Source organism: Mucilaginibacter sp. dw_454 (assembly GCF_018449775.1).
Classification (GTDB): Bacteria; Bacteroidota; Bacteroidia; order Sphingobacteriales; family Sphingobacteriaceae; genus Mucilaginibacter.
In genome coordinates this window covers 288,052-345,139 of record NZ_JAAVVB010000001.1, presented here as the reverse complement: position 1 = coordinate 345,139, position 57,088 = coordinate 288,052, and the positions used below count along the sequence as shown (strand labels likewise).

Annotated in this window: 62 protein-coding genes (1 of these 62 cut by a window edge); 30 read left to right on the top strand and 32 right to left on the bottom strand. The window is 44.2% G+C overall.

Features of this window, described 5'->3' with window-relative positions; translation table 11 throughout:
• The first annotated feature begins 102 nt into the window (after positions 1-102).
• From tgt to HB679_RS01660, 4 genes are all read left to right on the top strand, one after another.
• Positions 103-1,233: a tRNA guanosine(34) transglycosylase Tgt gene (gene tgt / locus HB679_RS01675; protein WP_214070200.1), complete on the top strand. Its 1,131-nt coding sequence runs from the start codon at positions 103-105 to the stop codon at positions 1,231-1,233.
• Positions 1,234-2,334, top strand: a complete 1,101-nt coding sequence (locus tag HB679_RS01670; protein WP_214070199.1) for an LptF/LptG family permease — start codon at positions 1,234-1,236, stop codon at positions 2,332-2,334.
• A complete protein-coding gene (locus tag HB679_RS01665) occupies positions 2,334-3,242 on the top strand; it encodes an EamA family transporter (protein WP_214070198.1) in 909 nt (302 codons plus the stop codon). The genes HB679_RS01670 and HB679_RS01665 overlap by 1 nt, the downstream gene beginning before the upstream one ends.
• A gap of 852 nt (positions 3,243-4,094) precedes the next feature.
• On the top strand, positions 4,095-4,379 hold the full coding sequence (locus tag HB679_RS01660) for a hypothetical protein (protein WP_214070197.1): 285 nt from the start codon (positions 4,095-4,097) through the stop codon (positions 4,377-4,379).
• A gap of 14 nt (positions 4,380-4,393) precedes the next feature.
• Here the strand turns inward: HB679_RS01660 and ispE are convergent, their stop codons facing one another.
• Positions 4,394-5,197 carry a 4-(cytidine 5'-diphospho)-2-C-methyl-D-erythritol kinase gene (gene ispE / locus HB679_RS01655; RefSeq protein ID WP_214070196.1) on the bottom strand — a complete coding sequence of 268 codons (804 nt, stop codon included), beginning with the start codon at positions 5,195-5,197 and terminating at the stop codon, positions 4,394-4,396.
• A gap of 124 nt (positions 5,198-5,321) precedes the next feature.
• Here ispE and HB679_RS01650 point away from each other — a divergent pair, with 124 nt between their 5' ends.
• From HB679_RS01650 to HB679_RS01630, 5 genes are all read left to right on the top strand, one after another.
• Positions 5,322-6,116, top strand: a complete 795-nt coding sequence (locus tag HB679_RS01650; RefSeq protein ID WP_214070195.1) for a thymidylate synthase — start codon at positions 5,322-5,324, stop codon at positions 6,114-6,116.
• 118 nt (positions 6,117-6,234) lie between these two features.
• Positions 6,235-6,717, top strand: coding sequence for a dihydrofolate reductase (locus HB679_RS01645; RefSeq protein ID WP_214070194.1), 483 nt, complete (start codon positions 6,235-6,237; stop codon positions 6,715-6,717).
• A 115-nt stretch (positions 6,718-6,832) separates the two neighbouring features.
• Complete coding sequence (gene secDF, locus HB679_RS01640) at positions 6,833-9,811, top strand: protein translocase subunit SecDF (protein WP_214070193.1); 2,979 nt, start codon at positions 6,833-6,835, stop codon at positions 9,809-9,811.
• Positions 9,812-9,897: 86 nt separating this feature from the next.
• Complete coding sequence (locus HB679_RS01635) at positions 9,898-11,211, top strand: NAD(P)/FAD-dependent oxidoreductase (RefSeq protein ID WP_214070192.1); 1,314 nt, start codon at positions 9,898-9,900, stop codon at positions 11,209-11,211.
• 12 nt (positions 11,212-11,223) lie between these two features.
• Entirely contained in the window at positions 11,224-12,087 is an 864-nt protein-coding gene (locus HB679_RS01630) for a hydroxymethylglutaryl-CoA lyase (protein WP_214070191.1), read from the top strand.
• A gap of 20 nt (positions 12,088-12,107) precedes the next feature.
• On the opposite strand, the gene HB679_RS01625 is transcribed toward HB679_RS01630, so the two are convergent.
• From HB679_RS01625 to HB679_RS01595, 7 genes are all read right to left on the bottom strand, one after another.
• On the bottom strand, positions 12,108-13,904 hold the full coding sequence (locus tag HB679_RS01625) for a cytochrome c peroxidase (protein WP_214070190.1): 1,797 nt from the start codon (positions 13,902-13,904) through the stop codon (positions 12,108-12,110).
• 96 nt (positions 13,905-14,000) lie between these two features.
• On the bottom strand, positions 14,001-15,368 hold the full coding sequence (gene acpA, locus HB679_RS01620) for an acid phosphatase (protein WP_255547518.1): 1,368 nt from the start codon (positions 15,366-15,368) through the stop codon (positions 14,001-14,003).
• A gap of 175 nt (positions 15,369-15,543) precedes the next feature.
• Positions 15,544-15,975, bottom strand: a complete 432-nt coding sequence (locus HB679_RS01615; RefSeq protein WP_214070189.1) for a GNAT family N-acetyltransferase — start codon at positions 15,973-15,975, stop codon at positions 15,544-15,546.
• Positions 15,920-16,441 (bottom strand): low affinity iron permease family protein, encoded by a 522-nt coding sequence (locus HB679_RS01610; RefSeq protein WP_214070188.1) that lies wholly within the window; start codon positions 16,439-16,441, stop codon positions 15,920-15,922. Before HB679_RS01610 ends, HB679_RS01615 begins: the two co-directional genes overlap by 56 nt.
• Positions 16,442-16,574: 133 nt before the next feature.
• Entirely contained in the window at positions 16,575-17,654 is a 1,080-nt protein-coding gene (gene fbaA, locus HB679_RS01605) for a class II fructose-bisphosphate aldolase (protein WP_214070187.1), read from the bottom strand.
• A 534-nt stretch (positions 17,655-18,188) separates the two neighbouring features.
• On the bottom strand, positions 18,189-18,617 hold the full coding sequence (locus HB679_RS01600) for a hypothetical protein (RefSeq protein ID WP_214070186.1): 429 nt from the start codon (positions 18,615-18,617) through the stop codon (positions 18,189-18,191).
• Positions 18,610-18,996, bottom strand: a complete 387-nt coding sequence (locus HB679_RS01595) for a DUF6864 domain-containing function (RefSeq protein WP_214070185.1) — start codon at positions 18,994-18,996, stop codon at positions 18,610-18,612. Before HB679_RS01595 ends, HB679_RS01600 begins: the two co-directional genes overlap by 8 nt.
• Before the next feature lie 602 nt (positions 18,997-19,598).
• Between HB679_RS01595 and accD the strand changes: the two genes are divergently transcribed.
• A complete protein-coding gene (gene accD / locus HB679_RS01590) occupies positions 19,599-20,444 on the top strand; it encodes an acetyl-CoA carboxylase, carboxyltransferase subunit beta (RefSeq protein WP_214070184.1) in 846 nt (281 codons plus the stop codon).
• A 149-nt stretch (positions 20,445-20,593) separates the two neighbouring features.
• Here the strand turns inward: accD and HB679_RS01585 are convergent, their stop codons facing one another.
• The 4 genes from HB679_RS01585 to glmM form a co-directional block, all read right to left on the bottom strand.
• Complete coding sequence (locus tag HB679_RS01585; RefSeq protein ID WP_214070183.1) at positions 20,594-20,761, bottom strand: hypothetical protein; 168 nt, start codon at positions 20,759-20,761, stop codon at positions 20,594-20,596.
• 76 nt (positions 20,762-20,837) lie between these two features.
• Complete coding sequence (locus tag HB679_RS01580) at positions 20,838-21,110, bottom strand: hypothetical protein (protein WP_214070182.1); 273 nt, start codon at positions 21,108-21,110, stop codon at positions 20,838-20,840.
• A gap of 92 nt (positions 21,111-21,202) precedes the next feature.
• Positions 21,203-22,348: a cysteine desulfurase family protein gene (locus tag HB679_RS01575; RefSeq protein WP_214070181.1), complete on the bottom strand. Its 1,146-nt coding sequence runs from the start codon at positions 22,346-22,348 to the stop codon at positions 21,203-21,205.
• A gap of 90 nt (positions 22,349-22,438) precedes the next feature.
• Complete coding sequence (gene glmM / locus HB679_RS01570) at positions 22,439-23,830, bottom strand: phosphoglucosamine mutase (RefSeq protein WP_214070180.1); 1,392 nt, start codon at positions 23,828-23,830, stop codon at positions 22,439-22,441.
• 765 nt (positions 23,831-24,595) lie between these two features.
• On the opposite strand from glmM, the gene HB679_RS01565 reads away from it, so the two are divergent.
• From HB679_RS01565 to HB679_RS01545, 5 genes are all read left to right on the top strand, one after another.
• The gene (locus HB679_RS01565) at positions 24,596-25,171 is read left to right on the top strand and encodes a phosphatase PAP2 family protein (protein WP_214070179.1); all 576 of its coding nucleotides are present in this window, start codon (positions 24,596-24,598) and stop codon (positions 25,169-25,171) included.
• Positions 25,161-25,970, top strand: a complete 810-nt coding sequence (locus HB679_RS01560) for an alpha/beta hydrolase-fold protein (RefSeq protein WP_214070178.1) — start codon at positions 25,161-25,163, stop codon at positions 25,968-25,970. The genes HB679_RS01565 and HB679_RS01560 overlap by 11 nt, the downstream gene beginning before the upstream one ends.
• 89 nt (positions 25,971-26,059) lie before the next feature.
• The gene (locus HB679_RS01555) at positions 26,060-26,467 is read left to right on the top strand and encodes a transcriptional regulator (protein WP_214070177.1); all 408 of its coding nucleotides are present in this window, start codon (positions 26,060-26,062) and stop codon (positions 26,465-26,467) included.
• Positions 26,468-26,471: 4 nt separating this feature from the next.
• Positions 26,472-26,861 (top strand): VOC family protein, encoded by a 390-nt coding sequence (locus HB679_RS01550; protein ID WP_214070176.1) that lies wholly within the window; start codon positions 26,472-26,474, stop codon positions 26,859-26,861.
• A 50-nt stretch (positions 26,862-26,911) separates the two neighbouring features.
• On the top strand, positions 26,912-27,253 hold the full coding sequence (locus HB679_RS01545; protein ID WP_214070175.1) for a YciI family protein: 342 nt from the start codon (positions 26,912-26,914) through the stop codon (positions 27,251-27,253).
• A gap of 3 nt (positions 27,254-27,256) precedes the next feature.
• On the opposite strand, the gene HB679_RS01540 is transcribed toward HB679_RS01545, so the two are convergent.
• From HB679_RS01540 to HB679_RS01500, 9 genes are all read right to left on the bottom strand, one after another.
• Positions 27,257-27,703 carry a MarR family transcriptional regulator gene (locus HB679_RS01540; RefSeq protein ID WP_214070174.1) on the bottom strand — a complete coding sequence of 149 codons (447 nt, stop codon included), beginning with the start codon at positions 27,701-27,703 and terminating at the stop codon, positions 27,257-27,259.
• A 29-nt stretch (positions 27,704-27,732) separates the two neighbouring features.
• Positions 27,733-27,891: a DUF5522 domain-containing protein gene (locus tag HB679_RS01535; RefSeq protein ID WP_214070173.1), complete on the bottom strand. Its 159-nt coding sequence runs from the start codon at positions 27,889-27,891 to the stop codon at positions 27,733-27,735.
• A gap of 7 nt (positions 27,892-27,898) precedes the next feature.
• Positions 27,899-28,840 (bottom strand): exonuclease, encoded by a 942-nt coding sequence (locus tag HB679_RS01530; protein WP_214070172.1) that lies wholly within the window; start codon positions 28,838-28,840, stop codon positions 27,899-27,901.
• Positions 28,841-29,005: 165 nt separating this feature from the next.
• Positions 29,006-29,602 carry a dephospho-CoA kinase gene (coaE, locus tag HB679_RS01525; RefSeq protein ID WP_214070171.1) on the bottom strand — a complete coding sequence of 199 codons (597 nt, stop codon included), beginning with the start codon at positions 29,600-29,602 and terminating at the stop codon, positions 29,006-29,008.
• The gene (locus tag HB679_RS01520; RefSeq protein ID WP_214070170.1) at positions 29,602-30,549 is read right to left on the bottom strand and encodes a YbbR-like domain-containing protein; all 948 of its coding nucleotides are present in this window, start codon (positions 30,547-30,549) and stop codon (positions 29,602-29,604) included. Before HB679_RS01520 ends, coaE begins: the two co-directional genes overlap by 1 nt.
• A gap of 101 nt (positions 30,550-30,650) precedes the next feature.
• Positions 30,651-30,974, bottom strand: coding sequence for a preprotein translocase subunit YajC (gene yajC / locus HB679_RS01515; protein ID WP_214070169.1), 324 nt, complete (start codon positions 30,972-30,974; stop codon positions 30,651-30,653).
• Positions 30,975-30,977: 3 nt separating this feature from the next.
• Entirely contained in the window at positions 30,978-31,400 is a 423-nt protein-coding gene (locus HB679_RS01510) for a DUF1573 domain-containing protein (protein ID WP_214070168.1), read from the bottom strand.
• 11 nt (positions 31,401-31,411) lie between these two features.
• The gene (gene nusB, locus HB679_RS01505) at positions 31,412-32,359 is read right to left on the bottom strand and encodes a transcription antitermination factor NusB (protein WP_214070167.1); all 948 of its coding nucleotides are present in this window, start codon (positions 32,357-32,359) and stop codon (positions 31,412-31,414) included.
• A 60-nt stretch (positions 32,360-32,419) separates the two neighbouring features.
• On the bottom strand, positions 32,420-33,505 hold the full coding sequence (locus HB679_RS01500; protein WP_214070166.1) for a Glu/Leu/Phe/Val dehydrogenase: 1,086 nt from the start codon (positions 33,503-33,505) through the stop codon (positions 32,420-32,422).
• 407 nt (positions 33,506-33,912) lie between these two features.
• On the opposite strand from HB679_RS01500, the gene HB679_RS01495 reads away from it, so the two are divergent.
• From HB679_RS01495 to HB679_RS01485, 3 genes are all read left to right on the top strand, one after another.
• Complete coding sequence (locus HB679_RS01495) at positions 33,913-34,413, top strand: GNAT family N-acetyltransferase (protein WP_214070165.1); 501 nt, start codon at positions 33,913-33,915, stop codon at positions 34,411-34,413.
• Positions 34,414-34,483: 70 nt separating this feature from the next.
• The gene (locus HB679_RS01490; RefSeq protein ID WP_214070164.1) at positions 34,484-36,268 is read left to right on the top strand and encodes an ABC transporter ATP-binding protein; all 1,785 of its coding nucleotides are present in this window, start codon (positions 34,484-34,486) and stop codon (positions 36,266-36,268) included.
• Between the two features lie 131 nt (positions 36,269-36,399).
• Entirely contained in the window at positions 36,400-36,735 is a 336-nt protein-coding gene (locus HB679_RS01485; RefSeq protein WP_214070163.1) for a DUF3276 family protein, read from the top strand.
• A gap of 86 nt (positions 36,736-36,821) precedes the next feature.
• On the opposite strand, the gene HB679_RS01480 is transcribed toward HB679_RS01485, so the two are convergent.
• Positions 36,822-37,328: a DUF5362 family protein gene (locus HB679_RS01480; RefSeq protein ID WP_214070162.1), complete on the bottom strand. Its 507-nt coding sequence runs from the start codon at positions 37,326-37,328 to the stop codon at positions 36,822-36,824.
• Positions 37,329-37,456: 128 nt separating this feature from the next.
• The gene (mgtE, locus tag HB679_RS01475) at positions 37,457-38,845 is read right to left on the bottom strand and encodes a magnesium transporter (RefSeq protein WP_214070161.1); all 1,389 of its coding nucleotides are present in this window, start codon (positions 38,843-38,845) and stop codon (positions 37,457-37,459) included.
• 218 nt (positions 38,846-39,063) lie between these two features.
• Here mgtE and ychF point away from each other — a divergent pair, with 218 nt between their 5' ends.
• Complete coding sequence (ychF, locus tag HB679_RS01470; protein WP_214070160.1) at positions 39,064-40,167, top strand: redox-regulated ATPase YchF; 1,104 nt, start codon at positions 39,064-39,066, stop codon at positions 40,165-40,167.
• 259 nt (positions 40,168-40,426) lie between these two features.
• Here the strand turns inward: ychF and HB679_RS01465 are convergent, their stop codons facing one another.
• Positions 40,427-41,602 carry a metallophosphoesterase gene (locus tag HB679_RS01465; RefSeq protein WP_214070159.1) on the bottom strand — a complete coding sequence of 392 codons (1,176 nt, stop codon included), beginning with the start codon at positions 41,600-41,602 and terminating at the stop codon, positions 40,427-40,429.
• A gap of 478 nt (positions 41,603-42,080) precedes the next feature.
• On the opposite strand from HB679_RS01465, the gene HB679_RS01460 reads away from it, so the two are divergent.
• Positions 42,081-42,335 (top strand): hypothetical protein, encoded by a 255-nt coding sequence (locus tag HB679_RS01460; protein ID WP_214070158.1) that lies wholly within the window; start codon positions 42,081-42,083, stop codon positions 42,333-42,335.
• Between the two features lie 11 nt (positions 42,336-42,346).
• Entirely contained in the window at positions 42,347-42,625 is a 279-nt protein-coding gene (locus HB679_RS01455; protein WP_214070157.1) for a hypothetical protein, read from the top strand.
• A gap of 13 nt (positions 42,626-42,638) precedes the next feature.
• On the opposite strand, the gene HB679_RS01450 is transcribed toward HB679_RS01455, so the two are convergent.
• The 8 genes from HB679_RS01450 to HB679_RS01415 form a co-directional block, all read right to left on the bottom strand.
• Complete coding sequence (locus HB679_RS01450) at positions 42,639-43,652, bottom strand: LLM class flavin-dependent oxidoreductase (protein ID WP_214070156.1); 1,014 nt, start codon at positions 43,650-43,652, stop codon at positions 42,639-42,641.
• Between the two features lie 6 nt (positions 43,653-43,658).
• Positions 43,659-44,765, bottom strand: a complete 1,107-nt coding sequence (locus tag HB679_RS01445) for an NADH:flavin oxidoreductase (RefSeq protein ID WP_214070155.1) — start codon at positions 44,763-44,765, stop codon at positions 43,659-43,661.
• Positions 44,766-44,786: 21 nt separating this feature from the next.
• Entirely contained in the window at positions 44,787-45,089 is a 303-nt protein-coding gene (locus HB679_RS01440) for a metalloregulator ArsR/SmtB family transcription factor (RefSeq protein ID WP_214070154.1), read from the bottom strand.
• A 125-nt stretch (positions 45,090-45,214) separates the two neighbouring features.
• Positions 45,215-46,069, bottom strand: a complete 855-nt coding sequence (locus HB679_RS01435; protein WP_214070153.1) for a CHAD domain-containing protein — start codon at positions 46,067-46,069, stop codon at positions 45,215-45,217.
• A gap of 29 nt (positions 46,070-46,098) precedes the next feature.
• The gene (locus HB679_RS01430) at positions 46,099-46,629 is read right to left on the bottom strand and encodes a DsbA family protein (RefSeq protein ID WP_214070152.1); all 531 of its coding nucleotides are present in this window, start codon (positions 46,627-46,629) and stop codon (positions 46,099-46,101) included.
• A gap of 10 nt (positions 46,630-46,639) precedes the next feature.
• A complete protein-coding gene (locus HB679_RS01425) occupies positions 46,640-47,092 on the bottom strand; it encodes a pyridoxamine 5'-phosphate oxidase family protein (RefSeq protein WP_214070151.1) in 453 nt (150 codons plus the stop codon).
• A gap of 103 nt (positions 47,093-47,195) precedes the next feature.
• A complete protein-coding gene (locus HB679_RS01420) occupies positions 47,196-47,534 on the bottom strand; it encodes a hypothetical protein (protein ID WP_214070150.1) in 339 nt (112 codons plus the stop codon).
• Between the two features lie 109 nt (positions 47,535-47,643).
• Positions 47,644-48,018, bottom strand: coding sequence for a response regulator (locus HB679_RS01415; protein WP_091157891.1), 375 nt, complete (start codon positions 48,016-48,018; stop codon positions 47,644-47,646).
• A 181-nt stretch (positions 48,019-48,199) separates the two neighbouring features.
• Between HB679_RS01415 and HB679_RS01410 the strand changes: the two genes are divergently transcribed.
• From HB679_RS01410 to HB679_RS01370, 9 genes are all read left to right on the top strand, one after another.
• Positions 48,200-49,069: a universal stress protein gene (locus HB679_RS01410; protein WP_214070149.1), complete on the top strand. Its 870-nt coding sequence runs from the start codon at positions 48,200-48,202 to the stop codon at positions 49,067-49,069.
• A gap of 85 nt (positions 49,070-49,154) precedes the next feature.
• Positions 49,155-50,678: a L,D-transpeptidase family protein gene (locus HB679_RS01405; protein ID WP_346345126.1), complete on the top strand. Its 1,524-nt coding sequence runs from the start codon at positions 49,155-49,157 to the stop codon at positions 50,676-50,678.
• An 11-nt stretch (positions 50,679-50,689) separates the two neighbouring features.
• On the top strand, positions 50,690-51,085 hold the full coding sequence (locus HB679_RS01400; RefSeq protein ID WP_214070147.1) for a hypothetical protein: 396 nt from the start codon (positions 50,690-50,692) through the stop codon (positions 51,083-51,085).
• Positions 51,086-51,098: 13 nt separating this feature from the next.
• The gene (locus HB679_RS01395) at positions 51,099-51,758 is read left to right on the top strand and encodes a BON domain-containing protein (RefSeq protein ID WP_214070146.1); all 660 of its coding nucleotides are present in this window, start codon (positions 51,099-51,101) and stop codon (positions 51,756-51,758) included.
• A gap of 3 nt (positions 51,759-51,761) precedes the next feature.
• The gene (locus HB679_RS01390; protein WP_255547517.1) at positions 51,762-52,148 is read left to right on the top strand and encodes a hypothetical protein; all 387 of its coding nucleotides are present in this window, start codon (positions 51,762-51,764) and stop codon (positions 52,146-52,148) included.
• A 48-nt stretch (positions 52,149-52,196) separates the two neighbouring features.
• Positions 52,197-53,216 (top strand): zinc-dependent alcohol dehydrogenase family protein, encoded by a 1,020-nt coding sequence (locus HB679_RS01385; protein ID WP_214070145.1) that lies wholly within the window; start codon positions 52,197-52,199, stop codon positions 53,214-53,216.
• Positions 53,217-53,226: 10 nt separating this feature from the next.
• On the top strand, positions 53,227-54,954 hold the full coding sequence (locus tag HB679_RS01380; protein ID WP_214070144.1) for an ABC transporter ATP-binding protein: 1,728 nt from the start codon (positions 53,227-53,229) through the stop codon (positions 54,952-54,954).
• Positions 54,951-56,744: an ABC transporter ATP-binding protein gene (locus HB679_RS01375; RefSeq protein ID WP_214070143.1), complete on the top strand. Its 1,794-nt coding sequence runs from the start codon at positions 54,951-54,953 to the stop codon at positions 56,742-56,744. Before HB679_RS01380 ends, HB679_RS01375 begins: the two co-directional genes overlap by 4 nt.
• A 141-nt stretch (positions 56,745-56,885) precedes the next feature.
• Positions 56,886-57,088, top strand: partial view of an SHOCT domain-containing protein gene (locus HB679_RS01370; RefSeq protein WP_214070142.1) — the 5' portion only. The gene runs 25 nt beyond the window's last position; the window shows 203 of its 228 coding nt (coding positions 1-203); it begins with the start codon at positions 56,886-56,888; the stop codon falls past the right edge of the window.

Here is a 57,088-nt window from a genome sequence, read left to right as displayed (position 1 = left end):
TAACAAAGCATACCTTATACAACTCGCTAATCTCTAACCCTCCAGATAGCTATCGGGACACTAATCTCTAATCTCCAAAAATCATTACCTTTGCCGCCACGAATGAAATTTAAGTTACACTCACAAGATCCGTTATCGAAGGCCCGCGCGGGCGAGATCACTACCGATCACGGCACTATACAGACCCCTATTTTTATGCCTGTGGGCACGGCTGGTACCGTAAAGGCGGTTCATCAGCACGAATTAAAGAATGATATCCAGGCGCAAATTATCCTGGGTAATACCTACCATTTATACTTACGCCCGGGCCTGGATGTGATAGAAGGCGCCGGCGGACTGCATAAATTTAACGGCTGGGATGGCCCTATTTTAACCGACAGCGGCGGCTACCAGGTATATAGTTTAAGCGAAGTACGTAAGATCAAAGAGGAAGGCGTAACCTTTCGCTCGCATATTGACGGTTCAAAACATTTGTTTACGCCCGAGAATGTGATGGATATTCAGCGTACTATTGGTGCCGATATTATTATGGCTTTCGATGAATGCACTCCCTATCCCTGTGATTATATCTACGCCAAAAAGTCGATAGAAATGACGCACCGCTGGTTGAAGCGCTGCTGCGATCGCTTCGATAGCACCGAGCCAAAATACGGCTATAGCCAAACGCTTTTCCCTATTGTACAAGGTTCTGTTTATAAAGACCTGCGCGTAAGATCGGCAGAAGTTATCGCGTCTTTCGAGCGCGAAGGCAACGCCATAGGCGGACTTTCTGTAGGCGAACCTGCCGAAGAAATGTACGCCATGACAGAAATTGTGTGCGATATATTACCGGAGCAAAAACCGCGTTATTTAATGGGCGTGGGTACGCCAATAAATCTGTTAGAAAATATAGCTTTGGGTATAGATATGTTTGATTGCGTAATGCCAACCCGCAATGCCCGTAATGGTATGCTTTTTACAAAAAATGGCGTTATCAATATCAAAAACGAGAAGTGGAAGAGCGATTATTCGGCCATTGAGGCAGATAGCGATTTAGGTGCGGATACGTTTTATACTAAAGCCTATTTAAGGCATTTAATACATAGCGGCGAGATGCTGGGCGCGCAAATTGCAACCCTGCATAACCTGCATTTTTACCTGTGGCTGGTTAAAGAAGCGCGTAAAAAAATTATCAGCGGCGAGTTTTACAGCTGGAAAAAAACTATGGTTGACCGTTTGGGACAAAGACTATAAATGAAAAAATTTTTAGACCGATATATAACTATAATCGACTGGTATATTATCAATAAATTCCTGGGCACTTTTGTGTTTACTATGGGGATAGTGATAGGCATATCGGTGGTTTTTGACGTGTCAGAACACCTGGATAACTTCCTGACGCATCATGACACATTCTATGATATCGCGTTTAAATATTATGCCGGTTTTATTCCCTATTATACCAGTCTGCTGGCGCCTTTGATCACGTTTTTGGCTGTTATTTTCTTTACTGCCAAGATGGCTAATCAAACCGAGATCATCCCCATTTTAAGCGGAAAGGCCAGCTTTACGCGTTTTTTGCGCCCTTATATTATAGGGTCTACCCTGATATTTGTGGTATGGTTCTTTAGTTCATTATACTTGATACCGTACACCAATCACCTTAAGGTAGAGTTCGAAAATGCTAACGAATTTAATGGCCGCGAACAGAAGAGTCAGGTACATTTAAAGCTGGATAATCACACTTATGTGTATGTAGATTCATATGAGAACGGCTCGCACATAGGCTACCAATTTGTATTGGAGAAGTTTGATGGCGACCAACTGCGACAGCGTATCACAGCCAACACTATTATGTATGATTCATTAAAAAAGAAATGGACTTTACATGATTATTCAGTGCGATATATAAATGGTTTACGCGAAAGACTGGTACTAAACCAAGCCCAGAAAGACACTACGCTCGAGCTTTATCCGGCAGATTTTGAGGCACACGACAACATATATTCTGCCATGTCATTGCATGAATTAAACATTGATATTGTCAAAGAAAAAATTCGCGGAGCGGGCAATTTAAGAGATATGCAGTATGAAAAATGGCGACGTTTTCTGTACCCTTTTGCGGCCTTTGTGCTCACTCTAATCGGGGTTTCCATATCGTCAAGAAAGGTACGCGGGGGCATTGGTTTACCCCTGGGGATTGGCCTTTTTCTGTGTTTTGCCTACATTGTGGTCGACAAATTTGCGCTGGTATTTGCTATAAAAAGTGGGTTGCCGCCTATGCTGGCAGCGGCCTTACCTAACATTTTATTTGGTATATTAGGTACTTACTTACTGTATAAAGCGCCCAAATAATGGCCGATAATAACGCCACGAGATTTGCACAGATCAACAAAAACTTATTAATACTCCATTTTACGGTATTTATATGGGGTTTTACCAGCATTTTAGGCGCTTTAATTAGCATTTCTGCTGTACAATTAGTGTGGTATAGGGTTTTAATAGCGCTTTTATCGCTGTTTTTGTACTTCAAATTCAACAAAACCGGGCTCAAAATCAGCCGCGAAACCTTCTTGAAATTGTTCTTTACCGGGGCATTAGTAGGCGGCCACTGGATACTTTTCTTCGCCTCTATCAAGCTTTCTACCGTACCGGTGACCTTGGTTTGCCTATCATCAATGACGCTTTTTACGGCCATTCTGGAACCAATTTTTAATAAAACGCGCATATCAAAACTTGAAATCATTGCCGGATTATTGATTATTACCGGCATATATTTAATCTTCAAATTCGAAACTCAATACACTAAGGGTATCATTACCGGCTTACTTAGCGCCTTGTTTGCTTCTACTTTTTCTATCATCAACTCTAAACAAGTAAAGAAAATAGAGCCGGCAATCATCTCATTTTTCGAACTTTTGGGTGCCCTATTCTGGGCCAGTTTGTACCTTATTTTTACAGGGGGATTCAATGAGAAGATGTTATTAAAGCCATCAGATATTTGCTGTTTATTACTACTAGGAACCGTCTGTACCTCCCTGGCCTACGTCGCCGGAGTATCTGTAATGCGCGAACTTTCGGCCTTCCGGGTAGCGCTTATTACCAACCTGGAACCGGTATATGGCATCCTCATGTCGTTTGTTTTCTTTGGCGATATGAACAAAATGACAGGCGGATTCTGGGTAGGCGCGGCGATAATATTGTCTACTATCTTCCTGTTTCCCGTTGCCCGTACACGTCTGCAAAGACGTAAAAATGGATAAGATTTCCCGTTTCCAGCTACTTCATTTCTCTTAGTTTTTTATTTGTCCGTGAGCTACCACTAAGAGTAGGGGACAATTCAACATCGCCCTTAACGCATTTTAAGCCCTTCTGAGACACCTGGTGTTTTGACCATGTCTGTATACATTTCAAAAATTATCGTTGTTTTTAGCGCAAATTAGAGCAGATGATTTGTGTATTGAAACCATCGGTTCATCAAAGCTCAACAATCGTTGTTTTTACAGGTAAATTTCAGCCAAATTTAAAGAATTAAAAGTAAAATACAGATTTATATAATTAAATTATATTATTTAAAATCAGATATTTATATAAATTATATAAACTTTAAATTTATTAAAAATGACTTTTAAAACAAGTGTAAATACTAAATAAATTAGCATATATCAAAATATAGGCTTAAAGCTTACATTAATAGTCTATTATTCAGTATATCTATATAGATTATTTAAACAATAAAATTAGTTTTTGATTTTGACGGGAAAATCAGCATACTTAGTGTACTGAAATGCCATTTTTTGAAAATTGACAAAAATCAGTGGATGTTGACCGAAATAAAAAATTCAGGGAAAAAGAGGATTAAAACAAGAAATCAGAACAAATAATTTTTGCGGGTGGATCAATGTCGGTATGTTTCAAAATCGGGCAGACCAAAACCAAAAAAGCCGGCGATTTCCTGATCTTTCAAAACCAGCTCAACCCTCCATGTTTTGACTTTTCAATTTTGACTTTCTAATTCGCGGCGAAGCCGCAAGCCCTTCCCTATTTTTGAAATGGATTTTAATTAGCGACAGAAAAATCTGATATTGGTAAAAAGTCTCATCAACCAAAAAGCTATGCGCATATCAACCATACTAATTATCATCGTCACCATTTTGCTGACGATAGTGCTGATGCAAAATACAGAGCCGGTGCGGTTCACTATTTTGTTCGGCTCGTTCTATGTTTCAAAACTGGCAGCCCTGCTAACCTTTGGCGTGGTGGCTTTTATTTTAGGCATCATGGTTGGCCGCCCCAAAAAGGCGCGCAGCATTGGGGGAGGTCGCCCTTATGAGGGCGACGACGATGACGACACCGATACACTAAGCGATGAAGATCGCGAGTATATCAGCCATCCATAAAAACAGTAACTAAGCTAAATGTTGTAGAAAACCTGGTTGTCGTGCTCAAGCGCGCCCAGGTCGGGTGTTTCGCGGAAGATGCCAAACACCGATGCGCCGCTGCCGCTCATGCTGGCATAGACAGCGCCGGCTTCGTAAAGAGCGGCCTTCACTCCTCTTATCTCGACATGGTTGCGAAAGATGTTCTCCTCAAAATCATTTTTGATCAATTTCCGCCACTCCTCAATCGGCTCGTATATCAAGTCGAACAACGACTGCTTTACAGGGGCCGGTTTAACGCCGCCGTAGGCTTCCGATGTAGAGACATGAATGTCCGGCATCACCAAAACAATAACGTAGCCTGAGAGGTCTAATTTTACCGTTTCGAACTCGTCCCCCAGTTCAAAAGCAAACACCGGCTTGTTCTCGATAAAAAACGCGCAGTCGGCACCCAGCTTGCGGGCGTAGTTTTGTTGTTGAGCAACGGCAAGACCCAGCCTAAATTTATCATTCATCAGCCTGATAAAAAAAGCAGCGTCAGCCGAGCCTCCGCCCAGCCCTGCACCTATCGGAATGTTTTTATGCAGGTGGATCTTCACCGGCGGCAAATCAAAATCTTTTTTGAGCAGATGATAGCCCTTAACGCAAAGGTTGTCTTCGGTCCTTCCCGGGATATCCAGGCCCGACGATTCGAAGCTCAGTTCGCCCGCCTCAATCACCTCTAGTGCGTCCTTAATTTTGATAGGATAAAAAATGGTTTCCAGATTATGGTAGCCGTCGGTGCGGCGCTCAATAATGTTCAGGCCAATGTTTATCTTTGCGTTTGGAAAAGTGATCATATAAAATCATTAACAACGGCTGTTTTTATAAACATCCGTAGGAAGCCAAAAATAGATTTTTTTTATTTGTACCCGCGAACCAACATTCGCTTATTCCATCATTCACTCAATCACTCATTGAAACATGAAGCAGTATCTTGACCTAATGCGCCACGTAATGGACACCGGCACCCAAAAGCATGACCGTACCGGCACCGGCACTGTCAGTGTATTTGGTTACCAGATGCGTTTTAACCTGCAGGAAGGTTTCCCGCTGGTGACAACGAAGAAGCTGCACCTTAAATCTATCATTCATGAGTTGATCTGGTTTTTGCAGGGTGATACCAATATCAGCTACCTGAAAGAAAATGGTGTGCGGATCTGGGATGAGTGGGCCGATGCCGATGGAAACCTTGGCCCGGTGTACGGTTACCAATGGAGATCATGGCCAACACCTGATGGCAACCACATTGACCAGATCTCACAGATCATTAATCAAATTAAAACTAATCCCGACTCGCGCCGCATCATTGTATCGGCCTGGAACGTGGCCGATGTTAACCAGATGGCATTACCGCCTTGCCATATGCTATTTCAGTTTTATGTGGCCGATGGTAAACTGTCTTGCCAATTGTATCAGCGCAGCGCCGATATATTTTTAGGGGTGCCTTTCAACATTGCATCGTATGCTTTGTTGACCATGATGGTAGCCCAGGTGTGTGACCTTGAGCTTGGCGATTTTGTGCACACTTTCGGCGATGCGCACATTTACAACAACCACTTCGACCAGGTAAAACTTCAACTGACCCGCGAGCCACGCCCGCTGCCAACCATGAAGCTAAATCCGGAAGTGAAAGATATCTTCGATTTTAAATTTGAAGATTTTACTTTAGAAAATTATGATCCCTGGCCTCATATTAAGGGGGCGGTAGCGGTTTAATCTCAAATTGTCATTGCGAGGAGGAACAACGAAGCAATCGCACGCGTTTAAACTTTTCTCCTTGCGATTGCCACGCTACGCTCGCAATGACATCCTAAAAAACTAAATGACCCACCAGATGACCGTATCCATCGTAGTAGCTATTTCAGAAAACCACGCCATTGGCAAAGACAACCAGTTGCTTTGGCATTTGCCTAAAGATTTAAAACATTTTAAGGAGATCACATCAGGCGGTACCGTGATCATGGGCCGCAAAACCTATGATTCTGTGGGCAGGCCTTTGCCAAACAGGCGCAATATTATTGTAACACGTCAGCAAATTGAAATTGAGGGCTGCGAGGTGGTCAATTCGCTGCAAGCCGCGTTGGATTTATGCCAGGGCACCGAAGAAGTGTTTATTGTTGGCGGTGCCGAGATTTATAAACAGGCTATGCTGCTTACTGATAGGATTTATTTAACCATAGTTCACGCAAACATTGAGGGCGACACCTATTTTCCTGAAATCAACGCAGATATCTGGAAAGAAACCGAACGGGCCGATCATGAAGCGGACGAAAAAAACGCGCTTCCCTTCTCATTCATCACGCTTGAGCGGGCATAACAACAAGTGCTTAAATTTTGTTTCAATTTAAAATTTCATGGTTGCAAAATTTTATTAGATTTGCCGTCTTGTTTAAAACGCTTATAAACTAATTAATTACATATTATAATTTACAATGCAAGGTAAAGGGGTTATTAAATTTTTCGCCGTAGTGCTAACGATTGTGTGCTTGTACCAGCTATCGTTTACATGGGTTGCACACAAAGTTGAGAAGGATGCTGAAGTATATGCAAAAGGCGATACTGCTAAAGCGAAAGCTTATCTGGATTCTGTTTCGTCATTACCGGCCTATCCGCTTTTGGGCCATACTTATCAATATTGTGTAGAAAGAGAGCTTGCTCTTGGTCTTGATTTAAAAGGTGGCATGAACGTTACCATGCAGATCTCATTGGCTGAGTTAGTAAGAGCTTTATCAAACAACAATCCTGATCCTGCTTTTAACCAGGCTTTAGTAGCTGCAAATGCCGATACTAAAACCAGCCAGTCTGACTACATTACGTTATTTGTTAATGAGTATGAAAAACTGGCTCCTAACGGTAAGTTAGCTGCTATATTTTCAACAAAAGACAACCAGGCTCAAATAAAATACAACGCTTCAAACAGCGAGGTTGAAAAATATTTGAAAGACGAAGCAGACGTTGCGGTTAAACAGTCATACACGGTATTAAGCACCCGCATTGACCAGTTTGGCGTTACTCAGCCTAACATATCGTTAGAGTCTAACACTAACCGTATCCTGATTGAACTACCCGGTGTAAAAGATCCGGAGCGCGTACGCAAACTGTTATCAGGTACTGCTAAACTGGAGTTCTATCAAACTTACGAGATCCAGGAGGTTTACCCGATGCTGGCTAATGTGGATGCCTTGTTAGCTGCAAAAAGCAAAGTAGCAGCAAAAGACTCGGCCAGCACAGCTGTCGCCACAACAACTGAGGCTAAAAAAGATACGACCAACAAAAAAGGTGCATTAGCCTTATTGAATAAAGTGCAGAAAAATGCCGCTAAGGACACTTCTTTAGCCGGCAAATCAAAATTAAACGCGTCTCACCCACTGTTCGCAGTGCTTACGCCGCCAACTTATCAAGATCAACAGGGTCAGCAGCAGTTGCGCCCGGGACCGGTTGTAGGCTGGACCTTACAAAAAGACACTGCTAAAGTAAATACTTACCTGCATAGCAAAGATGTTCAGGCTTCATTGCCACGCAATATCAAATTTGCATGGGCTGTAAAACCGCTTGAAAAAAGCAAGATCTATGAATTATACGCGCTTAAATTATCAGGTGCCGACAATGGCCCGGTATTAGGTGGCGATGTGATTAACGATGCTCAAAACGATGTTGATCAAAAAGGCAGCCCTGAAGTACGTATGGTAATGAACTCGCAAGGTGCCGAAAAATGGCGCGCAGTAACTGCCGAAGCGTCTGCTGATAAAAATCATTTAAAATCTATCGCCATTGTATTGGACGATAATGTTTACTCTGCACCAACCGTACAGAACGAAATTTCTGGTGGTGTGTCATCAATCTCTGGTAATTTTAAAGTTGAAGACACTAAGGATTTAGCCAACGTATTAAAAGCTGGTCGTTTACCTGCCCCTGCTCACATTATTGGTGAGGATGTGGTAGGTCCGTCATTAGGTGCCGAGTCTATCAATGCAGGTTTGCTATCCTGTTTAATGGGCTTACTCGTTGTATTGGTGTTTATGGTTGCTTATTACAACCGTGCTGGTACTGTAGCGGTGGTTGCGGTAGTCATCAACGTATTCTTCCTGATGGGTGTATTAACCAGTTTACGTGCAGTGTTAACCCTACCGGGTATTGCGGGTATCGTGTTAACATTAGGTATTGCGGTTGATGCTAACGTATTGATCTATGAGCGTGTTCGTGAAGAACTTGCGCTTGGTAAATCTGTCCGCTTAGCGGTAACCGATGGTTTCAAACATGCCTTATCGTCAATCTTAGACTCTAACATCTCAACATTCTTAACCGGTGTTATCTTATTCGTGTTTGGTAGCGGCCCTATCCAAGGTTTCGCAACTACTTTGATGATCGGTATCGTTACTTCATTATTCTGTTCATTATTAATTTCAAGATTAATATTTGAGTGGATGATTGAAAAAGGCTGGGACATCAAGTTTTCACATGCCTGGAGCTCACATACTTTTAAAAATGCAAACTTCGCGTTTGTTAAAAAACGTGCGAGATTCTATATTTTCTCAGGTACGTTTATCGTTGCAGGTATTATATCCATGTTTGTACAAGGATTTAACTATGGTGTTGACTTCCAGGGCGGGCGTAATTACACTATACAATTCCCTAACAAGAATGTTACTGATGATGATGTACGTACAGCTGTTGAAGGTGTGTTAGGTCATGGTACCATAGTGAAAAAATTAGGTACCAACAAAATCAACATTACCACCAACTACCTGATCGAGGATAACTCAACTACAGCCGATGCCAAAGTTGAGGGTACAATGATCAACGCGTTGAACAAAAATGCTATTACACACATCAATGATCCTAAAAAAGATATTGTAGGATTTCAAAAAGTACAGGCCACTATTGCTGATGGATTAAAAAAATCAGCGGTTTGGACGGTATTATTCGCCATCATCATCATATCGGCTTATATCCTGATCCGTTTCCGCAGATGGCAGTACAGTTTGGCAGCAATGATTGCTACCGCGCATGATGCTTTGATGGTATTATCGTTCTACTCGATCTTTAAAAGCGTACTACCTTTTCTTGATATTGATCAGGCTTTCGTAGCGGCAATATTAACTGTAATTGGTTACTCAATTAACGATACCGTGGTAGTATTTGACCGTATCCGCGAGTTCTTGAAATTACACCATTCTAAAAACGACGACCCGAAAGAGGTTATCAATAACGCGATTAACAATACTTTAAGCCGTACCATTATTACTGCTTTAACCGTATTATTCGTGCTGATTGTTCTGTTTATTTTTGGTGGCGACGTTTTACGTGGCTTCTCGTTCTCACTGTTAATTGGTGTTTGTTTCGGTACTTATTCTTCAATCTGTATCGCTACCCCGGTTATCGTAGACTTTGGAAAAAACGATTTGAAATAATTAGTCATCTCATTATAACAAAAAAGGCTCCAAAGAATATTTGGAGCCTTTTTTGTTAACTACTAACCGTATCAACAAAGTGTACCATGAACACCACGCAAAAATCAAAATTCCCGCAGGTAGTTATTATTGGCGGCGGCTTCGGCGGCCTGGAAGTAGCTAAACAACTGGAAGACGCGCCTGTAGAGGTTTTAATGCTGGATAAGCATAATTACCACACCTTTCAGCCACTGCTGTACCAGGTAGCTACGGGGAGTTTGGAGTCGGAGTCGATTGCTTTTTCGTTGCGTAAGAACTTTGCGGGCCAGAAAAATTTTCGTTTCCGGATAGCCGAGGTGTCGGGCGTGGACATGGAGCATAACAAAGTGCTTACTAATGTGGGCGATATTGAATATGATTATCTGGTGATTGCCACCGGTTCAACCACCAACTTTTTCGGCAATAAAGACATTGAGCGTTTTGCCATGCCAATGAAATCAATACCCGAAGCGTTGAATCTTCGGTACCTGATCTTACAGAACCTCGAGGAGGCCTCATTAAAGACTACCAAAGAAGAGCGCGAACCCTACCTGACCTTTGTATTGGTTGGTGCCGGCCCTACCGGTGTAGAGCTTGCAGGTGCCTTAGCCGAGCTGCGTAACCACATCCTTGACCGCGATTATCCTGAATTGCAAAAATCGCACATGAAAGTTTACTTGGTCGATTTCCTCCCAAAGGTATTAGGACCATTCTCTGACGAAGGCTCAAAAGCAGCCAAACATTTCCTGACGGAAATGGGTGTTGAGGTAATGCTGAACGTGAAAGTGGAAAGTTATGATGGCGAGGAGATAAAATTTGAAGGCGGCAAATCCATCAAAACTAAGAACGTGATCTGGAGTGCCGGGGTACAGGGTGTTGTGCCTGCCGGTATCGACAAAAAAGATATTGAAAAAGGAAACCGGATTAGTGTTGATTCCATAAGCCGGATTAAAGGTTCAGAAAATGTTTTTGCTATTGGCGACGTTGCTGCGATGATTGATGACGAAAACCCTAAAGGGCATCCGGGCGTTGCACAGGTGGCTATACAACAAGGTAAACTGGCGGGCAAGAATATCATCAGCCTGATTAAAGGCGAACCAACAGAGCCTTTTAAATACAATGACAAAGGATCATTAGCTACCATAGGCCGTAATAAAGCCATTGCCGATCTGGGCAAGCTCAAGTTCCAGGGATTTTTTGCCTGGCTGATCTGGATGTTTGTACACCTGATATCCTTACTGGGTTTCAGAAACAAAGTGGTGGTATTTGTGAACTGGATTGGTAACTACATAGCTAACAACGGTGGTGCCAGGTTAATCATCCGCCGGTTTGTGCCCGAAGAATTACCTAAAAAGGACAAACAAACCGCCAAAGCTGATTAACTTGCATAACAAATGGCCGGTACAACTATAAAATTAACCGAATGCCCCCGCGACGCGATGCAGGGCCTGCATAATTTTGTGCCGACCGATGTAAAGGCTGCCTACATTAATTTGCTGTTGCAGGTAGGTTTTGACACCATAGATTTCGGCAGTTTTGTATCGCCAAAAGCTATACCTCAAATGCGGGATACGGCGGAGGTACTTTCTAAATTGAATTTGGACAGCACCCAATCAAAACTATTAGCCATTATAGCCAATTACAGGGGCGCTGTGGACGCTTGCGTCCACGAGGAGATCAATTACCTCGGCTATCCTTTTTCTATCTCTGAGACCTTCCAGATGCGTAATACCAACTCATCTATCGCCGATGCGTTCGATACGGTTAAACAAGTGCGTGAGCTATGCGAAAGTAAAGGCAAAGAGCTGCTGGTTTACCTGTCAATGGGTTTTGGTAACCCTTACGGGGATGAATGGAATATGGATATCGTGTCGCAGTGGACAGAGCGATTGATTAGCGAAGGCATCAACATCATCGCGCTGTCTGATACGATAGGTATCGCCAAGCCCGATCAGATCAAAGCTATCTACACCCAACTAAGTGATTCCTTCCCTAATACCGAGTTTGGCGTACACCTGCACAGCACTCCAACTACCTGGCATGAAAAGGTCGAAGCCGCCTACCAAAGTGGCTGCAAACGTTTTGATGGTGCCCTTAAGGGCTACGGTGGCTGCCCCATGGCTGCAGATGACCTTACAGGCAATATCGCTACAGAAAACCTAATTGCATATCTCTCCCAACAAAACGCGCTCACAGAGCTTAATTATAGGCGATTACAGGATGCCTTAAATTATTCAACCAGCGTGTTCAATGTTTAAATCATCAGGAGCCTAAAATCTTACTTACTATCGAGGCTTCTTATAAACGCAATAATATCTCCGCTTTCTTTTTTCGAAAGGTCAAGTTTATCCGCTGCCAGGGTTTGGTTGCTTACTTTATAGCCCAGGCCTGCCCCACCGCCCTTGTTATAAAAATCCATCACCTGCTCTAGCGTTTTGAAAACACCATTGTGCATATATGGCGCAGTACGGGCCGCATTGCGCACCGTGGTTATTTTAAAAGCGTGTTTAAAGGCTTCCACTTTCAGGATATCATATCTGCCCATGTCTCCATCTATTTCTTTACCGTCCGCTGTTTTAGGGACGCCAATTACTTCGCTTTCAATCAGTGTATATCTTGGCGGGAATGAGCCATTAAAAAGTGGCATGTAATGGCAGGTTCCGCATTTGGCTTTTCCCATGAACAAGTTAAAACCGTTAATTTCCTGCGCGGTCATGGCTGTTTTGTTGCCGCGCATATAATTGTCAAAGCGACTGTTTAAAGCCGTAAGGCTGCGCACATACGAGCCGATAGCATTCATGACTTCCAAGGTGTCAATACTTTTTCTATCCTTTACCGGGAAAGCATCAGCAAATAACTTACGATAATTATCGTTTTGCCATAAACGGGCAGCGGCAACTTTCATGGAGCCGTGCATCTCGTCCTTATTTTGCACCACGGTTAGTGCCTGATCCTCCAAGGTTGGCACCCGAAGGTCGTCAAATTGCGAGGCTTGTAAGGCGGCATTAATTAAAGTTGGCGTATTTCTCCTCACTAATTTATCGCCATCTATTATCGTATTTTTCACTAAACCGTCTGTAAATGCCTTTTCGGGCTGATGACAGGTCAGGCAAGTTCTTTTACCATTCCCGGAAAGCATGGGTTCGGCAAATAAGGCTTGCCCCAGTTTGATTTTCTTAGCAGTTGCATAGGTCGATGAATCGCCGGGAGCAAAAGCATTGACGTTAAATGCATCAACATCAAATAAGGTTTTTGCATTTTGATTGAGTAGACGATTATAAGTGGTGATCTTAAAATTCAACTGCTCTTCCAGGTTTTCAATACCCGATGAAACTGCGTTACCATAATGGGTTATGAAAGCCGCCCTGTCAAAAGCGTTGAAATTGGTATTTGCTTTAAGATAGTTTTCGGCAGCATCAAATTTGGGGATCAGGTCCGCTCCTTTTTCGTCGGTTTTGTAATAAGACATCACCGCTTTCAAGCTGGCTAAACTTGCAACAGCCTCTTCAGAACTTTTTAGGGTAAGCGGATTATCAAACCCGGCAATACCCAACGCCAAAATTCTGAATACTTCTTGCTTTGCTGCATCAAATACCTGCCAGTTAAAAAGATCGACATTGTTAAAGTAGCTTTTAAATTTATCGCACGCAGGCTTTAACAAGTTTAGCTGGGCAATTAAGGCTTGCTTATTGCGAGGGTCATATTTGGGGAAGAGATAGCCTTCTATCACCTGCAAACCCGCAGGTTCAAATACCTGCCCGCTGCTCATTTCAATCTCCTGCACAGGTGGTCCATTTACGAACCTGGCGGTGGCCGGCGAAAAATATTCGGCGCCCCATTCAAATTTTTTGTAGGATAAGCGGGTTTGCAGAAACAGCTGTTGCAGCTGTCTTTCGTCGGCGCCCGCGGTTACCGCGTTAAGCAATTTATTATTGTTCTGTATAAATGTTTCAACTTGCAGTGACAACGTCCGGGCAATGGCCTTTTCGGGTGCGATGGTATTATGCCTGCATGAAAAAAAAGCACAGACCATAACAGTAATTAACAAGGTAGATAGCAGAAGTAGTTTCCTCATCGGATAGCGTTTTCCGCGAAAGGCGGGCTTATTTATTGTAAACGAAAAAACGAGGGTGGCGAAATGCCATCCTCGTTATATATAAAGTTTTTTAGATTAAAAAGTAAACGCGTTCGATAACGGGTTTGCATTTTTATCACGATCTGCAAGCGGTGAAAGGCTCCATCTTTTCTCGATGAAAGAAAGGATACTTACAGTTTCGTATTGAGTATGGTCAACATAACCTTTTTTAGCAAACGGAGAGATGATGATTGCAGGAACGCGTGTACCCGGACCCCATTTTTTGTCGATAGTTGGCGGAACAACGTGATCCCAGAAACCACCGTTTTCGTCATAAGTAATAATGATAACTGCGTCTTTACCGTTAGGGCCGTTTAATACTGCATTAACCAGGTCGACAGCATGTTTTTCGCCTAAAGCTACGTCAGAGTAACCAGGGTGCTCGTTATAAGTACCTAAAGGTTTTACGAAAGATACTGCCGGTAAAGTGCCAGCAGCAGCAGCCGACATAAATACGGTTTCGTCTTTAAGGTGATCTTTTTTGGCTTGAGTACCATCAGCATATTTTGCATAATAAGCGAATGGCTGGTGGTGAAACTGGAAATTTGGATCAGGGTTACCGGCTAAAGCGTTATCCCAACCGCCAGAATACCAAACCCATGAAACACCTTTGTCAGTCAATCTATCACCAATAGTTGGGTTAGTTTGGTTTGGAACTAAAGTATTTGCAGCTGCACTAGCAGGGTGCGGTGCATTTACAGTATAGCTTGTATTAACTACAAAACCATCTGGAGTGACCGCGCCGTCTGTAGTTACCTGGCCGTTAACATCAACCTTAGCAACTATGCTTGATGGAGCATTAGGAAAAGTTGGGCTGGCTGCCGCAATTAACCACTGGTGGTTAAGGAATGAACCGCCAAATGCGCTGTGGTAAAAATTGTCGCAAAGCACATATTTTTGTGCCATTGGCAACAATGGTAATAAACTGGTTTTATAATAACCTTGCGATAAACCTGCCGAGTTACTGTTATACAAAGCATATTTATCCATTTTGCCACCATCTATCTGCATTTGCTCTTGATAGTAGCGGTGTAAAACGTCCTGGGTTATAACGTCATTGGCCACGTACTGGTCAATGTTAAAGTAGGTGTTGGTAAGGTTGGTAGGAAATACCGGCGTGCCCGGGATAGCAGGTAATGTAGTGTAAGCTTTACCGGTAGCATCTACTTGAGTGGTGTTTGCCGGGGTAGCATTTTGCAAGCCGTTTGCGCCATCAAACTGGCCGTATAAGTTATCAAAACTGTGGTTTTCCATGTAGATAACAACCACATGGTTTACGCTATTGATGCTCTGTGTTACGCCGGTAGTGGTGCTGTTTTTTTTACAACTGCCAATGGCCATACTTAAAAGTAGTACGCCGGCCATCGCCAAGCCATTTTTTTTAAAGATAAAGGTTTGTTTCATAACTGTGTTTGTTGTTTGGGTACAAAAAACGCAGTTGGGCGTAAACATAAAGTTAGTGCCACATCATGATATGATTATCATATCACTCAAAGCAGTTAACCTAAAAATAATACCGATATTATTAAGTTTTATCGAAATTAACAATTAGTAAATATTAGTTAACTATATGGCTATTTTATCGCTTCACCATTTTAAAATGCTGAATTCCCGCTTCTTCAAACTGCGGTCCTTCGGCTACAAAGCCAAATTTTGCATACAATCCCATCGCCAGGATTTGCGCATTCAGGTAAATGTATTCAGCATCGGCAGGTAAATCGGCTAAAACAGTACGTACTAACTCCTGCGCTACACCCTGCCCTCTGAATTTTTGGAGAACAGCAAAACGCTCCAGTTTATAACCATTGTCAGTTTTGCGCCAGCGCGATGCACCGGCAGGTTCGCCATCAACAGTAGCCAAAAAATGTGTGGATTCGTCTTCATGCTCCCACTCCAGCTCCGGCGGGCAATTTTGTTCGCCTACGAAGACTTCGCGGCGTATGGCAAAAACTTTATCAAGATTGGGTTGGTCGCTTACCTTCTGTACTACTATCTTTTTTGGCTCGGGCATCGTTGTAATGCTTTTTGGTTCTGAATGTTGAAAGTTTAAAATTATGATTTTCTTCGGCAGCATCAATAGAATGCGTGCAAGTTAAATCATCTTCCTTTTCGGCCAATCTGCTCAATGCAACGTAAAATTTATGTAATTGATCCAGGTCTTTTTCGGTAAGGTCCTCAATATCAACCATGCGGTTACTGGCGCCCTGGTGTGAAGCCAGCAGCTCATTCAGTTTTAAGTGAATGGCTTTCGAGTCTTTATTTTGCGATTTCTGGATCAAAAACACCATTAGAAAAGTAACTATAGTAGTACCGGTATTAATAATCAACTGCCAGGTGTCTGAATATTTAAATACCGGCCCGGTAACCCCCCAAACCACAATAACCGATATGGCGGTGAAAAATGCGGCCGAACTACCCGTAGCGGCAGTTGCCCAGTTTGAAAATTTCTCGAAAAAGTTCTTTTTCTTAGCAGCCATGATGATTTTATTGACGATAAATAAAAACCGACCGTCATGCCGAACTTGTTTCGGCATGACAATCCACAACATAACTAAAAAAAAGCGCCAATGTTTTCACATTGGCGCTTTATAAATATAAGGTGTTATTATCTTATAACTTGTCGGTAGCGTTGATGCAATTCAAATCTTCGAATGCAACGGTTAAACGCTTAACAAAGCTCTCTTCAGCTTTGCGCAACCATACGCGTGGGTCGTAATATTTTTTGTTTGGAGAATCCGGACCTTCTGGGTTACCAATCTGGTCTTGCAGGTAAGCCTCTTTAGCCTGGTAGTAATCTTTAATACCGTCCCAGAATGCCCATTGCATATCGGTATCGATATTCATTTTGATAGCGCCATAGCTAATTGCTTCGCGGATTTCTTCCTGGCTTGAACCAGAACCACCATGGAACACGAAGTTGATTGGTTTCTCTTCAGTCAGGTTAAATTTCTGCTTAACATACTCTTGTGAGTTATGCAGAATAACGGGTTGCAATTTTACGTTGCCCGGCTTGTATACACCGTGCACGTTACCAAAAGCTGCTGCTACGGTAAAGCGCGGACTAACTTTTAATAAGTTCTCGTACGAATAAGAAACCTCTTCAGGCTGGGTATATAAACGCGAGCTGTCAACATCGCTGTTATCAACGCCGTCTTCTTCGCCACCGGTTACGCCTAATTCAATTTCTAAAGTCATGCCTAGTTTAGCCATACGAGCTAAATATTTGGCAGATATTTCGATATTTTCTTCGATCGGTTCTTCAGAAAGATCCAGCATATGCGATGAGAACAATGGTTTGCCGGTTTCGGCAAAGAATTTCTCGCCGGCATCTAACAAGCCGTCAATCCATGGCAATAATTTCTTAGCAGCATGGTCTGTGTGTAAAATCACCGCAACACCATAATGCTCGGCCAATAAATGCACGTGCTTTGCAGCAGACGTAGCACCTAAAATACAAGCTTGTAGCTTAGAGTTATCTAATGATTTACCGGCGTAAAACTGTGCGCCGCCATGCGATAATTGAATAATTACCGGCGAGTTAACTGCCTTAGCGGTTTCCATTACAGCATTAACCGAATTGGTGCTGATAACATTTACTGCAGGCAAAGCAAATTGATGCTTTTTAGCTGCTTCAAATAGTGCCTGCACCTGGTCGCCGTGCAAAACTCCTTTATAACTTTTTAAATCCATTTGGTTTTACTTTGTGGGAGCCGAAGGTAAAAAACATTATCGGTTTTCAAGGAAAAAAGTCTATAAAAGTTATAGGAAATATTGCGGACTTATTGTTTAATGTACACTTATATTGTTTAAACTATTGACTTGGCAGAATAAACGGGATGTTTTGATTGAGAAAGTTGAACGTTTGACGTAATACGTTTCACGTGGTGTGTTTAATACAGTACGTGAATGATGGTGCGATAAGTTCCCCTCTTGAGAGGGGCAGGGGTGTGTTAATGAAGCGTTAGATAATAATGGCGTTTCCCTTCGGGCCGGGCTTTTCGCTTATACTGCACAGGGCCTTAGGCTAGGGGCCGGTATCCGCTGCAATCCCTAACGCGGGGGGACTCACCCGTTCTACGCTTCGCTCGACCACCCTCTCTTCCGCAAGCGGGAAAGAGGTTTGGCTAACCGCGAGCTTCACCACTCCGTCATTGCGAGGTACGAAGCAATCTTACATGTGTTGGGAAGTTGCGAGTAGTGAGCAGACACAAATGTCAGATGGAATTATTTTTTAACCTTATTACCGTTAAACCACCCTTTTATATATGGATATAAAATATTGATAATAGAACCGATTACTACCAAAGCAAAACCTAAAAACAGCAATAAATTTGAATATGACACTGGTGGTTTAGCTGCCTCCAAATTTACGGAAATTGCAATAATAATCGAACCTATAATGTTTAGCGTGCTTGTTACTATACCAATGAAAGGTGTTGTTTTTAGAAATTCAACTTGAGACAATAAAATAGAAATATTGGCATCTTTTTGATTCCCTTCTTTTAATTTCAAATGATAAGTATTTAAAAGTTGTTTAATTGCAACTTCATTGTCTTTTAAATCTTCGACTCTTATTTCGCTTAAACTTCCACCTTGATAAATTGTTAATTCATCTATATCAGAAGCAACAGTTTCACTCCTTTTCTCAGGCACTTGTTTCCTCCTTTCCTTGATACCAGGTGTAATGCATTATTCGATTTTGTAAATCACCCATCGCAAGAATCACAAAATTCAAAAGCAACTTTTCATCACCTATATTTCCCATGGAAATTGGTTTAGAAAGGCCTGAGCCTAACGCATTGTCAAAATTATATAAGGTGACAACTAAAGATTGTTTATCGCCCTCAGGTTGCTTTCTAGTCACGTAGCTACCCGTCTTTGTTGAATCACTAGCAAAAAGAAGTGTATAAGTTAAACTACCGATCGTGAAAATTAATGGCTGATCGTATATTGCGATAATAGTCCCGCTTAAGACAATTTTATATTTACCTATTTTTATTGAAGTATCCATTAAAGCACCTACTCTATTCATTCGTTTCGTCAAATATAAAATTCTTTATTCAAATCCACGTAGGTTAAAACTCTCGGATACAACTATCAGACTTGAATTAAATAATCATGTATTGTAATTCCATCCGCTGGCGCACACGTGCCGTGTGTGTCAATATCCTGCACTTGCTTAGCATGTGTAGAGATTGCTTCGTTCCTCGCAATGACGCGGTGGTGAGAATAGCGGCTATTTAACCCTCTTTCCGCCGCAGGCGAAGAGAGAGGGTGGTCGAGCGAAGCAAAGACCGGGTGAGTCCCCGCGTTAGGGATTGCAGCGGATACCGGCCCTGCGCCTAAGGCCTTGTAGGCGTATGAGCGGAAAGCCCGGCGCTCTATCAGCGCAACGCCCATATATTATAATGATTAGTTCCTGTCTCTTTGATAAGCCCCTACCTACCCTCCCCGAGCTAGGGAATCGCGCAAAGGCCCTTGCTTTATTGTTATACATAAAACCACAAACAACTTATACTTTATTCTCAACTCTCTTTTCTTGATTCTTGACTCTCGACTCTTGTTTCTAAAAAAACAAACATCTAACAAAATATTTCGTTTCTTTGCAGTATATTGAAAGAGCTAGACATAGATATGGCGTGGTTTAAACGTGAAATAAAAGGGATAATTACGACTACTGAGGAAAAGAAGGAAACCCCCGATGGGATCTGGAATAAATGCCCTCAATGTAAGAAACCTCTACATTATTCAGAGCAAGTTGAAAATCAATACGTTTGTCATTACTGCGGTTTCCACCTGCGGATAGGATCAAAAGAATACTTCTCTGTATTGTTTGATGACAACGAGTTTACCGAGTTGTTCCCGAACATGGTTTCGGGCGACCCGCTGAACTTTACAGACACCAAAAAATATTCTGAGCGGTTGGTTGAAACCCAGTTTAAAACGGGCTTAAAAGACGCTATCCGTGCTGCAGTTGGTAAAATTGACGGCCAGGATATTGTGATTGCCTGCATGGATTTTACCTTCATAGGCGGCTCGATGGGTTCGGTTGTTGGCGAAAAGATTGCGCGATCTATCGACTATAGTATTGAGCATAACATTCCGTTCCTGATGATCTCAAAATCGGGCGGTGCACGTATGATGGAAGCTGCATTTTCATTAATGCAGATGGCTAAAACATCGGCTAAGCTGGCATTGCTGTCGCAAGCTAAAATTCCTTATATTTCTTTACTGACTGACCCTACTACAGGTGGTGTAACTGCGTCGTACGCTATGCTGGGCGACATTAACATTGCCGAGCCGGGTGCGCTGATTGGTTTTGCCGGTCCGCGGGTTATTAAAGAAACTATTAAGAAAGATCTGCCAAAAGGTTTCCAAACTGCTGAATTTGTACAGGAACATGGTTTCCTTGACTTTATTGTAGATAGACGGGAAATGAAGGCTGAGTTGGCTGCTTTCCTAAGGATGATGAAAAACTAATAATACTGATATCAGTTATAATAAAAAAGGGATGATCAAATAGTCATCCCTTTTTTATTTGTCATCCTGAGCGTAGCGAAGGATCTTATACGATTTACTTGTCGCTCTTACAAGATTCTTCGCTATGCTCAGAATGACAAACGAGTATGCTATACAACTCCCGGCTTAGCGCCATCAATTGGCGGCATATCTTTTACATAAACACCTTTTTTCTCGGTATCCACGTTTTTGTTTTGCCCTGGGTTATTAACCTGTTGCTGTTTGCCTGTTTTTCTGGGCTGGTTACTACTGCCCCAGTTTTGATTGTTAGTTTTCATAGCTTTAGTTTTAATGAAAACGGCTACCTTTTTTGGAGATAGCAGCTTTGTTTATAAAAATAGACTACTCGTCAAATTATATACCTTCGGTACCCGGCTCATGGCCTACCATACGTGCGGTACGACGGCCCTGCGGACGGCTCTCAAAGTCGACCTTACTTGGGCCGACTGTCGGGAAATCTTTGTGATTTGGTGGCGTAACGTCTGCTTGTTCGCTGTAAGAAGCATCAGTACTTTTATCGTGTTTTTGCTGCTCGCTTTTTGTCGCAAGGCCTGTGTTTTCAGCGTCGGCCTCGTGTGTGTTACGTTTGTTATTACCGTTTCCGGAATTTTGATCTTGAACTTTCATAGGTTTTGAATTTAGTTATCAAATACCTCCGAAAACCGTGCCAGTATTACTTTGAAAGAAATTTATTTACCCAGATTGGGCTAAAGAGAACACTACAAGTTGGGGACTTTTTCTGCAAACAACTCCTTTAATTTTCCAACTACAAAATCTATTTCATCCTTAGTATTATACTTAGAAAATGAAAAGCGAACCGAAGGACGCGTGCTGCTGGCACCTATGCCGGTTAATACATGCGAGCCAATATCCGTACCTGAGCTGCATGCGCTGCCACCAGATGCAGAGATACCGGCGATATCCAGGTTAAACAAAAGCATGTCGGCCATGTCTGTTTCCGGGAACGATACGTTTACTACAGTATACAAACTTTTATCGGCATCGATCTCGCCATTAAATAAAACACCAGGAATATTGGCTTGCAGCTGCTCAATCAGGTATGATTTCAGACCCTGAATATGGACCTGGTGGTGTTCCATGTCGGTATAGGCTAACTCCAATGCTTTTGCCAGGCCAACAATACCATAAATATTTTCGGTACCGCCACGCATGTTACGTTCTTGCGCGCCGCCGTATATAAATGGTTTGATTTTTATTTTATGGTTGACATGTAGAAAACCAACACCTTTTGGACCATGAAATTTATGGCCGGCACAAGTAATAAAATGGATTTTAAGCTTACTCAGGTCATGCGGATAGTGACCCATAGTCTGAACTGTATCGCAGTGAAAAACGGCGTTATACTGCTCGCAAAGGTCGCCTACACGTACAATGTCTGTCAATATGCCAATTTCGTTGTTAGCCTGCATTAAAGACACAAAGCTGCGTTCGTTATTTTGTAACAGGCTTTCCAATTGATTAAAATCGATATTGCCTTTGCTATCAACATCAAGGTAGCTTAATTTGATACTGCCGGCCTTTTCCATAGCTTCGAAAGTATGGATAACGGCATGATGCTCTAAACGAGTAGTAATAGCGTGCGTAATGTTATTATCCAGCATGCCGCAGCGAATGGCGGTATTGTCGGCCTCGGTACCACTGCTGGTAAAAAAGATCTCGGCTGGCGAGGTATGCAGCAGGTTAGCAATAGTCTTGCGCGATTTCTCAACCAGAGCCCTTGCCTCGCGGCCATGCGCATGTATAGACGACGGATTACCAAAATGGTTCTCCATTACATTACACATAACCTTAATTACTTCTGCATCCATTGGCGTGGTTGCAGCATTGTCCATATAAACGCGCATCAGTTCTTTTTAATGAGTGGTTGTGTGAATGAGTGATTGAGTGAATGTTTTTACCAGAGTTAGCGACGCTCTGCCATTCACACATCTTTATTATCCCTTCAATTGTAATATTTCTTTTATATCAGCAATGATCTTATTGGCCAGACCATTGGCTACTGTCTCTGAATCACCTTCAGAATAGATGCGGATGATCGGTTCTGTATTTGAACGGCGCAGATGTACCCACTGTTTGTCAAATTCTATTTTCAAGCCGTCGATTGTTGAATGTGGCTGATCTTTGTATTTGGCTTCCACCTTCAGCAGCAAGGCATCGATATCCATCTCCGGCGTCAATGTGATCTTGTTCTTTGAGATAAAATAGCTTGGATACGAGCTGCGCAGATGCGAGATCGGTTTACCGTATTTAGCCAGGTGAGTTAAAAACAAAGCTATACCAGCTAAAGCATCACGGCCGTAATGTAACTCAGGATAAATGACCCCACCATTACCTTCGCCGCCTATTACCGCATTCACTTCTTTCATTTTGTTGACCACATTCACCTCACCTACTGCAGCGGCATGATATTCGCCGCCGGCTTGTTCGGTCACATCGCGCAGGGCGCGGGTTGATGACAGGTTTGAAACGGTATTACCTTTATTATTTTTCAGGATGTAATCAGCAACCGCAACCAGTGTATATTCCTCACCGAACATATTGCCGTCCTCACAAACAAAGCACAAACGGTCAACATCCGGATCGACAGCTATACCCAAATTGGCATTTTTAGCCAATACTTCTTTTGATAAAGCTACCAGGTTCTCAGGCAATGGCTCAGGATTATGCGGAAACTCGCCATCAGGCTCACAAAATAATTTATGTACGGTTTTAACACCCAGTTGCTCCAACAAAGCCGGTACAAAGATACCGCCTGTAGAATTTACACAATCTATAACTACTTTAAAATCTGCTTTAGCAATAGCCTCAACGTCAACCAGTGGCAGGGCCAATATCTGGTCGATGTGTTTTTGCAGATAACTATCGTCTGCTGTTACTTTACCTAAAGCGTTAACATCGGCATAGGTAAAGTCGCTGCTTTCAGCAATCTCTAAAACTTCTTTACCATCAGCATCATTAATGAACTCGCCATCAGCGTTTAACAATTTAAGCGCATTCCATTGTTTTGGATTATGGCTTGCAGTCAGAATGATCCCGCCTGCAGCTTTTTCTAACGGAACAGCAATCTCAACAGTCGGCGTAGTTGACAAACCAATATCCACCACATCAATACCCAAACCTTGCAAAGTACCCAGCACCAGGTTGTTCACCATGCTGCCAGAGATGCGTGCATCGCGGCCAACAACTATCTTTTTTATACCTGACTTTTTAACTGCCCAGGCACCGTAAGCCGATGTAAATTTTACTATATCTAACGGTGTTAAACCGTCGCCTGCAGCACCGCCAATGGTACCGCGTATACCCGAAATTGATTTTATTAAAGTCAAAACGTTGTCTAATAGTTAAGCCGCGAAATTAAGGATATTAAGTGAAGGATTGATGAAATTAAAGTCATTATTGAAAAAATGGGGTTGGGATTTTAGATCGTATTACATGTAGACAATCTCTAATTCCTAAGTCGGGTTGCTAGCTAATCGCTCTTATAGCGCTCATGGCCGCTAAGGCCTAGTTCTTTTTCCTTGGATGAAAAAGAACCAAATACTGAGCGTAGCGACCTCATTCACACAAAAAATAAACAACAGTGAATAAATCAAGTCAGCAAAAACCTTCTCCCCACAGGCCAGACTCCCAGGCCCGGTTTGCTGACAGGCCATTGCGCGCTTTTTTTTTGATTCTTCACTGTTTGCAGAATTTACTTTAGAACCGAAACGTCAGACGCAGAGCTTCGGGTGAAAGCGGGTAAAACAATGGTGGCCTTGTGCGGCTGCAGGGCTGTCGGGAATGTTGCCTGAAGCGCCGGCCCATGTGCGACAATAGGCGGCAACAGGCCCCTGCCCAGGTTTTACCCGATTTGCAGGGCAAAGGCCAAGAGCGCAAAGAAGCCTTGCGTATGACTTGATTTTTGGTTCTTTTCATCAAGGAAAAGAACAAAGCCAACCCGCGGCGATTGAGCGGGACGATCTTCAATGTTTGGAAGAAACAAAGTTCTATGCACGAAAAAATTAACGATAACACGCTATACCGAGCCATGCAGCGTTATTACTCACAAGTTTCACGATTGTTCCTATCTTTACCCGCAACAAAACACATTCATGCCCGATTACTTATTGCAACTTGACCGGCACTTATTTTACTGCATTAATCACGACTTAGGCAATACCTTTTTTGATGCCGTAATGCCGGTTTTGCGTAATCCTAAAACCTGGATACCGCTGTATGTTTTTATTTTTGTTTTTTGCCTTTGGCGATACAAAAAGAGCGGAGCCGTGGTCATCGTTTTTTTAGCGCTTACTTTTGGCATGGCCGATTTTGGTAGCGCCGGCCTTGCCAAAGCCTTTTTCAAACGAACGCGCCCTTGTAACGACCCAACCATGGCGGCCACTATAGTAAGCCGCATACCTTGCGGCACCGGTTACAGCTTTCCTTCGGCACATGCCAGCAATCATTTTGCTATTGCCGTCTGTTTGAGCATGATTTTTTACCGACGATATAAATGGGTTTTGCCGGTTGCATTGATCTGGGCAGCATTAATAAGTTTTGCACAAGTATACGTGGGTGTGCACTACCCTATCGACGTTACCTGCGGAGCAATTTACGGCACTTTAACCGGCCTGCTGTTGGGCTGGGCATTCTGGAAAACAAATCCCAATTTTAGACATGAAATTTAAGCTATTAGGTCTGTTGATTTTATTGATATCGCTGGCAGATTGTTTATATGCCGGCGTTGCTGCCGATACACCAAGATATGATATTGTTAAACTCGAGATAAAACGCTTAAAACGCCAGCGCACGCTGCATATTTATTTTCCGCCAAGCTATTGGAACACGCGTAAAAAGTTTCCGGTTATTTATGTACAGGATGGGCAAACCACGTTTATTAAAGATGCTTACAATAATAATGAAAGCTGGTATGCCGATTCGCTGGTTAATTTGATGCCCACCAATAAGCAATGCATCATTGTGGCTATACAATCGGGCATTAACTCGGTGCGTATGCAAGAGTACAACCCCTATACAGGCACTAGCGATGCTGCAATTTATGCCGCTTATGTAGCTAAAGATGTTAAAACATATATCGATACTACCTTTCGTACATTGCAAGACGCTAAGCATACCGCCGTTGTAGGCAGCTCTATGGGCGGCCTGATCAGCATGTATATTGCGGCTAAGTATAGTGACATCTTCGGCGTGGCCGGAATCTTTTCGCCGGCTTTTTGGTATGCTGAACCTGTTTATGATGACATGACCAAACAAGCCATCAACCCTAAATCAAAATTCTTTTTTGCTTATGGCGATGACGAGGGTAACGAGGCTGATTATGTAAACCGGATGGTGACACTGCTGAACAATAAAAAGATCGGCCCTAAAAATATCCCGGCCCCGCTGGTTACAAAAGGCAAGCATGACGAAAAACAATGGAGGCTTGATTTTGAAGCCTTTTACCGCTGGTTTTCCAATCAGTTTTAATTGTCTCATTCAGCACCCTAAATTGTCCATAGCCCACCCTGTGGTTATCAATGAGGTAACTTAAATTTGATTAACCATCAATTAAAATCATGGAACACATCATATTTGAGAACGATATTACCATCATGTACGTAGCCGCCAGCTCATTTCCCGACGGCGTATTGGCGACACATCAGCAACTACATTCCTTATTTCCATTCTCAACGGCGAGAAGGTACTTTGGCATATCGCGACCTGAAAACGGACAGATTGAATACAAAGCAGCTGCGCAAGTAATAGAATCCGGCGAAGCCGAAAAATATCAATTAGAAACCATGATCTTAAAAAAAGGCAACTATATTGCTATAACCATTCACGATTTCATGAAGGATATTCCAGCCATACAAAAAACGTTTGATGTGCTTATCTCACAACCAAATCTGGATCCCGATGGTTATTGTGTTGAAGAATATACCAACCAAAGCGATATGCTTTGTATGATCAGGCTGAAAGATTAAAACCATGCAAAAATTCACCACCTTTTTAATGTTCAAGGGCCGCGCGGAAGAGGCCATGAACTTTTATACCTCGCTGTTTAAAAATTCAGAGATAGTAAACATCAAAAGGTATGGCGCGGGTGGGCCGGGTGCAGAAGGTACGGTAATGCACGCCACTTTCTCATTAAACGGCCAAAACTTTAAGGCTATTGACAGCGCGGGGCACGCTTTTAGTTTTACGCCGTCCATATCCATTTATGTAACCTGCGAAGATGAAGCCGAGATTGATGCTACCTACTCGGCTTTACTGGAAGGCGGTAGCGCTATGATGCCATTGGGTAGTTACGGCTTCAGCAAAAAATTTGCCTGGGTGGGCGACAAGTTTGGCGTATCCTGGCAATTGAATCTGGCATGATAATTTTTTCTGGGCGATGAATCTATATCTAAAATTTTAAAAAATATACAATGAAACAGTACGCGTTAATTTTCAGGCATCCGGATGGCAGCAAAATTGCATCGCCTGAACAAATCCAGGCCTGGATGAAAGCAACGGGCGATTGGCTAAATGAAATAGCCAAACAAGGCAAATACGACGGCGAGAGTGGCGGTTTTATGTTTAATGAGGCCAAGGTTGTGCATCATGGGAATATGGTAACAGACGGCCCGTTTGGCAAGACAAATGAAACTTTGGGCGGCTATGTTATAGTAAAAGCCGACTCGATAGATGAGGCAGTTGAATTTGCCAAAGGCAGCCCGGTTTTGGCCGGTGAGAACAACACAGTAGAGGTGCGGCTACTAGCCAGATAATACCTATCCTCTTAACTTGTCCAGCAAATCGCTTAACTGGCCTGCTTCTTCGGCGGTAAGATTGTTTTTGATGAAATCCTTGGTTTTAAATTCGCTATCCATGATCTCCAGCGTTTTCAAACCTTTTTCGCTAATGCGGATGTCCACTGCGCGGCGGTCTTTATTATTGGTGCAGCGGGTAATCATTTCTTTTTGAACCAGCCTGTCTACAATACGCGAGGCATCGCTCATCTTATCGATCATGCGCTCCTTTAGCAGGTTAACCGTAGCCGGTTTTGGGTATTGGCCACGTAATATCCTCAAGATGTTAAATTGCTGTTGCGTGAGGTTATGACGCTCAAAATGACAGTTAAAAGTATTCTTTAACCATCCTTCGGTATACGAAATATTGATAACCGCCTTTTGGTAGTTATCTTCAAACTTAGAGTGTATTTCTTCGTCTATCCGCATAAACTTTTTTAATTCAGGGTACAAATATCCTATTTTTTCTCCGGATTAGCATCGTCCTGTGTTTTTCCATAACCATAGGGACAATGCTTACAGCCATTTTCGCAGCAATAACCGCGCTTTAAATGGTAGGCTTCTGTTAAAACCCATAAGCCATTTTCGTTGATGTAATAGTCCTCTCCCTCTTTCATCGCCTTGCTAATTCAATATCTTAACGTATATCTTATCGCCAAAGTGTGCTTTTAAGTGGTTACCATTACCGTGTAAGGTCCAAACCTGTTTTGGTTCAACTTGTTTTACTGCGGTCAGTATATCATTCCAGTCAACATGGTCTGATATAAACAATGTGTCCTGTTTATTCACCTGCAAATTATCCCAGCCTGAGGCAAATAAGCGCTTTACGCCTGTGGCTTTAATGTAGCTGTTAAATGTAAACGGCGTAACCAGGTAAACAAATTCGTCCTGTACCTTCATCATTTTGCGGCCATATAACTGGTAGTTACCCAGTTTAAAACCCAGCCGCTCATAGATTTGATTAATAGGCATAATTTTATGATGTACCAGCACTTTTTTCTGCGGAGCGTACTCATTGATCATCCGGATTAATCGTTGGCTCTTACCCATGCCATAGGCCCCTAAAAGGATGTTACTTTTAATGTCATTCAATTTTTTGATTTCTGCTACCGGGTCAGGATGAATAATGTTCGGATCAGCAAAGGTACTCTCCGTAATCAGCACATCGGCTTTAACCCACTCGATAGGTTCACAAGTAGCGTCGGGCTGGATCTTGTAATCGCCCGTATATAGATAAGTAGCTCCTTCATATTCCATCAAGATCATCGCCGAGCCCAGCATGTGGCCCGCCGACACAAAAGTTAAAGTGACATCTTTAATTTTAAATGATTGATGATAGCCCACGATATTGAAAACCTGCGCCGCCGAGCGGTGATAACGCAGGTACATAAATTCGCGCGTGGCCTGGGTGCAATGAACCTCTTTATTGCCGCTTACCGCATGATCTGCATGCGCATGGCTTATTACGGCATGATTAACCGGCTGCTGTGGGTCGAGATAGAAATCGCCGTATTTACAGTAAATACCGTTGGGGTTAATTTCAATAAAGTCCTGGAGGATATTCATTAATTATTAAAAGTTGCATCTATTATACAAGATCAAACAATCCCCACCACGTCATCGCGAGCGAGGTACGAGCGTGGCGATCTCTGAACATGCAAAGCCTATCGCGCAGAGATTGCCACGCTACGCTCGCAATGACGCGACGGAGTGAAATAATGACAAAGTGCTTCATGGCGTTGCCAATTGTAAAAATGTTTCATGCAATTCCAGCACCTGCGGTATCAGTAATTGCTTTTCATCATTTTCAATAGTATAATCTGCCAATTCGCGTTTTTTTTCCTGGGTGAATTGTTTGGCTTCACGTGCCTGCACTTCGGCGGCGGTAACGCCATCGCGTTGAGTTACACGCTCAATCCGCAGTATAAGCGGAGCAGTAATCAACAGTGAATAATCGCACATCTTGTAAGATGTACTTTCAAATAATAAAGCGGCTTCTTTAATCACATAAGGCGCATTCTTAATCCCCGCAACCCAGGTATCAAACGCTCTAAAAACAGCGGGATGTGTTAAAGCGTTCAACTTAGCCAGTTGCGCATCGTCATTAAAAACAATATTGGCCAGGTATTTACGATCAAGGCTACCATCTGTTAAATAGGCAGCATCGCCAAAAGCTTTTTTAATGTCGATTACCAACTGTGGGTCATCGGTCATGATGGTTTTGGCTGCGATATCTGCATAAAACACCGGGATGCCCAAAATCTCAAACAGTTTACTTACGGTGGTTTTGCCGCTGCCTATATTACCGGTGATACCTATTTTAAGCATTACTTTTTAACTATAAAATCGACATTGCTGGGTTCAACGCTCACCAGTTTACAATAAGCCGGTATGCGCAGTACTTTCACCGGCAGCGTATTGAACCCATATGTGCGCCATAAATTCAAATCAGCCTGAACTTCAAACAGTTCTTCATCGATATCATTATAACGGCTTAAGGCTGTGGTGATGGTTACTTTAACCTTCTGAGGAAACAGCCTTACATTAAAATAATCTATATTACCCATCAGCTTGATAGGTAGCTCCAGCGTCTTTTCAGTAAACTCTTCTATCGGAAGTGTAACCTGCACGGTTTTAGGATATACCGTGATGTTACCTTCAGGCGAGGCTTCCAGGTTAAGCTGCGTGGTTACATCTTCATTGACGTTTTTAAGCGTCAGCGAATCGGTGCGCCAAAAATCAATCTTATCAATGCTGGCACTGGGGCCGCTGATGGTTACATACGACGGCTTGATAATAGCATTGCCAGACTGCGTAAACTGCTGGGTATATCTAATATTTCTTACTAACCTTACCGGCACCCTGCGTACGCTACGATTAGTAAAATCAAAATAAAGTGTATCAGGATTGATAGCGGTAATTTGGTTGTTGACTACTTTTTCGGAATTTATAACAGCAAGCTGCGTATTCAATACCACATAATCCTGACTGTCAAGCTTGCTCAGATCAACCTTTATGCGATGATTCTCTTCCTGCATTTTAGAAAGCACCATCTGCCAGCCTGTTCCTTTTACAGTAACGCTAACGGTGTCTGACTGTAAAGAATGAAACGCTCTTTTTTGAGGACCATTTTTAAAGGTGATAATTTCTTTTACAGAATAATTGTAACTATTGGACAATACAGCAATTACCCAGGCGCCCAAAGCTAGCACCAGGCAGGTTAAAAACGCCGATATACGCCTGCGCTCTGTTGCCGATAATTTTAATATTGCCATTTAATTTAGCTAAAAGCCGAAAGCGGAAAGGTTAAAGCTAAATGCTTTTCTTTCCGCTTCGTTTATATTTTGCCAGGTGCCAACACCTTCAAAGCAATGTTTTATTTAGTTACAACAGGCGTATTAACCGCTTTTGTATCTTCTAAAGAAACTGCTGCTTTGTTAAAACGTATTTTGTGACCACCTTCTGTTTCCAGTAAAATGGTTGTGTCGGCTATATCAATAACCTTACCGTGCATGCCCGAAGTGGTGATCACTTTGTCGCCTTTTTTCAGGGCCTCGGCAAATTGCTTTTGTTCTTTTTGCTTTTTAACCTGCGGGCGTATCATAAAGAAATAAAATACGATGATGATTAACGCAAAAGGAAGTATTTGCGCTATACCGATACCGCCGCCTGCGGCTTGTAATAAAATAGTTGCTGTCATTTTTTATTTGTTGGGTGTGAGTACTTCGCCAAGTAAGTGCACAATACTTTGTGCAGGCTGGGCATTGGATGTAACGGTGATCAATTTATCTTGCAAGCCTGATTTACCAGTACTGTTAAAGGTTACGGCAATTGAGCCGGTATCGCCGGGCATTACCGGGCTTTTGGGCCATGTAGGTGTGGTGCAACCACATGATGCTACCGCCGTTGTGATAATTAACGGCGACTTACCCATATTAGTAAATTTAAAACTATGCGAAACCTTATCGCCTTGTTTTATCTTGCCAAAGTCATAAGTAGGCGATTCATATCTAACGTCAGCCCCATCTGTTGTGAAGTTAACCTTTTGTTGCTGTTGTTGTTTGGTTGGTTGATTGCAAGCCATTAAGCCGCCAGCTATCATTCCTGCTAAAAACAGTTTTTTCATATATTGTATTACTATTCTATTAATCCTCTACCTACTTTATTAATTTTCTTTTCGGCTTTAAGTTCGGCCAAAATTTTGTCTAATATACCGTTTATAAACGAATTGCTTTTTGGCGTGCTGTACTCTTTAGAGATCTCCAGGTACTCATTAATAGTAACTTTTACCGGGATAGAACTAAAGTTAATAAACTCGGCTATTGCCATTTTCATGAGCAACGTGTCCATCATGGCGATACGCTCGGGTTCCCAATTTTGGGTTTTAGCGGTAATTAGTTTTTGGTAATCCTCGTCATAACGTACGCTTGTTGCCAGTAAATTAATGATAAACTCTTTATCCTCATCCCAATTGCCGGTTACTTCGGCCAGCTTGTTTTTCTCAGGCTCATCAAATGCAAAGTTTTTGAAAGTTTTGGCTATCAAAGCTTGCAAAACATCTTTGTCTACCGGCCAAAAAATAAATTTCTCTTCAAAAACCTGGTCGGCCAGAGATGATTTTAAAATTACTTTTTTGAAGATGAATTTAATGATGTCTTTATCCGTTTGGATAGTGTCGCCGGTTTTTTCCAAATACTCGGTATACTCGGGCGAACTTTTTAATGCGGTAAATAGTGTTTTAACCAATTCAGGTTCAAAAGACCATTCTACTTTATATTTTTTTACGCCTGCTAAGTACTCTTTATTTTGGCTTAAAGAACCAGTAAACCGGTTGGTTAATATTTTCTGATTGGCATTCAGGTCTTCTTTGGTAGGTAAATGCTTGTGCGCACGCTCGGTAGCATCAGTTTCTGCATAACCAACTACTTCTGAGATCAGTGATAGCATCCAGATGTACATTTCATACACCTCGTCTATACTTTGTAGCAGGTTTTTTTCCTGTTGTTTAATGTTAGTCGCATTCGTTTGATGATATGCGTACAATGATTGTAATACTTTTACCCGTAGGTGCCTTCTGTTTAACATTGGTATAAGAACGATTTAGGATTTTTAATCCTGTTATTTATTATTGTTGTTTGTTTTGTTTTAATAGCCGGATTTTACCTTATTAATGTCACTAATACGTTTTTCAACAATTTTGTTTGCCGCAACAATGGTAGAAATGTTCTCGGTTTTTGAAAGTTTGATAACGTTGCGCGTTGCTTCATAAATATTCTCGGTTAACTGTAAGGAATGCTTTTTGGCAAAACCCATCAGCTCCGAATAACAGTTAATTACCCCGCCTGCATTTATAACGTAATCGGGCGCAAATATAATACCTTTATCCAGTAATAATTGTCCGTGTACCTCTTCGTCTTCTAACTGGTTATTGGCCGAGCCTGCTATGATACCGCACTTTAACTTATTAATAGTTTGCGTATTGATAGTACCCCCTAAAGCGCAAGGCGAATAAATGTCGGCATCGATATCAAAAATACTGTGATTAGCTACCGCTTCGGCGCCATATTTTTTTGATACCTGGCGCGTACGGTCATCATTGATATCACTAACGTAAACTTTTACATTCTCGTCGCGCAGCAATTTTACCAGGTGCTCGCCTACGTGGCCTATACCTTGAACTATAACGCGTTTGCCTGCCAGGCTATCAGTACCAAAAACTTCTTTTACCGAGGCTTTAATGCCCATAAAAACGCCCATGGCTGCTATCGGCGCAGGGTCGCCGCTGCCGCCTACAGATTCGGGCAAACCGGCCACATGCTCGGTTTCCATACGGATCAGCTCCATATCGCGCGGGTTGGTACCTACATCTTCGCCTGCTATAAACTCGCCATTAAGGTTTTTTACAAAACGGCCGAACTTGCGTAGTAATACTTCTGTTTTTTGCTTGCGCGAATCGCCAATAATCACGGCACTGCCACCACCCAGGTTAAGGCCCGATATAGCGGCTTTATAAGTCATGCTTCTTGAAAGGCGTAGTACGTCGGCCAATGCCTCGGCTTCGGTTTTATAGGTCCACATGCGCACACCGCCCAGGGCCGGACCCAATACGGTATTATGAATTGCTATAATTGCTTGTAACCCGGTATCCGGGTCGCTACAATAAACAACTTTTTTATGCCCGCAATCTTCAAGCTGGCTAAATATAGAATCGGTGGATTTTGCGATCGGCATTTATTATATCAAGGCATGACAAAAGTAGGTATTTTTTTTGTGCATCAAAGGGAATAAGATTAAAATACAATGAATGGCTACTATAGTCGCTTCGCCGGTTACTCACCCGGTCTTTGCTTCGCTCGACCACCCTCTCTTCCGCAAGCGGGAAAGAGGGTCTTTGAAATTCTGTCATTGCGAGGAGGAACGACGTGGCAATCGCGAACTTTGCGCCTTGAGATTGCCGCGCTACGCTCGCAATGACAGTTTTATCGCAATAACCCTCTTTCCGCCGAAGGCGAAGAGAGGGTCGACAAGCGTAGCGATGCCGGGGTGAGTCCCCCGCCATGCAAATCCCAAATTTAAATTAATGATTATTACTTCGATATTCGACATTCAGAATTCATTATTCGATATTACTTTTGTTTATGACCATCATAACCCAAACCCCACGCATCATTATCCGCGAGTTTTTGCCGGACGAACTGGAAACTTATCTCAACCATTTCAACGACGAGCGTGTGATTGAACACATTCCCAAACGCACCCGGGACGAGCGCATAACCATTTTTAATATCGCGCTAAGCGAATATACCGGTTCTAAAACCAAAGGTATTTGGGGTATGTTTTATGCTGATAGTGATGAATTTATAGGTAGCTGCCTATTGCGCCCTTTTGGCGACACAAGCGACAAACTGGAACTGGGTTATAGTCTCGATCACAAAGACTGGGGCAAAGGCCTGGCATCTGAAATGGCCAAAGCAATGGTGAACCATGGCTTTTTTGATAGCGCTATTACAGAAATAGTGGCATGCACCACTGTAGAAAACATACCATCGCAACGCGTATTAGAAAATGCAGGGCTTAAGCGCGACGGCAATTTACTACGCGGAGAACTGGACCTGCCATTTTTTAGCTTAAAGCGATAAAGCCCGTTAATCTTTAAACCAAATAAAGTATTTTTGCTTACCGGGCGTTCGCGCTGCGGCATTGCTATCCATGAAAGATCTTGCTTATCTAAATAAATTCTTCGTTAAATACCGCTGGCAACTTATCCCGGGTTTGCTGTTCGTTATTATATCCAACATTTTCAGCGTAAAGCGTGCCCAGGTTGTTCGCGAAGCGATTGATCTGGTAACCGAAAACATCGGCGTTTATCACCTTTTCGCGGGTTTTCAACGGCAAAGCATAGTTTATGAGATCTTTAGCTCCGGCTTGCTATTTTTTGGTATTTTAATTCTGGTATTGTCATTAATAAGCGGTTTGTTCATGTTTTTTATGCGGCAAACCATTATCCTGATGTCGCGGCATATTGAGTACGATCTAAAGAACGAGATCTATAGCCATTACCAGGATCTTTCGCTGGCCTTTTACCGTCGGCACAATACCGGCGACCTAATGAACCGTGTTACTGAAGACGTGAGCCGTGTACGCTTGTACCTGGGTCCGGGCATTATGTATGCCAGTAACACTATTGTACTTTTTGCATTGATCATTTATTTCATGCTCACGGTAAACGTCAGGCTTGCCATTTTTTCTTTACTGCCGATGCCGGTTTTGGCCATCATCATTTATTACGTTAACAACGTTATCAATTTTCGTAGTGAGAAGATCCAGGAGCGCCTCTCCTCTTTGTCCAGTTTTGTGCAGGAAAACTTTTCGGGTATTCGTATCATGAAATCGTATGTGCGCGAAGGCTCTGTGCGCGAAAAGTTTGCTTTAGAGAGCGAGGATTATAAAACGCACTCTATGGCGCTGGTTAAAGTACAGTCCTCGTTTTATCCTTTAATGTTATTTTTAGTGGGATTTGCCAACGTCATCACCATTTACATTGGTGGTATTGAGGTGATGAAGGGCAATATCAGCCCCGGCAATATTGCCGAGTTTTTGATCTGGTTAAATCAGCTTACCTTCCCGGTAATGGCATTGGGCTATGTAACGTCCATGATTCAACGTGCTGCTGCATCGCAAAAACGGATTAACCAGTTCCTGGATGAGAAACCCGAGATCATTTCGCCAGATGTACCTAAACGTACCATTAACGGCTTGATCGAGTTTAAAAATGTAGACTTTGTTTATCCTGACACCGGCATACAGGCGCTTAAAAACGTAACGTTTACCGCCAATCCCGGCGAAATGGTGGCTATTATTGGCCGTACAGGCTCGGGTAAATCAACCATAGCCAACTTATTGCTGCGGATGTATGATACTACCGGCGGCGAGATATTGATAGACCGCGAGCCGGTAAAACAGCTTAACCTGGAAGGCTACCGCGCGCAAATTGGATTTGTGCCGCAAGAGGTGTTTTTATTCTCTGATACCATTGCTAATAACATCGCATTCAGTGCCGATGTGCTGGATATGCCAAAGGTAGAGCAAGCCGCCAAAGATGCTGCCGTATATCGCAATATTATGGAGCTTGAAAAAGGATTCGGGACTTTAATTGGCGAACGGGGCATTACGCTGTCGGGCGGCCAAAAACAAAGGGTGTCTATTGCCAGAGCCATCGTTAAGCAACCGCAGATCTTGATTTTTGACGATTGCCTCTCGGCGGTTGATACCAGAACCGAGGAAGAAATACTGCAAAACCTGGGGTATATTATGCAGGGAAAAACAAATATTATTATTGCACATCGTATATCGACCATAAAAAATGCCCATAAAATTTTAGTAATGGACAACGGCGAAATTATTGAACAAGGCAACCACCAGCACCTCATGCAGCAAAAGGGAACTTACTTTGAACTATATGAAAAACAGCTTCTTGAGGAAGAAGAAGCATAAGGCGCCTGAAAAATATAACAACTTTATACTTAAATCATTAAAAAAAGCCAATAATATTTGATTTAATACTTGTGGTTTAAAAATTTATTTATATTTATGCCTAACAAAACTAAACTACAACAACACCAAGCATGGGAGATTTTGACAACAGAGAGCGCGAAGAGGTTTTTTCAAAGAAAGTCAGAGCGGGAAAAAGGACTTATTTTTTTGATGTAAAGGCAACACGGTCAAACGATTATTACGTAACCATTACCGAAAGCAAGAAGAGATTAGAGGACGGAGTTTTTATCAAACACAAAATATTTTTATACAAAGAAGATTTTGAGAAATTTTTGGAAGGCCTGAACGGAACCATCGACTACATCAAAGAAAACCAGGAAGTTGTTGAAAAACGTTACGAATACACAGATGCGCCGGAAATTGCCAGAGCTACTGCCGACGACGATTTCTCTTTCGAGAACTTATAATTAGCAATCAAACCAAAACTTATTATAAACCTAAAACAAAAAGCCCCGCCAATTGGCAGGGCTTTTTTATGTTTAAAGAATTTTGTTTAGCTACCAAAACCCGGTGTTACAGCATGCGCCATATGCATACTGAATGCAATTACACCAATAATTATAAATACGCTAAGTATCATAAAAACTATAGTCATTATACCAATTAGTTTAAAAGCTGATTTTAACTTACCTAACCCATCTGTAACCGTAATTGAACTGGCTAACATTATCCCGTCTCGTACCCTGCTGCCAAACTGGTAAATGTATAGCGATACAAAAAAATAAAATACCCCTATCAAAATAAAATAAAATATAATAAAGCCTACAGGTATTGCACCCATTGTACTAAGCGGCGTTGGTGAAAAACTTGACATAGCAGACATAAGGGTTCCAAAAAACAGCGCATATAACGTAATAAAGCCAGTCCCGATAAAACCCAGGATACCTAAAAAACGCGCCCATTTGCCGGCACTTAACAGATAAGATTGCGCGTCCTGCAATAAAATTATTCCCTGCGGTTGCTCGGGTGTTTGCGGTTCTGTTGTAAAAGTTTCTTCCATTGCTTAAGATTTAAGTTTTTTTAATAATGTTTTAGTTCCTTAAATCTAAACAATAATTTATTCAACTAAAAGCACAACCGCTATAATGTAGCTATATTGCTGTTAATTAACATCTAATCTATCTTTTATTAATGTTTTAAAACCGGATGCAGCACGCTATGCATAACCACCAGCGCCATACTGAAATAGATGATCAATCCGGTTACGTCAACCAGCGTAGCCACAAACGGCGCAGACGAAGTTGCCGGGTCGAGCTTTAAGCGTTTCATTAAAATCGGCAGCATAGAGCCTGCCAGTGATCCCCATAAAACTATACCTATTAACGAAATACCTACCGTTAAAGCAATCAGGAATGGATGTGCCCCGTATATGGTACTGAAAGTGCTCCATAAAATAATCCGCAGAAAACCTATGATACCCAGTATTGCACCCAGCATTAAACCCGAAAGTATTTCACGGCGCATAACCCGCCACCAATCGGCTATAGTAACCTCGCCAAGGGCCATGGCCTGTATAATTAGGGTCGAAGCCTGCGAGCCGCTGTTGCCTCCGCTTGACATGATCAGGGGAATAAAAAAGGTTAATTGTATCACCACGGCTATTTCATCATTGAAATACTGCATAGCGGTCGAGGTTAGCATCTCGCTTAAAAAAAGAATTATCAGCCACCCCACCCGTTTCCTAACCAATCTGAACAGGTTGATATCCAGGTAAGGCTCGTCCAAAGCTTCGGTACCACCAATTTTCTGGATGTCTTCGGTATATTCCTCGTTAGCTATCCAAAGGATATCGTCAACGGTAACTATACCCAGCAATATGTCTTCATCGTCAGTAACCGGCAAAGCCGTGCGGTTATTCATCCTGAATATGTTGATGGCTTCCTCCTGCGGATCAGTTGCTTTTAGCGCTATTAGTCGCCCATCCATCAACTGGCTTATCTTGGTGTCAGGATCAACCAATAGAATTTCGCGAATTCGGATGTCATCCAACAAAACGCCCTTATCGCCTAAAACATAAATAACATCGATGGTTTCTGAGTTTTTACCATATTGGCGGATATGCGCCAGCACACGGTTAACGTCCCAGGTTTTTTTAACAGCGATGTAGTCGGGCGTCATTAAACGGCCCACACTGTCTTCTTTATAGCCTAATAACGACAGGGTTTCTTTACGGTCGGCTGCCGAGAGGTGCAGAATAAGCGCTTTAACGGTATCGCCATGTAATTCGCCCAAAAAAGCGGTACGGTCATCGGGCGGCAGCTCGGTAATGATCTCGGTAATTTTGGTACCCGGTAATTGCTTGAAGATACGCTCCTGCGTAGGGAAATCCAGGATCCTGAATACGTTAACCGCGCGGTTAATATTCAGCGTTTCAATAAAAAGGGGGCCATATTCCGGAAGCTCGTCTATCAGCTCTTCAACGTCTGATATATTAAGGTTGTTAAGATAATCGCGCAATTGTTGTTCGTCTTTTTGCTCAATCAACAATTCAATTTGTTCAACCATTTCTTCCATCATATTAGCCTGTTTTTACATTGGTGTATCGTTTGTGTTTATTGGCCGCAAAAGTCGTTTATTTTTTTGAAATTGTAAGGTAGTATTTTCTGTTATCTTTGCAGACTTTTAAAGCCCCTCCCAACCCTCCCCGGTAGGGAGGGCTTGAAGATTTGTTCGTTTAATATTTACTTAAAAAATACAAGTCTCCCCTACCGGGGGAGATTTAGAGGGGGCTAATAATGGCTTTACAATGTGGTATAGTGGGTTTGCCAAACGTAGGAAAATCAACTCTTTTTAATTGCTTATCAAACGCTAAGGCGCAGGCGGCTAACTTTCCGTTTTGCACTATTGAGCCAAATGTGGGCGTAATAACCGTGCCTGATGAAAGGCTGACCAAACTGGTAGAAATAGTTGTTCCGAAATCTATAGTACCTAATACTATTGAGATTGTCGACATTGCCGGCCTGGTAAAAGGTGCCAGTAAAGGCGAAGGCTTGGGTAACCAGTTCCTGGGCAATATCCGTGCTACCAACGCTATTTTGCACGTATTACGCTGCTTTGATAATGATAACGTTATACACGTTGACGGCAGTGTTGACCCAATCCGCGATAAAGAGATCATTGACACCGAGCTGCAGTTGAAAGATCTGGACAGCATTGATAAAAAGATCCAGAAGGTTGAAAAAATGGCCAAAACCGGCGGTGATAAAGAAGCTAAGAAAACCTTCGAGGTGCTTACCGTGGTTAAAGAGCATTTGTTGAAAGGTAAATCGGCACGCACCGCCCCTATTGCCGAAGAAGATAAAGAATACATTGACGACCTGTGGTTGTTAACCGCCAAACCGGTACTATACGTTTGTAATGTTGACGAAGCCTCTGTAAACACCGGCAACGCTTATGTTGACAAGGTTAAAGAAGCTGTTAAAGACGAAAACGCAGGTGTACTGGTAATATCGGCACAAATTGAGGCTGAGATTGCTGAGCTGGAATCATTCGAAGAACGTGAGATGTTTTTGAACGATATGGGACTGGCCGAATCGGGCGTAAACAAACTCATCAAGGCTGCTTACAAGCTGCTTGACCTGGCTACGTACTTTACTGCCGGTGTGCAGGAAGTACGCGCCTGGACCATCACCCAGGGCTTCACTGCACCACAAGCTGCAGGCGTTATCCATACCGATTTTGAGAAAGGATTTATACGTGCCGAAGTAATTAAATACGACGATTTTGTGAAATACAACGGATCTGAAGCCGCCATTAAAGAAGCCGGAAAACTAGGTGTAGAAGGTAAAAGCTACGTGGTGGTTGATGGTGATATTATGCATTTTAGGTTTAACGTATAGTCTTCGGCAGATACAAGAATCAAGAGCCAAGAATCAAGATAGTTTATCTTAGTTCCTGGCTCTTTTGTTTAAAAGACTTAATCCGATTTAGTCTTGACTCTTGTCTCTATTCCTGGCTCTTGCTGTTTTAGATTATTAGATTCACTAAATCAAAAAAGTCTTGACTCTTGGTTCTTGTCTCTTGACTCTATAAATGGCTCCTTTGTTTAAAAGACTTAATCCGATTTAATCTTGGCTCTTGATTCTTGACTCTTGATTCTCACTTACGCTTCAGCGTAAGTACCGTTATCTCCGGCCAGATCCCCACTCTGCCTTTCAGACCCAGGAAACCGAAACCCCGATTTACATACAGGTATCTGTCTTTTTGTTTGTAAAGCCCTGCCCACTGCTTGTAAACATATTTGATAGGGCTCCATTTAAAGCCGAATAACTCGATACCAAATTGCGCGCCGTGGGTGTGGCCCGCTAATGTCAGGTTAATGTGTTTTGAATGTTCAAGCGTCTTGGCTTCCCAATGTGATGGGTCATGCGACATCAGGATCTTAAATTGGCTGTCAGGTACATTTGCAATGGCTTTATCCAGGTCGCCATATTTGTGAAAACCGCCTTTACCCCAGTTCTCAACACCGATAAGAGAGATGGTTTGCCCCTCTTTGTTAAGAGTGATCGCTTCGTCCAGCAATAACCTGAAACCTATTTGTTGATGTACATTTTTAAGGCTAACCAGGTTAGCGGCCTTTAACGCCTCGCTGTCCCATTGCGTATAGTCACCATAATCATGATTACCCAAAACCGAATACTTGCCTAAAGGCGCTTCTAAACGCGCGAAATACGGAATCCATTGATCCATCTCTGAAGCTTTGTTATTGACCAGGTCGCCGGTGAATAGTATTACATCGCTATGCTGCGCGTTTACCATTTCAATGCCCTTGTTAACGCCTTTTTCGCTGGTAAAGCTGCCTGCGTGGATGTCTGATAACTGGGTTAATGTAAAGCCATCAAAAGCCTCGGGCAAATCAGGGAAATATAGGGTGTGCTTATGCACCGTGTAATGATGACGGCCATGGGTCAACCCAAACAGCAAACCTAAAAACGGAATGGCGGCTATGATCAGTGCCAGCTCGCTCACCCAAACGCTGCGCGGCGGGAAGCCGCTGAAGGCCCGTACAACGTCCTCGATCAACAACACAGGGGTACCAATGATCTTAGGGACAGCCGAAAGCAGCATCAAAGCCATCACCCAGGATATAGCCTTTGGCGCCCGCCCCATAGAGCGGCCCAACATGGTATAAATTACCCCTAAAACTATTAAAATATCTACAGACCAATAGGCCCAATGTGCTACGGCGTTAGCGGTTAGCGTGGTTACTGCGGTAAAAAAATAAACATCGGCAAAGGCCCAAAGCAGTAAAATGTACAGAACTCTTTTTCTCATTATATTAGTGGTAGACGATTGAACCCCGAAAACATTTTAAAGTTTTCTTAATAAATGTTATAACGCTCATTAAAAAAGAAAAAGCGCCTGTTTAAAGCGCTTTTTCTATCTTTTATATGCAAATAAATGTAGCTAAAGGGCTAATAACTGGCTATTACCGTTGCCGGGCAAAATCTGCAACAACCAGCAAATCCTTAGTTCAATTTTAATATATTTGCCCCATCAAACTGCTCCCGTAGTTCAATGGATAGAATTATGGTTTCCGGTACCATATTTACCAATTTATAATTAACTTATAATCAGATACTTATAACAGATTTTTACAACTCCATAAATCTTTTGTAAAACATTTTCGGGATAAAATTGCACCATCGATACCGAACTTTGAAGCACTTTTTTTCCTAAAAATTACCGGCTCCGCTGGTGCCTTTGCGATAGTCTTGGATATGTCGAGCGACATTGTCTAAAATGACAAATGATGCAGACTGAAGAACTAGCAGACTTACTTAAAAAATCAGCTCTCGCCGGGGCGGAGCAACATCTTAATAAACATCTACTCCCCAAATTGATGAGCAAGGCTGCGGCTTACCGCTTTTACGGCCGGACCAATGTAGATCGCTGGATCGCTGAATCGCTCATTAAGCCTGAAGGAAAATTGCTTGACCGGGAGTTACTCGCTAAGACTGCGAATGCCAGCAATCGAATAACCTACTTGCCCGTAAGTGAACGGTGAATAATACTTCAATGGAATCTATTGATTTATCACGACATCTAAATTTGATCATCCGGGAAGCAGCGGCTATTGGAACGATCATAGGGCTTGTCCGTACCGGATCACTCAAACCCTATCTTAAAAAGAATGAAGCTTTCCGAAAATTTGGACGGGCTCGTGTGGAACACTGGATCGAATCAGGAATTATCACTATCCGCAAAGACGGTAATCACTCCGCCGCGTGGCGTATTGACCGTATAGAGATCGAAACTGTCGCAAGCGCGGAAAGGCTTCGCTTTATAGGTTTATGATCAAATCCCGGGCCTATACTCCTACACCAGCTAAAGCTTCTGCAAACAATCGGTACGACTTTAATTTTGCCTGGTGATCCCAAATATGAGAAGTCACCATCACTTCATCAATTTGTGTTTCGGCTATAAAGCCCTGCATTTCCCGCCGGATGGTTTCCGGACCGCCGATAAATGCGTAGGCCAGCATCTGGTTAACCGCTTCGGCTTCATAAGGGTTCCAAATGGTGTCCATACTGTCCACTGGTGGCTGTAACAAAGCTCTTTTGCCGGTGATGACACCCATGAAAAACTGCTGCAGTGAGGTAAATAAACGCTTCGCTTCCACATCTGTATCGGCCGCAACCACATTGACACAGGCCATTATATAAGGAGCGGATAATTGTGCAGAGGGTTTGAAATTCTTGCGATAGATATTGATAGCCTCGGTAAAGTAAGTTGGCGCGAAATGGCTGGCAAAGGCATACGGTAAGCCTAATGCGGCCGCCAAATGCGCGCTGTCTGTACTGGAACCCAGGATCCAGATCGGGATATCCAACCCTTCACCAGGATTAGCGCGGATTTTACCATTGGCATTACCTGCTGAAAATAATTTTTGTAGTTGCTGGACATCCTGCGGGAAATGATTTGGGGCATTCATATTTTCCCCGCGGATCGCCATGGCGGTCACCTGGTCTGTACCCGGCGCACGGCCCAAACCCAAATCGATGCGGCCGGGATACAAGGTAGCCAAAGTTCCAAACTGTTCCGCCACGATCAGCGGGGCATGGTTGGGCAGCATCATACCACCCGAACCTACCCTGATCGTTTTTGTCCCGCCGGCAATATAGCCGATCAGGATCTGCGGTGCCGAACTGGCCACGCCAATCATATTATGATGCTCTGCAAACCAGTAACGGGTATAGCCCTGTGCTTCGGCCTGTAAAGCCAGCTCCATACTTCTTTTAAAAGTATCCGCCGGGGTAAATCCCTGTACCACAGTGGCCAGGTCCAGTACCGAATATTTAATATCGCTTAATTGCTTGTTCATCGTTAATTATTGCATTACCAGTTCACCTAACGCTTCCTTGGTAAATGTCCTTAGTTCATCGTTACGTCCGTCACGGATCTTTTGCACCCAGGACGGGTCAGCCAATATCGGGCGGCCGACAGCTACTAGGTCAAAGTCTCCCCTGTCCATCCGGCGTACCAGTTCATCCAGTGAACTCGGTTCGGAACTTTCTCCCGCGAAGGAGCCAAAGAAATCGCCTGAAAGACCAACCGAACCAACCGTAATGGTTGCTTTACCACTCAGTTTTTTAGCCCAGCCCGCAAAGTTCAGATCAGAGCCATCAAACTCCGGTTCCCAGAAACGGCGCTGCGAGCAATGGAAAATATCTATCCCGGCTTCTGCCAGCGGATTCAACCAGGCTTCCAGTTCCTGCGGTGTTTTAGCTTGCTTATAATCATAAGCTGCTGGTTTAAACTGCGACAACCGGATGATCAACGCGAAATCTTCTCCTACTTGTTTACGCACCTCTTTAATCACCTCTACCGCGAAACGGGTTCTTTCCGGTAATGTTTTACCACCATATACGTCCGTACGCTCATTCGTACCTTCCCAAAAGAACTGGTCGATCAGGTAACCGTGCGCGCCATGGATCTCCACACAATCAAAACCCAAACGTTTGGCATCTGCCGCGGCCCGGCCAAAAGCGGCAATCGTGTTAGCAATGTCGGCATCGGTCATGGTTTTACCATTGTTAAAACCAGGATGGTTCAAACCCGAAGGCCCTTCGAAAGGTACTGGTGGCAACCAGCCGGAATGATGATTGGCCATTACGCCCATATGCCAGATCTGCGGCCCCATACTGCCGCCGGCTGTATGCACCCCCTTGATCACCTGCTGCCAACCAGCCAAGGCCTGTTCACCATAGAAATGCGGAATATTCCCGTCATTCGAGGACGACGGCCGGTCGATCACCGTGCCTTCAGATAAAATTAAACCCACTTCACCCTCCGCACGCTTGCGGTAATAGGCGGCCACATCTGCTGTCGGCACACCATCGGGTGAGAACGAACGGGTCATCGGCGCCATGACAATGCGATTTTTAATATTTAAGGATTTTAGCGCAAAAGGCCTGAACAAACTGTCGTTATTCATAAAAAACAGATTTTAAAAGGATTAAACTTTAGTAAGGATCAATTGTGACAAAGTTTCAAAGGCGGCCTCATTACGACGGTAATAGGTCCATTGCCCTTTACGTACAGACTGCACCAGTCCGGCGCGCTGCAATAGTGACAGGTATTCTGATATAGTCGATTGGGTCAATCCCGTTTTTAACTGGATCTGCCCAACGCAAACTCCATCTTCAAAACCAACATGCTCCGCCTGCCCCGGAAAATTAATTTCCGGCTCCTTTAACCAGTTCAATATCTGTAACCGGGTCTTATTGGAAAGCGCTTTGAATATCTCTACCTGATCCATGCGACAAATATATATCGGAATTTCCCGATATACCAATTAATACCGGAGAGATGACAAACCCCTGATAAAATCAGTTTTTAACTGCAGGTTGGTATATCCTGCGACGCTTCGCTATCAACGTATGTTTACGTGACCTGCAATTCGACCGGGTGTTTAGTTGTCCGGCCGGAAGCGGTTATTTTATACAGCTCGCCATAGATCCGGTCACGAAGGTTTTCCCGGTCTTTGATCCAAAGGACTTCCAGGCCACGTAACAGGTTTTTCTCGCTGTCCTCAATTTCTATCTTAGAAACTGCGGCGTGCAGGCTGTTGATAACGGTATGGAGTTCTTGAAAGTCTCCTAAAAGCACCGTCAATTCCCTGATATCCTCATAGGTTGCTAACGCCGTATATGCCGAAATTTCCTTGATCTGCATATCCAGGTAAGGGGAAATATGTAACAAGTTCTTTAATAATTTCCTGGCTTCGTGAAAAGACTTATCCGAAGGAAAAACAGGAGTAAATAATTCTGCCAAGGCATCTCCTTCCAAATGTATAAATTGCAGGATAGCCGCCCGGCTGATCTGCTTAGGTAACAACTTTATTATTTTTTCTGCTGCTTTCTTTAAGGGCTTCAGCCCTTTCAGCTGTTGATGGACTTCCGCTGAGTATTGCTGCAATTGGCCCTCCAGGTACGCCAGATAAGTATCCGGTGAGCCCGGTTGCCCGCTCCCTGTTTTTTGAACATAGCTTTGCTGCAACTGCACCGTACGGACAACCCCTAATAATTGGTAGATCTTTACCATTTTTGGGGGGAGTTTAGCAGCGTGCCTATGACCTTTTGCGCTATCCATTAAACGGAGGAAGGCACCCAGCTTCTTAATTTTTATTCTAAATACGCGAATTTCCTCTGGCTGGAGCTGCAGCCGGACATTGATAAGGGCAGCATCTATTTTTTCGATCCTTTTTTCAAGGATCGTTTCTATTTTCAAATGTTTCATGTTTATTTTTTTTGGGTTGATGATGATCTTTAGACCGTCGCCAACAGCCTTTTTAAATAATGGACCAGCGCATCGTCTTCCCAATCCCCTTCATATTTTTCACCATTGATATAAAAATTGGGTGTTCCGGTTACGCCGCTGCGTTCTCCCCCTTCAAAATCCGCTTCTATCTTTGACGCCAGCGCCTCGCTTTGAAGGTCCGTTTCGAACTTATTCCGATCTAAACCGATCTGATCGGCGTAAGCCAGCAAGTCATCGGAATTTAAGTAAAGCTGGTTAGTGTAAAGCAGGTCGTACATCTCCCAGAATTGGCCCTGAAGCGCCGCCGCTTCGGCAGCCGTCGCCGCAGGAAAGGCATCCGGGTGTTCCGTTAAAGGAAAGTTCCTGAAAACAAATTTTAAGTTTTTACCCAGCACTTGCTGCGCCTTTTTGATCACCAGATAGGACTCTCCGCAGGAGGGGCATTGATAATCGCCGTATTCGACCAGTTCAAGCGCCGCTGTATCCGGCCCTTTTATATGATCTTTGTGCGTAACCGCATTAGTCAATTGACTGTTCATAGTTTTTGAATTACCTGTTTTCGAAACGCCCTGTTTTTTTGCTGACGATAATCTTATACATAATCAGTTCAACACTCGTGCCGACATCACTCTCTTCGTCCACAAAGCCGTGTTCCCTGGTAACGGAATCGTCTAAAATAAAGGGGCTGATCCTATCCACCAGCTTTTGTAAGATGTGTTGTTTTTCTTCCAGACCAGTAATTTCTTCAAACCGGCCCCAGGCGATCACGCTTTGCCAGTTGGTCATCGTCTTGATATCATCTACCTCAAAACAGACCTGCGGATTTTCCCGCATCATCTGAATTTTCATCCCTTCGGCAGAATGACAATAAATGATCCCGTTGTCATAAATATAATTTACAGGTACGATATACATCGTCTCCGCTGAGTGACAGCCAATGCGGCCGTACAATTGCTCCTTTAATAGCGCTTCTATCTGGGTATCGTTGAGTTCTCTTAACATAACGTTTTTCATTATGGCTGTAAATTTCCGCTTAACTGGCTCCACAGGCCATGAGTCCGGTCATCTTAAAATATGAGAGGCGTCACTTTCCGGATTGGCGGCATTACTCGCTATCCGCAGCGGCATACTTTCCCCTGGTGGAAAAAGGTGTCCCCTTGCTGTGGAACAGGCTGGCATTGGCAAACAGAGGTGCAGGGAACAACGTATTTTCCGGCACCCTATCAAATTCACTGCTATGGCTAAATGATCTTTCCTCATATTCCCATTCCAGCAGGAGTTTCCATTTTCCTTCAGGAAGATCATCGATGGGCAGGCTCAGTTCGGTGTTTTCCCCGGTGTCGAATTTCAACCTTCGGCGGTCCTGGACTCCTTGCAGGGAGATACGGGTCAGACAGGCCGTGCCTTTAACGGGATGCGAAAAACTAAACTGCAGACATTTCATAGTGGTATAGTTTAAGGATGGGCATAAATTATAACACAAATCTATACGATAAGGCATTAATGAAAAATGACCAAGGTCACCATTTCAACTGATTATTAACGTATTATCGTCACAATGAAGGATTGAGCATTTTCGCCAGGCAGTCCAGCAATTCCTTTTCATCAAAAGGCTTAACCAGGTAAGCGCACCGCCCGATCGACAGGGCTTTTGCCTTGTCGCCACTCTCGGATTTAGCGGTAATAAATAAAAAAGGGATATGGCGGGTTGTTTCCCGGTCCAGCAGGGCCTGAAAAACGGTGTAACCATCAGCGCCGGGCATCAGGACATCGCTGATGACCAGGTCAGGAAAGTGAAGGCCTGCTAAACGGATACCTTCCAGCCCGTTATCGGCAGTAATGACCCGGTAACCCTCTAGTTCCAGTAATTCGGCCGTGTTTTCACGGATATCCTGGTTGTCTTCAATCAGTAAAATGTTTGCGTTCATTTCGGACCGGCTTAAACAAGTAACAGCAATAACTGCGCTAATTTACCGGTAAGCAATGGATTTTACACCTTAACCACTGATTTTGTGATAAGGATCATTTTTCCAGATGACGGCTATCCTGTTTAGTCCGCCGTTTTATGGGCAGTTTTGATCGATCTGTTCACCAGGATCATCAAGCATTATGAAAAAGATAGCCATACTTACCGATTTTTCTGACAGGTCAACCAATGCCGCACTTTATGCGCTGCAGCTGGCCCGGCACTTAGGAGCCAATATACTATTGTACCATACTTTCCTCGTGCCATCCGCCGAACCGCTGAGCGCCCAGATCGCCTGGCCCCTGGAAGATGATGACGCGCTCCAAAAGAGCAACGAAAAAGACCTTCGTTTGCAGGCAGAGCAGTTAAAAAAAGTATTATCGGGCTGGCCTGCCGATGCTTTCAAGCCGGCGATCACCTGCAATTGCAGTGCAGGCACCGCAACCCTGGATCTGGACGAATTACTAGCGGATAAAGCGCTGATCTTAATCGTAATAGCCACTCACCATACCGGCTTTACCGCGCTGGTCATGGGCAATCACCTGCGGGGGGTACTCGATAATTCCTCCCTGCCGGTAATGATCATTCCTGAACATGCGGCTTTTACATCCCTGCAGAAAATCGCTTTTCCAACGGACCTGAGCGCTGCCGACCTGGAAGTGCTGAATTCGCTCGCGGGACTGGCCAGGCCATTCCATGCCGAGATCATGCTGGCGCATATCAGCCCGGAAGGAGATCCTGCGGAAACGCCGGTCAAAAACTTCTTACAGGATGTTGGCAACCAAATCGATTACCCCAATATTTATTACCGGAATATTCATCAAAACCAGGTAAAGACGGGACTACAGGAGCTGGAGACGGCGGTAGGTGCCGACCTGCTGGTCATGGTCCACCGTAACAAAGGCTTCATTGAGCGATTATTCGGCGGGAGCTATACCCAAAAGCTCGCGGCCAATCCGCTGGTGCCCTTACTGATCTATCCCTACCCGGTACCCGCTTATCCGGTTTTTTAAACGAATGGTAAACATGTCCTATTCCCTGAAATATTTCTTCGTAATCTTTTTGACCGGTTATATTCTACATGGCTTTGGCCAAGGGGTGAAAAAAAACGAACCGGCGTTATTGAATACGCAGTCACCCGTTGTTTTGGACAGCCTGGAGATCATCGCTTTTTATCAGGGCCACCCTGAATTGATTACCGGTAAGGCGCAGCTCCTGGATTTTTATGACCATAGAGCATACGCCTGTGCCTGGTTTGCCGGCGGTCGTTTAACCGAGCAGGCAGGCAATTTGGTTAACCGCATGATCAACTTGCCGGACGAGGGAATTTATACTGCTATTCCTTACCAAAAGGAACTGGAACTGCTTTTAGACGGGTTGAACGGGCAGCAAAACAACCAGCAGACCAACGTCACCCTGGAACTGCTGCTGACCGCGCAATATTTCGTCTTTTCAAAACTGGCCTGGAACGGGATGAACAACGCTGCCAGTAAATCGTCCGGCTGGTATCTCCCCCGTAAAAAAATGGCTTATGACCAGTACCTGGACAGCCTTTTAGCCGCGCCGGACAAACCATTCACATCAGCCGAGCCGGTCTACCGGCAGTATGAATTACTCAAAAGCTTTTTACGAAAATACCGCGCCCTGGATACCGGGAGTACCTGGCCTCCTATTGTGCTGCCATTGCCCCGTTTAAAACCCGGCGATTCTGCTCCCGTGGTCACGCTGATCAAAGCGCGCTTATATAAATTGGAAGATTATCACGGGGATACCCTAAATAACCATTATGACAAGATACTGCAGAACGCGGTTAAACAATTTCAGTTCCGTCACGGCCTGCCGGTTAACGGCTTGCCGGATAAAGCAACCCTGGCCGAACTGAATATCCCCTTAAAAAGCCGGATCAGCCAGATCCTGGTGAATATGGAAAGAAGCCGGTGGTTACCCGTTACGTTAAGCTCCGTTTACCTGGCCGTTAATATACCTGAATTCAAATTACATGTTTATCATGCGGATAGTTTATTGTGGAGCTGCAGCGCGGTGGTCGGGCAAACTATGCATCAAACTACCGTATTTTACGGGGAGATCAAATACGTCGTTTTTAGCCCGTACTGGAACATTCCGCCAAGTATTGTCCGCAATGAAATTTTGCCCGGCATCAAAAATGATCCTAACTATATCGCCAAACATGATATGGAGATCACCGGCTACCTGGATGGTTTGCCGGTCGTCCGGCAGAAGCCGGGACCGATGAATTCATTGGGCCTGGTTAAATTCATGTTTCCCAATAGCTATAATATTTACCTGCATGATACCCCGTCAAAGTCACTGTTCGGCGAGACTTCCCGGGCCTTTAGTCATGGTTGCATCCGCATCGCTGAACCCGTCAGGCTGGCGAACTTCTTGCTGAAAGAAGACAAGGAATGGAACCCGGAAAAAATAGCTGCCGCCATGCATGCCGGTAAAGAGCGTTATGCCACCCTGGCCCAAAAGGTGCCGGTGTTCATCGCTTACTTTACGGCTTTTACAGACCGCGATAACCGGCTGAATTTTAGAAAAGATATTTATAACCTGGACGGAGAACTGGCAGCGCTTATCCTGTCAGGCAACGGCGTCTACTAAACAATCAAACTATGAAAAACACAAAAGATCTGGGCATTTGGATGGATCATCAAACTGCCCACTTAATGGAGTTTACCACAGACCCCATTCAAACCACCACCATTGATTCCGAATTCACGCACGAAGAAAAGGAGCAAACGCTGTCCCGGAGTGAAAACCTGATGCATAACAAAGAGCAGCATGAGCAGGCAGCTTATTATAAAGAATTGGGTGAACTGATCAGGGGCTACGATGAGGTCATTCTGTTTGGCCCTACTGACGCCAAGGTTGAGCTATTTAACTTTTTGCGAAAGGACCATCGCTTCAGCGCTATCCAAATCGAAATTGAACAGGCGGATAAGATGACCGTTAACCAGCAACACGCGTTTGTCAAGGCGCACTTTTCTAAAAAACTTTCCCTACGATAAAACTAAAATGCATATGAAAACCAACCAGGATATCGCAAACGACATTCAGGAGGCCATCCATTGGGAGCCCCTGTTGAAAGACACTAAAATTGCCGTAAATGTTACCGACGGGGTGGCCACCCTGACCGGCGTAGTGGACGGCTACCTTAAAAAATCAAAGGCTGAAGAAGTGGCTAAAGGCGTCACCGGCGTAAAGGCAGTCGTAGAAAAGATAGCCGTCCAGTTTATCAATGAGACGGACCGGAGCGATCAGGAAATTGCCATGGAGGCCATCCAAGCCTTGAAAAAAGATGGCCAGGTTCCTCATGACCGGATAAAAGTGACCGTGGAAAACGGTTGGGTTACCTTAACCGGCAATGTTCCCTGGAACTATCAGAAAGAGGCGGCAAGAAATGCGGTCAGGCACCTGGATGGTGTCAAAGTGTTCACCAATGATATCCGGATACAACCTGAAAGCCCGGATGAGCTGGAACAGGAAGATGTCCAGCGTGCGTTCAGGCGAAGCGCGTCCCTTTATGACCAGGATATACAGGTCTATGTAACAGAGCATGCCGTAACGCTCAGCGGCGTGGTCAATTCCTGGTACCAGAAAGAGGAAGCGGAACGGATGGCCTGGAACGCGCCGGGTGTTGTAGCCGTCGCGAATGAGCTGGTCATCGATTTAAAAGATTAAACCATGATGACCTTAACCCTACAGATCAGCTGGCTTTTTTTGCTGGCTATCCCGATCGCCTGCATCGCCTGGACGGTGACGCATGAAGAAGTGTTCCGGGAACCCCGGGAATACTGTACCCGGCGCAGCCAGGAAGGTAAATCATTAGTGGAGCGAAAGTTCTTCTACTTGTTTACCTGTGAGTACTGCTTTAGTCATTATGTGACCATCCTGTTTCTTTGCCTGACGGGCTACAAGCTGCTCATGGATAACTGGGCAGGCTACCTGATCGCGGGCTTTGCGCTGGTGTACGTCGCCAACGCCTACATGAGCTTATTCGGATTGATCCGCCAGGATATTGTTAAAGAAAAAGAAGAAATAAAAGTTCTTAAAAACAAATCGGGAGCATAACAAAGGCCGGTCGTCACAAAACCGGCTTCCACATGTAGTAACGTTACCATGAGTACTAAGCAAACGATTACCGATCGCACCATGAGCGCCATGGTGATGGAAGTCCCCGGGCAACCCTTACGATTAAAAACGATCCCCATACCGGTGCCCGCCGCCAGGCAGGTATTGGTGAAGATCATCGCCTGCGGCGTTTGCCGGACCGATCTGCATATCATGGACAGTGAACTGGCGCAACCAAAACTGCCGCTGATCCCCGGTCATGAAATTATAGGTAAGATCGTACAGCTGGGAACAACAGCTTCAAAATTTAAAATCGGTGACCTGGTAGGCATCCCCTGGCTGGCTTATACCTGCGGACAATGTAAATATTGCCGGAGGGAACAAGAGAACCTATGTGAAAATGCGCTCTTTACCGGTTATACTCTTGACGGCGGTTACGCCGAATATACAGTCGCTTTTGAAGACTTTTGCTTTTCCATGCCGGCCAGGTATGGGAACCCGTCGGGGGCGCCGCTGCTTTGCGCGGGCCTGATCGGCTACCGCTCCTATAAAATGGCGGGGCCGCACGCTGACCGGCTGGGTATTTACGGATTTGGCGCAGCCGCGCATATCCTGATCCAGGTCGCCTTGCACCAGGGTAAAAAAATATACGCCTTTACCAAAAACGGGGACCGGGACGCACAGCTTTTCGCAACGGCGCTGGGCGCGGAATGGTCGGGCGATTCGACCGCATCCCCGCCGGAACTGTTGGATGCGGCGATCATTTTCGCGCCTGTCGGATCGTTGGTTACCCAAGCATTGAAGTATACAGACAAAGGAGGCAGCGTTGTTTGCGGCGGAATCCATATGAGTGATATCCCATCGTTTTCCTACGAACTTTTATGGGGAGAAAGAATGATCCGTTCGGTGGCCAATCTCACCCGGAAAGACGGTTTAGAATTTATAGCTTTGGCATCACAGGTGCCGGTGAAGACGGAAACCAAATTATTCCCGCTGCATGAGGCCAATGAAGCATTGGCAGCTGTACGGGGAGGTTCAGTACAAGGCGCGGTCGTACTGGTAATGTGAAGGCTCATTCATGAAAAAATACTTTCCCTTTTTTCTGCTTTATAAAAAAGCCCTGATCCTGGCGCCCTTGCTGGTCATCATCGACGTCGCCTGTGAAATTGTACAGCCCGACCTGATGTCAAAGATCGTAGATGTCGGCGTGGGGCACAAAAACCTGCACTATATCCTGCAAACCGGTGGCCTGATGCTGGTTTTGTCCATCATCGCTATTGCCGCCAATGTCGGCAATATCTATTATTCTTCCCATGCTTCGGTGGGTTTCGCTGCCGAAGTAAGGAAAGGGCTGTTTAAAAAAATACAGGAATTCTCTTTTTCCAACCTGGACAAGTTCAGTTCGGCATCGCTTACCACAAGGCTGACCAACGACGTGAATATCGTTCAGGAAGTGATCATGATGTCTTTACGCTTACTGATCCGGGCACCATTAATGCTGCTCTTTGCGGTCGTAATTGCTGTCAGCATCAACGCGCAGCTGGCCCTGGTCATTGCCGTGGCCATCCCGGTGTTAGGAATCAGCATGTATATCATCCTGCATCAAGGCTTTCCTTATTTTGAGCAGATGCAGCGCAGGCTGGATAAGGTAAACGCCGTGGTACAGGAAAACCTGGTCAATGTACGGGTGGTCAAATCATTTGTCCGGGAAGATTTTGAAAAGAAAAAATTCGGCCGTACCAATGATGAATTGCGGGAAATGGCGGTCAAAGCCTCGGGTATGGTGGTGATGATCCTGCCGGTCATGCAACTGGTGATGAATATTTCCATCGTCGCTATCGTTTGGTTCGGCGGCAACGCGATCATTTCGGGTTCCTTCCAGGTCGGGCAGCTCATGTCGTTTATCACCTATATCACCCAGATCCTGATGTCGCTGATGATGCTTTCCATGACCATCATGACTTTTTCCAGAGCGCGGGCATCTTCTGACCGTATCCTGGAAATATTGAACACCACGGTCGATATTGTCGATTCGCCTGAGGCAAAGGAGAAAGACCTGCTGGTTCAAAAAGGCAAAGTCGAATTTAAGAACGTTTCCTTTAAATACCATCCCGATGCGGAGGCCTATGTACTCAAAGATATCAATCTCGTGGTTAACGCGGGTGAAACCGTCGCCATTATCGGCGCGACCGGCGCGGCCAAAAGCACCCTGGTGCAACTGATCCCGAGGCTGTATGATGTGAGCAAGGGACAGGTATTGATCGATGATGTTGATGTCCGCGATTATACTCTGCCTAACCTGCGGAATAACCTGAAGCTGGTGCTACAACAAAACGAATTATTTTCAGGAACGATCAAACAGAACCTGAAATGGGGCAACCCGCAGGCTACCGATGAGGAAATTATCTCAGCCGCCAAGGATGCACAGGCCCATGATTTTATCATAACCTTTCCCAAAGGCTACGAAACGGTGCTGGGGCAAAGCGGCATCAATGTGTCCGGCGGGCAAAAACAACGGATCTGTATCGCCAGAGCCATCCTGAGAAAGCCAGCTATCCTTATCCTGGATGACAGCACCAGCGCGGTGGACACGGCCACCGAGGCCCGGATCAGGTCATCGTTCAGCACGCACCTGAAGGGGACCACCACTTTTATTATTACCCAAAGGCTTAGCTCTATCAAATCGGCGGACCGGATCATCCTGCTGGACGACGGCGCGATCATCGGCAGTGGTTCACATGATGAGCTATTAAAATCGAGTCCGGTTTACCAGGAAATCTATCACTCTCAGCAACTGGTATCATGAAAGCAGCGATCCAACCAGCCGGTTTGCCAGGCAGGCGCGGGCATATTTTCGTCGAGAAGCCAAAAAATGCATGGCAGGTCATGCTGCGTTTATGGCGCTACCTGAGCCGGCAAAGAGGAGCCTTATTTTTAATTCTTTTCCTGCTCCTCCTCAATATCACCACTACGCTGCTCGGTTCTTATTTATTGCGTCCGATCATCAATAATTTTATCATCCCGCGCGATATCCCCGGGCTGATCCGGATGGTGGTGCTGTTATTAACCATTTACGGTATTGGCGCTGTCGCGGGTATCTGGCTGAACCGGCTGATGATCGTGGTGGCGCAAAAAACCATCAGCGTGATCCGCGCGGACTTGTTCAGCAAACTGCAATCTTTGCCGCTGAAATTCTTTGATACGCACAATCACGGCGATCTGATGAGCCGGTTTACCAATGATGTGGATAATGTGAGCGATTCGCTGAATACCAGCATCCTGCAGCTATTGACCAGTACGATCACGCTGCTGGGCATTTTCGCGCTGATGTTGTATATCAGTCCGTTGCTCACCTTGGTCACTCTGGTCATCGTACCGCTCATGTTATTGGTTGCCGCGAAGATCATCGGTAAAAGCAAAGGTTTTTTTACGACGCAGCAGGCCGCTTTAGGCGCTGCTGATGGCTACATTGAAGAAATGATCACCGGGCAAAAAGTGGTCAAGGTGTTTTGCTACGAGGCCATGGCTGAAACCGAATTTGAAAAGCTGAATTATGATCTGCGCGATAAAGCTACGCAGGCACAATTATACTCCGGGGTGATGCAGCCGGTGATCCAGAACCTGAACACGATCAATTTTGCGCTGACGGCAACGGTAGGCGGTTTGCTCGCTATTTTAAGAGGCTTTGACCTGGGTGGCTTAGCCGCCTTCCTGCAATACTCCCGGCAATTTGGCCGTCCTGTCAATGAGATCTCCGGTCAGTATAACAGCCTGCAGGCCGCGTTGGCCGGCGCGGAACGCATTTTCCAGATCATGGACGAAGTGCCGGAAACCAGCGATGCGCCTGAGGCCGTAACCTTGGCGAATGTAAAAGGCGAGGTGGAATTTAAGGCGGTGACATTTGGTTATGATGCTGGCAAAACGGTGCTCAGGCATATCAGCATCACCGCGAAACCCGGTCAAAAGATCGCCCTGGTCGGCTCCACCGGCGCGGGTAAAACCACGATCATGAACCTGCTGCCCAGGTTCTATGACATCCAGGCCGGGCAAATCACGATTGACGGTATTGCGATCAAACATATCCAAAGAGCCGATTTACGCAGATGCATGGCTATTGTCTTGCAGGACACGCACCTGTTTACGGGTACGGTACTGGAAAATATCCGTTACGGCAGATTGGAAGCCACAGACCAGGACGTTATTGCCGCAGCTGTCCTTGCCGGCGCCGATTCCTTCATTCGAAGATTGCCTAAGGGTTATGATACGGTACTACAAAACGATGGCGGCAACCTGAGCCAGGGGCAACGCCAATTACTGAATATCGCACGGGCCACCGTAGCCAAACCGGCCATTCTGATCCTGGATGAGGCGACTAGCTCCATCGACACCCGTACCGAACTGATCATCCAGCAGGGTATGGACCAGTTGATGAAAGGCCGGACCAGCTTTGTGATCGCCCACCGCCTGTCCACTGTCCGTAACGCGGATGAAATCCTGGTGCTCGAAAACGGAGAGATCATCGAACGGGGCAGCCACGAAACCCTGTTAAAATTGCAGGGAAAATATTTTGAACTCTACAACGGGCAATTTGATTAACGCGACGATCAGCAATTTAAAACTGACCACGATCATGGCGGATCATGACCGGCGTCATTACCTGATGACCGATTTGTTTGCAAGTTTGTAGTACGCACAATGGCTTGAATTAAGTCATTAAAAAATAAACAACATACGGTCATGATGTATACAATGAATTATTGGGGTATGGACCTCATCTGGTGGTTTTTATGGATTTTAATGCTGGTTTGGATATTCGCCATCCCTTACGATATCCCCGGTCAGCGAAATAAAAAGGACGGCCCTTTAGCTATTTTGCTTAAGCGCTATGCTGCCGGCGAAATCGGCGCTGAAGAATACAATGAAAGGAAAAAGATCATTGA

What these genes read in the sequence shown, in the direction of transcription:
- HB679_RS01460 (WP_214070158.1), top strand. Translation starts at nt 42,081, where the DNA reads ATGCAGACTGAAGAACTAGCAGACTTACTTAAAAAATCAGCTCTCGCC.
- fbaA (WP_214070187.1), bottom strand. Translation starts at nt 17,654, where the DNA reads ATGGATTTAAAAAGTTATAAAGGAGTTTTGCACGGCGACCAGGTGCAG.
- HB679_RS01545 (WP_214070175.1), top strand. Translation starts at nt 26,912, where the DNA reads ATGAAACAGTACGCGTTAATTTTCAGGCATCCGGATGGCAGCAAAATT.
- HB679_RS01385 (WP_214070145.1), top strand. Translation starts at nt 52,197, where the DNA reads ATGAGTACTAAGCAAACGATTACCGATCGCACCATGAGCGCCATGGTG.
- HB679_RS01465 (WP_214070159.1), bottom strand. Translation starts at nt 41,602, where the DNA reads ATGAGAAAAAGAGTTCTGTACATTTTACTGCTTTGGGCCTTTGCCGAT.
- ychF (WP_214070160.1), top strand. Translation starts at nt 39,064, where the DNA reads ATGGCTTTACAATGTGGTATAGTGGGTTTGCCAAACGTAGGAAAATCA.
- ispE (WP_214070196.1), bottom strand. Translation starts at nt 5,197, where the DNA reads ATGATCACTTTTCCAAACGCAAAGATAAACATTGGCCTGAACATTATT.
- coaE (WP_214070171.1), bottom strand. Translation starts at nt 29,602, where the DNA reads ATGCTTAAAATAGGTATCACCGGTAATATAGGCAGCGGCAAAACCACC.
- HB679_RS01425 (WP_214070151.1), bottom strand. Translation starts at nt 47,092, where the DNA reads ATGTTAAGAGAACTCAACGATACCCAGATAGAAGCGCTATTAAAGGAG.
- HB679_RS01585 (WP_214070183.1), bottom strand. Translation starts at nt 20,761, where the DNA reads ATGAAAACTAACAATCAAAACTGGGGCAGTAGTAACCAGCCCAGAAAA.
- HB679_RS01560 (WP_214070178.1), top strand. Translation starts at nt 25,161, where the DNA reads ATGAAATTTAAGCTATTAGGTCTGTTGATTTTATTGATATCGCTGGCA.
- HB679_RS01630 (WP_214070191.1), top strand. Translation starts at nt 11,224, where the DNA reads ATGGCCGGTACAACTATAAAATTAACCGAATGCCCCCGCGACGCGATG.
- HB679_RS01575 (WP_214070181.1), bottom strand. Translation starts at nt 22,348, where the DNA reads ATGCGCGTTTATATGGACAATGCTGCAACCACGCCAATGGATGCAGAA.
- acpA (WP_255547518.1), bottom strand. Translation starts at nt 15,368, where the DNA reads ATGAAACAAACCTTTATCTTTAAAAAAAATGGCTTGGCGATGGCCGGC.
- HB679_RS01450 (WP_214070156.1), bottom strand. Translation starts at nt 43,652, where the DNA reads ATGAACAAGCAATTAAGCGATATTAAATATTCGGTACTGGACCTGGCC.
- mgtE (WP_214070161.1), bottom strand. Translation starts at nt 38,845, where the DNA reads ATGATGGAAGAAATGGTTGAACAAATTGAATTGTTGATTGAGCAAAAA.
- HB679_RS01615 (WP_214070189.1), bottom strand. Translation starts at nt 15,975, where the DNA reads ATGCCCGAGCCAAAAAAGATAGTAGTACAGAAGGTAAGCGACCAACCC.
- HB679_RS01635 (WP_214070192.1), top strand. Translation starts at nt 9,898, where the DNA reads ATGAACACCACGCAAAAATCAAAATTCCCGCAGGTAGTTATTATTGGC.
- HB679_RS01490 (WP_214070164.1), top strand. Translation starts at nt 34,484, where the DNA reads ATGAAAGATCTTGCTTATCTAAATAAATTCTTCGTTAAATACCGCTGG.
- HB679_RS01660 (WP_214070197.1), top strand. Translation starts at nt 4,095, where the DNA reads ATGCGCATATCAACCATACTAATTATCATCGTCACCATTTTGCTGACG.
- HB679_RS01485 (WP_214070163.1), top strand. Translation starts at nt 36,400, where the DNA reads ATGGGAGATTTTGACAACAGAGAGCGCGAAGAGGTTTTTTCAAAGAAA.
- secDF (WP_214070193.1), top strand. Translation starts at nt 6,833, where the DNA reads ATGCAAGGTAAAGGGGTTATTAAATTTTTCGCCGTAGTGCTAACGATT.
- tgt (WP_214070200.1), top strand. Translation starts at nt 103, where the DNA reads ATGAAATTTAAGTTACACTCACAAGATCCGTTATCGAAGGCCCGCGCG.
- HB679_RS01540 (WP_214070174.1), bottom strand. Translation starts at nt 27,703, where the DNA reads ATGCGGATAGACGAAGAAATACACTCTAAGTTTGAAGATAACTACCAA.
- HB679_RS01520 (WP_214070170.1), bottom strand. Translation starts at nt 30,549, where the DNA reads ATGGCAATATTAAAATTATCGGCAACAGAGCGCAGGCGTATATCGGCG.
- HB679_RS01480 (WP_214070162.1), bottom strand. Translation starts at nt 37,328, where the DNA reads ATGGAAGAAACTTTTACAACAGAACCGCAAACACCCGAGCAACCGCAG.
- HB679_RS01395 (WP_214070146.1), top strand. Translation starts at nt 51,099, where the DNA reads ATGAAAACCAACCAGGATATCGCAAACGACATTCAGGAGGCCATCCAT.
- HB679_RS01420 (WP_214070150.1), bottom strand. Translation starts at nt 47,534, where the DNA reads ATGAAATGTCTGCAGTTTAGTTTTTCGCATCCCGTTAAAGGCACGGCC.
- HB679_RS01500 (WP_214070166.1), bottom strand. Translation starts at nt 33,505, where the DNA reads ATGCCGATCGCAAAATCCACCGATTCTATATTTAGCCAGCTTGAAGAT.
- HB679_RS01430 (WP_214070152.1), bottom strand. Translation starts at nt 46,629, where the DNA reads ATGAACAGTCAATTGACTAATGCGGTTACGCACAAAGATCATATAAAA.
- HB679_RS01580 (WP_214070182.1), bottom strand. Translation starts at nt 21,110, where the DNA reads ATGAAAGTTCAAGATCAAAATTCCGGAAACGGTAATAACAAACGTAAC.
- HB679_RS01565 (WP_214070179.1), top strand. Translation starts at nt 24,596, where the DNA reads ATGCCCGATTACTTATTGCAACTTGACCGGCACTTATTTTACTGCATT.
- HB679_RS01510 (WP_214070168.1), bottom strand. Translation starts at nt 31,400, where the DNA reads ATGAAAAAACTGTTTTTAGCAGGAATGATAGCTGGCGGCTTAATGGCT.
- HB679_RS01415 (WP_091157891.1), bottom strand. Translation starts at nt 48,018, where the DNA reads ATGAACGCAAACATTTTACTGATTGAAGACAACCAGGATATCCGTGAA.
- HB679_RS01530 (WP_214070172.1), bottom strand. Translation starts at nt 28,840, where the DNA reads ATGAATATCCTCCAGGACTTTATTGAAATTAACCCCAACGGTATTTAC.
- HB679_RS01555 (WP_214070177.1), top strand. Translation starts at nt 26,060, where the DNA reads ATGGAACACATCATATTTGAGAACGATATTACCATCATGTACGTAGCC.
- HB679_RS01670 (WP_214070199.1), top strand. Translation starts at nt 1,234, where the DNA reads ATGAAAAAATTTTTAGACCGATATATAACTATAATCGACTGGTATATT.
- HB679_RS01610 (WP_214070188.1), bottom strand. Translation starts at nt 16,441, where the DNA reads ATGGCTGCTAAGAAAAAGAACTTTTTCGAGAAATTTTCAAACTGGGCA.
- HB679_RS01400 (WP_214070147.1), top strand. Translation starts at nt 50,690, where the DNA reads ATGAAAAACACAAAAGATCTGGGCATTTGGATGGATCATCAAACTGCC.
- HB679_RS01375 (WP_214070143.1), top strand. Translation starts at nt 54,951, where the DNA reads ATGAAAGCAGCGATCCAACCAGCCGGTTTGCCAGGCAGGCGCGGGCAT.
- nusB (WP_214070167.1), bottom strand. Translation starts at nt 32,359, where the DNA reads ATGTTAAACAGAAGGCACCTACGGGTAAAAGTATTACAATCATTGTAC.
- HB679_RS01435 (WP_214070153.1), bottom strand. Translation starts at nt 46,069, where the DNA reads ATGAAACATTTGAAAATAGAAACGATCCTTGAAAAAAGGATCGAAAAA.
- HB679_RS01445 (WP_214070155.1), bottom strand. Translation starts at nt 44,765, where the DNA reads ATGAATAACGACAGTTTGTTCAGGCCTTTTGCGCTAAAATCCTTAAAT.
- HB679_RS01650 (WP_214070195.1), top strand. Translation starts at nt 5,322, where the DNA reads ATGAAGCAGTATCTTGACCTAATGCGCCACGTAATGGACACCGGCACC.
- HB679_RS01440 (WP_214070154.1), bottom strand. Translation starts at nt 45,089, where the DNA reads ATGGATCAGGTAGAGATATTCAAAGCGCTTTCCAATAAGACCCGGTTA.
- HB679_RS01665 (WP_214070198.1), top strand. Translation starts at nt 2,334, where the DNA reads ATGGCCGATAATAACGCCACGAGATTTGCACAGATCAACAAAAACTTA.
- accD (WP_214070184.1), top strand. Translation starts at nt 19,599, where the DNA reads ATGGCGTGGTTTAAACGTGAAATAAAAGGGATAATTACGACTACTGAG.
- HB679_RS01495 (WP_214070165.1), top strand. Translation starts at nt 33,913, where the DNA reads ATGACCATCATAACCCAAACCCCACGCATCATTATCCGCGAGTTTTTG.
- yajC (WP_214070169.1), bottom strand. Translation starts at nt 30,974, where the DNA reads ATGACAGCAACTATTTTATTACAAGCCGCAGGCGGCGGTATCGGTATA.
- HB679_RS01455 (WP_214070157.1), top strand. Translation starts at nt 42,347, where the DNA reads ATGGAATCTATTGATTTATCACGACATCTAAATTTGATCATCCGGGAA.
- HB679_RS01595 (WP_214070185.1), bottom strand. Translation starts at nt 18,996, where the DNA reads ATGAATAGAGTAGGTGCTTTAATGGATACTTCAATAAAAATAGGTAAA.
- HB679_RS01645 (WP_214070194.1), top strand. Translation starts at nt 6,235, where the DNA reads ATGACCGTATCCATCGTAGTAGCTATTTCAGAAAACCACGCCATTGGC.
- HB679_RS01410 (WP_214070149.1), top strand. Translation starts at nt 48,200, where the DNA reads ATGAAAAAGATAGCCATACTTACCGATTTTTCTGACAGGTCAACCAAT.
- HB679_RS01390 (WP_255547517.1), top strand. Translation starts at nt 51,762, where the DNA reads ATGATGACCTTAACCCTACAGATCAGCTGGCTTTTTTTGCTGGCTATC.
- HB679_RS01380 (WP_214070144.1), top strand. Translation starts at nt 53,227, where the DNA reads ATGAAAAAATACTTTCCCTTTTTTCTGCTTTATAAAAAAGCCCTGATC.
- HB679_RS01535 (WP_214070173.1), bottom strand. Translation starts at nt 27,891, where the DNA reads ATGAAAGAGGGAGAGGACTATTACATCAACGAAAATGGCTTATGGGTT.
- HB679_RS01550 (WP_214070176.1), top strand. Translation starts at nt 26,472, where the DNA reads ATGCAAAAATTCACCACCTTTTTAATGTTCAAGGGCCGCGCGGAAGAG.
- HB679_RS01625 (WP_214070190.1), bottom strand. Translation starts at nt 13,904, where the DNA reads ATGAGGAAACTACTTCTGCTATCTACCTTGTTAATTACTGTTATGGTC.